The following is a 56,240-nucleotide window of genomic DNA, read 5'->3' as shown; positions in this document are numbered from 1 at the left end:
AAGCCGCGCACCAGCGCGACCGCCACGGCCATACCGACGGCCGCCGAGACGAAGTTCTGCACACTCAGGCCCACGGCCTGGACGACGTGACCCATCGTCGACTCACCGGCATAGTTCTGCCAGTTCGTGTTCGTGACGAAGCTGATGGCGGTGTTCCACGCCAGATCCGCGGTCATCTTGGTGCCCGGATCATTCAGGTGCAACGGCAGTCTGCCCTGAATCAGCTGCAGGAAGAACAGGAGCAGCACGCTGATGGCCGAGAAGGCCAGCACGCTGCGCGCGTAGACGGCCCAGGTCATCTCGACGCCCGGCTGCACGCCGATCAGTCGATAGATGCCCTTCTCGGCCTTGGAGTGCTTCTCGCTGCTGTAGACCCGGTACATGTAGTCGCCCAGGGGCACATGCACCGCGGCCAGCGCGATGATCAGGGATATTACGAAGAGCAGCCCTGCGGTCGTCGTGCTCACTCGGCAGCCCTCGGGGCACTCGGAACCTCGGACACGAATGAGATTTGGCGTGTCGCCACTGCGGCACGCGGACAAATTGGATTATTGCCTGTCACAGGCATGCCTTTCGAAATAGACTTGCGATCGTGCGTACGGCCTACCGATGCCGGGCTTATCCGACCGACGAACAGGCGGCAAACCTCAGCCGCACGTTCGGCTGCGCGCGCAAAGTATGGAACCTTGTTTTGGACTGGCGTACCGAGCGATACAGGATGAGCAAAATCCAGACGAACTACGCCGAATCCGACAGATATCTCACAGAACTGAAGAAGCAGCCAGAATTCGCATACTTGAATGAAGTATCCTCGGTTCCACTGCAACAAGTCTTGCGCCATCAGCACCGGGCGCTGACGAGCTTCTTCGCCCGTCGTACCAAGTACCCGCGTTTCAAATCGCGCACTACTAGACAGAGCATCAATTACGCCAAGAGCGCATTCCGCTGGCGAGGAGGGAGTTTGATCCTCGCCAAACAAACCGCGCCGATTAAATATGTCTGGTCCTGGCCCGAAATCGACCCTGCGAGCCTGGATCCGTCCCTCATAACCGTCAGCAGGGAAGCGGATGGCAGCTGGTATCTGACCATTCAACTGGAGGCTGATAGACCACCTCCACTGCCCTTGACAGGGGTATCGACCGGTCTTGATATCGGGATCAGCTCCTTTGTATCGACCAGCGACGGAGACAAAGTCGACAACCCACGCCACCTGGCCCGCAAGGCTGCCAGGCTTACCCGCTACCAGCGACGGATGGCCCGCTGCCAGCAAGGCTCGAAGAACCGGAAGAAGGCTGCTCTCAGGGTTGCCCGAGCCCACGGAAGAATCCGGCGCGCTCGCGAGAACTTCCTCCACGTCACCAGCACCCGACTGGTTCGCCAGTACGACATCATTGCGATTGAGGATCTCAACGTTCGCGGCATGCTTCGCAACCGCAAGCTCGCAGGTGCGATCAGCGACTGCGGGTGGTCGAGCTTCCGAAACATGCTCGCCTACAAGTGCGACAAGTGGGGAAGACAACTCGTAGTCGTCGGTCGCTACTTTCCCAGCAGCAAGATCTGCTCCGCATGCGGATACCAGCTGCCCGAGCTGCGCCTCGAGATTCGGACGTGGCAATGCCCGTCCTGCCGCACCCGCCACGATCGGGATGTGAACGCGGCCAAGAACATTCTGGCCGAAGGACTTTCGGCGACGGCCTGTGGAGCTGACGTAAGACTGCAAAGGGCATCCTTTCAGCAGTCGGCGACGAAACAGGAAGCCCCGCTCGTGAGGGCGGGATCTCCTCCCACTTGGGAGGGGGAAGTCAATCAGAACCTCTCCGGAAACAGCAGTGCAGCAATCAGATAAATGGCGATGCCGATGGCCAGGAGCAGACCGATGATGTTCTGCGTCACAGCCGTTCCGCCCCGCGCTGGATCAAGCCGAACAGGGCGAAGATCGCCACCGTCAGCACCGTGAACACGACGACGAGCATGTCTCGAAACCTCTCTGCTTACGGGCGCGCCCCAAGACGCGCCGGAGTGAGTCAAGCGCCCGAAAGGCCCAACTTCGAGGTCCTTTACGCCTTCTTAGCGTCCCAGAGAGCCTCATTGACGCTCCGCTTACAGCGTCGCCCCGTGTGTCGCACGAATGTCGTCGACATCCTGCCAAAATCCATCAAGGAACCATCAGGACCGGGTATTTCAAGGAAACACGGACGCAGCAAAGCCCTGGAGAGCGATACTCGCCAGGGCCTTGGCAAACTGGAGCGGCCAGCCCGGGCGTCCGCCGTCTCCTGCGTCAGGCCGCCTTCCACCAGGGTCTGACAGGTCTGACCCTGGATTCTCTTCGGGCCGACCGGAATTCGACCGCGCCACCCTCGACACCATCTCCATCACGGCCGAGGACGAGGCCGACGATCGGGACGAGAACGGGTGCCGCATGGGCGGGACCCGCGTTTCGCGGTCGGGGATCGGGTGGCGGGCTCGCTACTGCGCCCCGGCCTGTCGCCAGAAGGCGCATCGGGAACGGGACCGGGTGGCCGGGCCGGCCTCGACCGTGGCCTGAACGGCGGGGTTACTTGTGGGGGTAGGTCCTGACGATGGTGCCGTCGAGGCCGGCTGCCAGGTAGGCGCTGCCGTAGTCGTCGGAGAGGTAGACGAGCAGGCTGGGCTGGTCGTCGTTGAAGGTCCAGGCGGGGTTGACGATGATGTAGCGGCTGGTGGGTTTGGGGACGTTGAGTTGCTGGGCGGCGGCGGTGAGGAGGGTGGGGAGGAGATCCCAGTTGATGGAGCCGAGGTCGATGGTGGGGTCGGTCAGCTGGCTGCCGGCGCCGTCGCGTTTGGCGGTGCCGTTGCGGTAGGAGAACTGGTCGTAGAGTTTGGGCTGGCCCTGGACGGGGGCGCCCGTGCTGATGTAGGTCGGGTAGATCGTGGTTTCGGTGAATTGTTTGCCGCCCGTGACCTTTTCGAGGGCGGCGACGGCCTTGCGGACGCCGTCGGGGGTGAGCAGATCGGTGGTGGCGTCGCCTTTGGCGGTGGTGGGGGCGATGACGGTGGGCGGGATGATGCCGCTCAGGGGGATGCCCGTGGGTTGGGTGGGGATGTTCGGCTGACCCGATTGGCCTTGGCCGCCGCCGGAGGAGGAGGGCCACAAGGCGATGGCCGCGACCGCGGCGACCGCCAGGAGGACACCGACGCCGGCGAGGATCAAGGCGCGCGAATTGCGTTGCGGCGCAGGGTGGACAGGGTTCGGCGAGCCAGGTGGAAACGGCTGGGATGCGGTGAATCCGTGGGGCTGCTGGACTGTCGGGTATCCCGTCGGCGGTGGCGCGGTCGGGAAGCCCTGCTGCTGCGGTGCGGTCGAAAACCCTTGGGGCGGGGGCATTGCCGGGAAGCCCTGCGACGGCGGCGCGTCCTGGGGTCCGGACGCCGTCGTGAATCCCTGGAAATGGGGCGGCGGCGTGAGGTCCCGCGGCGACGGCTGGAAGCCCTGGGACGGCGGCGTGAAGTCCTGGGTGACCTGGGCGAGCATCTGGTCGACCTGGTCGGCCGGCGGGCGGTGGCCGGGGTTGGGGACCAGGAGGGCCTGCAGGACCGGGGTCAGCTGACCCGCCTGGCGCGGGGGCGGGACCGCGCCCATCAGGACGGCGGCGAGGGTGGCGACGTCGGTGTCGCGGCGCATGGGCTGATAGCCCTCGACGGCGGCGAAGAGGACCAGGCCGAGCGACCAGAGGTCGGAGGCGGGGTTGCCCTCGTGGCCCTGGAGGCGTTCGGGGGCGACGTACGGGAGGGAGCCGACGACGCTGCCGGTGGAGGTGAGACCGGTGACGTCGTTCACCGCGGCGATGCCGAAGTCGGTGAGGACGGGCGAACCATCGGTGCGCAGCAACACATTCGGGGGTTTCACATCGCGGTGCAGGACGCCCACCGCGTGCGCGGCGCGGAGGCCGGCCAGGATGCCGCGACCGATCCAGGCGGCCTGCCCCGGCGACATCGGCCCCTCGTCCAGCCGGTCCGCGAGCGAGCCGCCCGCGACCAGTTCCATCACGATCCACGGATGTTTCTCGGCGGGTGTGTCCACGATGTGGTGAATGGCAACCACATTCGGGTGCGTGATGCGCGCCAGGGCGCGTGCCTCGCGCAGCACCCGTTCCCGCTGCACCTCCGCGGAGCCCGCGTCGCCTTCGGCCCGCACCTCTTTCAACGCCACCTCGCGGTGCAGCGCGATGTCGTAGGCGCGCCACACCGTGCCCATGCCGCCACTGCCGAGTGGTTCGATCAACTCGAAACGCCCGTCGACCATTGCCCGCCCGGAATTCACGGACGACAGCTTAGGGTTCCCACACTGCCCACGCGAGATCTCGTACCGGTCAGTCTTTTCGAGCGCGGTGAATTCAGGCTAAGTGCCCTGCATTCCGTTGCCCTGCCCGGTGGCTGCGCCGAGCTCGTAACCGATGGCTGCGCCCACGACGCCAGCGGAAACAGCGCCCACCAGACCACCGGCCACCGCGCCCACCACACCACCGACGCCGGCCCCCGCGAGAGCACCGCCTGCGACCCCCATTGGCGCACCCATCCCCATGGTCGGAACGGCCATGACGACGCCGCCCGCGATCGCGCCGGCAATCGCACCGAACGCAGCCCCGATGATCGCTCCCGGTACCACCCCGACCACCGCGCCCGGTACCGCCCCCACGACCGTGCCGATGATGAGACCGGCGGTGCCGCTACCCACGTTCAGCCTGGTGACCCTGTCCGAGAAGTTGTCGTCGGCCGGGCGCAGGCCGCCGCCGATGGCGGCATTGGCAGCGGCTGCAGCGTTTTTCGCCTGATCGAGCATGACATCGGGGACGCTCTGCGGTACCGGGATGCCGAACGCTCCGGGCTGTACCGGGCTCGTCCACAGCTGCTCGACAGCCGCGGGAGCCGGGGCGCTGGGCTGCGCGGCGGCGTCGCCCGTGGCGATGGAGCAGGTCACCGCGACGGCCAGTGGTATCGCGCCGACGATCGGCAGCAGGGCGCGTCGCGACGCGCTGGTCTTGGATTCTCCATACCGACGAGTCATGCGACCGCCCTCTCGCTGGATTCGACTTGGAACAGCTCCCCTGGCCACTGGTTATCGGACACATGCGTCAAGAATGATAGCTATACAGTAACTGCTGAATGCAGAGGAGTGTGGCGCAAACCACATTATTGGGCCATAGGTCGCATCGGGCCGCAAGTAATCCGCGCATCATGCGGAAGGGCTCCAACTTCGCTGCCAGGAAAATATTTGCCACTTTGTTGCTATGCGCGCAGTGGTTTGCCGCGTGACTCCCGGACGCCGACATCCAGCTTGATCTCGTACCCGTCGGTCTTCCGAGCCCGCTCGGATCCTGTCAACAACGCGGGACACGACCGTAAAGAAACCGTCAGGATCAGCGACCTGACCAGCATCGGAGGTATGAAGTGGGAACCCGGACGCGCGCACGCGCGCCCGGGCGCACACCCCCCCGAGAGATAAAGGAGAAGCCGTGCCGCACATCGCCGTCACCCTGATGGTGATCTTCGGGTTCCTCGGTTGCGCGCTGATACTGCGTGTCCTGGCCGCCGCCGAAGGCACTCGTGAACCCATCCGCACGGCACAGCAGGGCTTCCGCGCACCGCGCGCGATGATGGACGAGTGAAACGCGGCCAACTACGGATCTACCTCGGCGCGGCCCCCGGCGTAGGCAAGACCTTCTCGATGCTCGCCGAAGCGCATCGGCGGCTCGAGCGTGGGCGCGATGTGGTGGCCGCCGTCGTGGAGACCCACGGCCGCAGCAAGACCGCCGAGTTGCTCGCCGGAATCGAGCGCATCCCGCCGAAGATGATCGAGTATCGCGGCACCACGATGCCCGAACTGGATGTGGACGCCGTGCTGCGGCGGCATCCGGCGGTGGTGCTGGTCGACGAGCTGGCGCACACCAATGTCCCGGGCAGCAAGCACGAGAAGCGCTGGCAGGACGTCCAGGACCTGCTGAACGCGGGCATCGACGTGGTGTCGACGGTGAATGTGCAGCATCTGGAGAGCCTCAACGACGTGGTCGAGCAGATCACGGGCGTGGTACAGCGCGAAACCGTGCCGGACTGGGTGGTTCGCTCCGCCGACCAGGTGGAGCTGGTGGACATCACGCCGGAAGCCTTGCGCCGCCGCATGTCCCACGGCAATGTCTACACCGCCGAGAAGGTCGACGCGGCGCTGCGCAACTACTTCCGCACGGGCAATCTGACCGCGCTACGCGAGCTGGCGCTGCTGTGGCTGGCCGATCAGGTCGATGCCGCGCTCGCCAAATATCGTGCCGACCACAAGATCACCACCACCTGGGAGGCGCGCGAACGCGTCGTGGTGGCCGTGACCGGCGGCCCGGAATCGGAGACCATCGTGCGGCGCGCCAGCCGCATCGCCGCCAAATCCAGCGCCGAGCTGATCGTGGTGCACATCGTGCGCGGTGACGGCCTGGCCGGGGTCTCGACGCAGCGGCTGAACCGCCTGCGCGACCTGGCCACGAGCCTCGACGCCAGCCTGCACACCGTCACCGGCGAGGACGTGCCCACGGCGCTGCTGGATTTCGCGCGTCAGGTGAATGCCACCCAGCTGGTGCTGGGCACCTCCCGCCGCTCACGCTGGGCGCGCATGCTCGATGAGGGTATCGGCGCCACCGTGGTGCAGGAGTCGGGCAAGATCGACGTACACATGGTGACCCACGAGGAATCCAACAAGGGCGGCTTCCGCTGGTCCTCGCTGACCCGGCGCGAGCGCAAGGTCGGCTCCTGGTCGGCCGCGGTCCTCGTGCCCTCGGTGATCTGCGCGGTGATCTACTTCTGGCTCGATCGCCTGCTGGACCTCAGCGGTGAGAGCGCCCTGTTCTTCATCGGCGTCATCGCGGTCGCGCTGCTCGGCGGCGTGGCCCCCGCGGCGCTGTCGGCGCTCCTGTCGGGTGTCCTGCTGAACTGGTTCTTCACCGAACCCCGCTACAGCCTCACCATCGACCAGCTCGACAACTTCCTCACCATCGTGGTGCTGTTGTTCGTGGCGGTCGCGGTCGCGGCGCTGGTGGATGTGGCCGCCAAGCGAACCTTGGAGGCGCGCAAGGCTTCTCGCCAGGCCGAGCTGCTGACGCTGTTCGCGGGCTCGGTGCTGCACGGCGCGGATCTCCCGGATCTGCTCGAACGCGCCCGCGAGACCTACGGCCAGGACGCCGTCAGCCTGGTCACCGACGACGAGGTCATCGCGTCGGTGGGCGAGCATCCGCCGATGAAGGTCAGCGACGCCGAAACCGCTCTGGAGGCAGGCGATGACATGCACTGGCTGCTGTTGCGAGGACGTCCCGTGACCTCCGGGGACCGCCTGGTGCTGGGCGCGGTCGCGAATCAGGCGGCGGGACTGGTGCAACAGAAGCAACTGCAGGAGGAGGCCAGTGCCGCGCAGGCGGTCATGGAGGCCGACAAGCTGCGCCGCGCCCTGCTGTCGGCGGTCAGCCACGATCTGCGCACCCCGCTGGCCGCGGCCAAGGCGGCGGTGTCCAGCCTGCGCAGCGACGATGTGGAGTTCTCCCCCGAGGACACCGCCGAACTGCTGGAGACCATCGAGGAATCCGTGGATCAGCTGACCGCGCTGGTCGGCAACCTGCTGGACTCCTCGCGCCTGGCGGTCGGCGTGATCAAGCCGCAGGTGCGCAAGGTCTACCTCGACGAGGTGGTGCATCACGCGCTCATGGGCATGGGCACCCGCGGCATGCGCCGCACCACCATGGACCGGGTGAAGGTGGACGTCGACACCGTCTCGGTGCGCGCCGATCCCGGTCTGCTGGAACGGGTCCTGGCCAATCTGATCGACAATGCCGCCCGCTACTCCCCCAGGGATTCGGTGGTGCGGGTGGCGGCAGAGCAGGTCGGGAAGCGGGTGGCCGTTACGGTGGTCGATACCGGTCCGGGCGTGCCGACCGGCCTGGAGGATCAGCTGTTCGAGCCCTTCCAGCGGCTCGGCGACCGCGACACCTCGACCGGCGTGGGCCTGGGCCTGTCGGTGGTGCGCGGTTTCGTGGACGCCATGGGTGGCACCGTGCACGCGGAGCCCACCCCGGGCGGCGGTTTGACCATGGTGATCGATCTGCCCGCGGGGGACGACCCCGCGAACACCGAAGAGGAGGTCGGGTGACGAACGCGGCGGCAGCGCCGATCAAAGTGCTCGTGGTCGACGACGAACCACAGATCCTGCGCGCCCTGCGCATCAATCTGTCGGTCCGCGGCTACGAGGTGACGACCGCGTCCAATGGGGCAGCGGCCCTGCGCGCGGCCGCCGAGAAGCACCCGGACGTCATAATTCTCGACCTCGGCCTGCCGGATATGGACGGCATCGAGGTGCTGGCCGGCCTGCGCGGCTGGTCCACCGCCCCGGTCATCGTGCTCTCGGCCCGCACCGACTCCTCCGACAAGGTGGAGGCCCTCGACGCCGGCGCGGACGACTACGTCACCAAGCCCTTCGGCATGGACGAACTGCTGGCCCGGCTGCGCGCCGCCGTCCGCCGCTCGGCCAGTACCGCCGACACCGCCGAGCCGGTCATCGAAACCGCCTCCTTCACCGTCGATCTCGCGGCCAAGAAGGTGACCCGCCACGGCCACGACGTGCACCTGACTCCCACCGAGTGGGGCGTGCTGGAGATGCTGGTGCGCAATCGCGGCAAGCTCGTCGGCCGCCGTGAGCTCCTGCGCGAGGTCTGGGGCCCCTCCTACGCGACCGAAACCCATTACCTGCGTGTCTATCTCGCCCAGCTGCGCCGCAAACTCGAGGACGACCCCTCCCAGCCCAAACACCTCCTCACCGAGGCGGGCATGGGCTACCGCTTCCAGTCGTAAATCCCCCCGGACAGCGATCAGGGAGCTCTCACCGCGCGGTATCGGACAGAATTCCGCGCTGAGAGCTCCCTGATCTGGTATGGACCCCCTAGCTCGGCAGGGTCGCCGTGTGTTCGGATTTCACGGCGTCGAGTGTGCGGGGGTCCAGGCCGAGGCGGGCCAGGATGGTGGGAGCGACCTGGGTGAGGGAAACCTGGTCGGCGACATCGTGCTTCGAGATGCCCGAGCCCACGACCACCAGCGGGACGTGGCGGTCGTCGGGGCTGGTGCCACCGTGCTCGGCGATCTTGGACTTGCCGGCGGTGTAGACCGTGCCGTTGGTGCCGGCGAAGAGGTCGGGCACGCGGGTGTCATCGGCATCCGCGCCGAAGTACTTCACGGCGTCCGCGCCCGCGTACACCTGGCCGGTGTCCACGCCCGACGCGGTGAACGGCTTCGGGTTGCCGTTGATGTCGGTGCCGGTTCCGCTGGCCTCCAGCAGCTTTCGCTTCGCGAAGGCGGTGGCCTCGGGCGAACGGTCGGCCAGCCACCAGAGGATGGCGGCGTCGTCGATGGAGTGCGCAATCAGCTTCGGTGTCGCGGGATGGGTGGCCGCCCACTCCTTGTTCACCCCGTCGATGATCGGCTTGTCGTCGACCCGGGTCAGCGCGTTCGGATCGATCGGCGACTGCCCATGCTTGGCGGTCAGCACGATGGTGGTGGTGCCGGTCAGGCCCGCCCGGTCCAGGGCGGTGACGAAACGGCCGATCTGCTGATCCACGAAATCCAGCGAAGCCGACAGCAGCGCACCGGGTTTCCCGTCGGCGGAGTAGCCCTTGGAAGCGGGCAGCTTCTGGGTGACCGACACCGCCTGGAAGTTCATGCCGAACACCGCGGGCACACCGACCTGCTGGGCGCCGGAGTGGTCCTTGCCGTTGATCTCGTTGACGATCGCATCGGCCTTGTAGGTGTCGTAACGCCGGGTCTGGTCCGAGTCCTTGGTCCAGGCATCACCTTTCGGCGACTTGCTGTCGATCTCCGGGGTGAACAGGTCGTCGATCGAACGGCCACCCTTGCCGTTCATGATCTGGTAAGCCGGGTGCTTGTCCGACCAGGCGGTGCGCAGCCCGGCGTCGTGCACCACCGAGAAGACGGTGTTCACCTTCAGATAGTCGGACGGCGAAATCGGCTTGCAGGTAGCCGGATCCACCGGCAGCTTGGCCGGATCCAGCACCGAGCCCGGATCTCCGGTCATGGCCGTGATGCCGTCCGGCAGACCGGTCAGGCCCTGGCCGCCGTCGAGCTCGTCGGTGTTCCTGTCGATCTCCTCGGTCAGCGGGACCTGCGCACCCTTCTTGGCGGTGGCGCAGTCCTTGGTGCCGGCGGGGAGCAGGTCCCGGGCCCAGGTGTCGTCGTAGTAGACGCCGGTGGTCCTGGGGCTGCCGCCGGTGATCATCGCCATGGTGCCCGGGAAGGAGTCGGCCGGCGCCAGGACCTGCGCACCGGTGTACTGCGCGCCGCGCGCGACCAGCTTGGCCAGCGCCGAATCCTGGTGCGCCGCCACATAACCGGCGAGATCCGACTGGTGCATGCCGTCGATCGACAGCAGCAGCACATGCTGATCGTGCGCCGCCGAATCCCCGCTGCTCCCGCACCCGGCGGCCGCCAGCCCGAGTACCCCGCAGGCCCCGGCCATCGCCAGCCGGTAGCCCAGTCCCCGCACCTGACTCAATTCCGTCTCCTCACCTCCGGCCACCCGGACGGGTGCGCCGAGATCCCGACAGAGTCGCGGGTGCGGGTAACGGCCGGGCGTCGCCGTGGTGATGGACGCGCGAACTTACCGCGTCAGGCGGAGCGGCAGTGTCTTGAGCCCGTTGTTCAGATTCGAACGGATCCGGCGGGATTCGCCGGTCTGCTCCATTGCGGGGAAGCGGGTCAGCAGCTCCTCGAAGAACACCCGGCCCTCCAGCCGGGCCAGATGGACGCCGAGGCAGAAGTGCTGGGCCAGCCCGAAGGACAGGTGCGGGTTGGGATTTCGGCGGATGTCGAAGCGCTGGGCGTCGTCGAAGACGTCCTCGTCCCGATTGGCCGAGGTGTACCACATGGCCACCTTGTCCCCGGCCTTGATGGGGACCCCGCGGATCTCGGTGTCGGCGGTGGCGGTGCGCCGGAAGTAGTGCAGCGGGTTGGCGTATCGCAGGATCTCCTCCACCGCACCGGGAATCAGCGCCGGATCCGCGCGCAGTGCCGCGAGTTGCTCGGGATGCCGCAGCAGCAGTTCCAGACCCGAGGACAGCATGGTCTTGGTGGTGTCGTTGCCCGCGGTCACCAGCTGGGTGAAGAAGCTGCCGAACTCCAGGTCCGACATGGGTTTTCCACCGTAGGACCCGCCCAGGATGAGCGAGGTCAGATCCGCCTGCGGCGGCTCGGCCCGCCGCGCCATGGCGAACTGGATGGCGTAGATGGCCATATTGGTGAGCTCGGCCGTCACGTCGAAATCGCCGACCAGGTCCGGATCCTGCTGGCTGGTGGACTGTTCGGCCCAGCGCCGGATGCTCGGCCAGTCCGCGACCGGAATCCCGAACAGACCGCCCACCACCTGGCTGGGCAGCACGCCCGCCACGTCGTGCACGAATTCGACGTCGCCGTCGACGCTTTCGAGCAGGTTCCGGGTCAGCTCCCGGACCCGGTCCTCCAGCTCGCCGATGACCCGCGCCTTGAAGTGCTCGGCCAGCGGCCTGCGGTAGTCGGTGTGCCGCGGCGGATCCATCATGAGCAGCATGTTGCGGGTCTGCTCGAGGCGTTCGGGCGGCTGGTTCTCCAGGATCACGCCCTCCCGCTCGGCGGAGAACAGTTCCGGATTGCGGGCGACGTGCGCCACATCCGCGTGTTTGAGGATCGCCCAGTAGCCGGGTTCGCCCGGCATCTCCTGCCAGTGCACCGGGTCCGTGCGCCGCAGATCGGCGAAGATCTCGTGGATCGGCCCGGACACATAGAGCTCCGGATCGTAGATGTCCATGACCGTGCCCACGGCCCACCTCGGTATTCGCTTGCGGGTATGCGTCTTTCGCTTCGGACGCTAACGCCGCGCGCGAGCGGGCGGCGCGGTTCCGCACCGCGATCCCATTCAGTGGACGCGCCGCATGCGCCCCCGATGCCGGGTACCCCGACGGTGATGAACCACCATGGAGGACATGTCTGTTGCGATCGTGTTCGACATGGACGGTGTGCTCATCGACACCGAACCCATCTGGGAGGAGGTGCGGCGCGCGTACGTCGAGGAGATGCGCGGGCGCTGGCTGCCCGACACCCAGGACCGGCTCATGGGAATGAGCACGGCCGAATGGTCGCGGTACCTGAGCGAGGAGCTGCTCGACGGCCGCCGCACACCCGACGAGGTCGCCGAGGACGTCATCACCCGGATGGCCGCCCGCTACGGCGACCACCTGCCGCTCATGCCGGACGCGGTCGACACCGTGCGCCGGCTGGCCGGAATCTACACCCTCGGGCTGGCCAGCTCGTCCCCGCGCCGGCTGATCGACGTGGTGCTCGATCACATGGGCGTCACCGACCTGTTCGCCGCCACCGTGTCGACCGAGGAGGTGGCGCGCGGCAAGCCCGCGCCCGACGGCTACCTCGAAGCCGCCGCCCGGCTGGGCATCGACCCCGGCGCATGCGTGGCCATCGAGGATTCCAGCAACGGCCTGCGCGCCGCCCATGCCGCGGGCATGACGGTCATCGCCGTTCCGCATCCCAAGTACCCGCCCGCCGTGGACGCCCTCGCGCTGGCGGCGTACGTGGCCGACAGCTTGAAAGAGATCACCCCGGAGCTGATGACGGAATTCCGCTGACGACCTCGGCGTTCCGAAGGAGCGGCAACCAGATCGTTGCCCCGGGTGACCCAATGGGAGGATCTTCCTTATGTCCGAACAGACCGCCGCACCGCAGACCGCCACCACCGACCCGGCCGCCGAGCCGGTCAAGCTGTGGGCCGAGCGCACCGGCACCCGCGCCTACACCGGCCGCAACAACCGCGGTGGCGAGGTGCTCATCGCGTCCGCGGGCGTGCCGGGCGCCTTCACCCCGGGTGAGCTGCTGAAGATCGCGCTGGCGGGCTGCACCGGCCTGAGCGCCGACTTCACCCTCGCGCGCCGGCTGGGCGACACGTTCGACGCCACCGTGCACGTCTCCGGCGACGCCGACCGCGAGAACGAGGTGTACCCGGAGCTCACCGAGGAGTTCGAGCTCGACCTCAGCGAACTCGACGCCGAAACCCGCGACCGCCTGCTGGTCGCCGCGCAGCGCGCCGTCGACAAGGTCTGCACGGTCGGCCGCACCCTCAAGGCGGGCACCACCGTCAACCTGACCTTCCGCGTCGACGAATGAGCGGTGAACCGGTCCGGCTCAGCGCCTGGGTCCACGGCCTGGTCCAGGGAGTCGGCTTCCGCTGGTGGACGCGCTCGCGCGCCCTGGAACTGGGCCTGACCGGCTATGCCCGCAATCACAGCGACGGCCGCGTGCACGTCGTGGCCGAGGGGCCCCGCGATCGCTGCGAAACCCTGCTCGACCTGCTACGTTCCGGTACGACACCGGGTCGGGTAAACCTGGTGGTGGAAGACTGGAGTGCCGCCGCGGGCGACATGACAGGATTCGAAGAACGCTAGCGAGCGGCGAGCCCACGGAGTCGACCAATGTCCACAGACCGTCCCGGTAGTTCGGAAAACCCGGACCGCCCCATCTCCGACCCCGCACACCTCGCCGAATCCCATACCGCCCCAGCCGATCCCGCCCACCCGGGCCACGAGCACTACCCACTCCCCAGCGATCCGGCCGCCGAAACCGCCGCGCCCATCGGCCGTACCGACCCGACCGTCCGATTCACACCGGAAACCGCGCGAGGTTCGGACTCCGCACCTGGTTCGACCGGAGTGCCCGCACCAGGTCGACCACGCGGCGAGGAGCCAACTCTCGCGCTGCCCGCCGAATCCGGCGCAGGCGGTGCGGGCGGCAAGTCCGAACGATCCGGCGAGCCGGGCCCGGGTCGCCCGGGCGGCTACGAACCGACGCTCGCGCTGCCGAGCGAATCCGGATCCGGTGAATCTCAGAGCGGCGCGGGCGGTTCCGGCGAGCCCGGTGCGGATCGACCGGCCGGGCATCAGCCGACGCTGCCGATGCCAGCGGATTCCGGGGCGGAGCACGGCGGCGATCAGCATGGGCCGCATCATCTCGCGGGGGAATTCCATGGTGGGCCCGGAGCTTTCGGGCGGCCCGGAGCCGGTGGCCCGACCGCCGCGCCGGGGCCGCTGCTGGGCAACGCCGGGTTCGTCCTGCCAGGGCCGGTGCTGGAGCCGGCGGAACCGGCCTTGCCCGCGACGGTGGAGGAGCCGGCCGCGCCGCGGCGACGGGGCAGCATCACCACGCAGGAGGCGGGAATCACCCAGCCTCGGCCGCCCACGGTCGCGGAGGCGCGGGCACGGGAGAAGGCCCGGAAGCGGGCCGAGGAGCAGGAGCGGGCCGAGGCGGAGGCCGCGGAAGCCAAGCAGCGCAAGAAGAAGCGACTACTCATCGGCGGTGCGGCCGTGGTGGGGATCGCGGCGCTGGTCGGCGGCGGGTACCTGGTGGCGTCGGCGTGGAACGGACCCGAGGTGACCGCCTATTGCACGGTGGTGGCCAACAAGGGTGAGACCGTGCCCACCGGGCAGGGGCAGAGTGTCACTGCGACACAGGACAATCAGGAGATCGTCGTTCCGGACAACTACTGCTCGGATGCGACGGACCACGGGGACAGCGGGATTCACCCGGGCTTCTTCTTACTGGCGGGGCACTCGTATCGCTACTACTACGGCGGCACCGGCACCATCGGGCACGCGCCGAGTGGCGGTAGCACGTCGGCGCCCAGCGGTGCGACGGTGAAGACCAAGAGCGGCAGCACGATTCAACGCGGCGGACTCGGCGCGAAGATCCATGGTGGAGGTTCCTAGTGCGGCGGGTACGCAGCACTCCGCGGCCGGGCTGGCAGCGGATCATCGAGAGTCAGGGTCTGGTCTACGGCTCGCCGGGGCAATACCCGAACGGGCAACCCCGGCCCTACTGGGACGAGTCGGTGCACTACGAGTTCGACATGGACGAGATCCTGGCCATGGAGGCGCAGGTCGAGGTGCTGCACTCCATGTGCCTGCACGCCGTCGAACAGGTGGTGCTGACCGAGCGATTCGCCGACTTCGGTCTGCCGCAATGGAGTTGGGAACCCATCACCAAGTCCTGGCACCGCTCCGACCCGCACATCTACGGCCGCTTCGACATGCGCTACGACGGCCGCGGCCCCGCGAAACTGCTGGAGTACAACGCCGATACGCCCACCTCCCTGCTGGAGGCGGCAATCGTGCAGTGGCACTGGCTCACCGACACCCACCCGGACGACGACCAGTGGAATTCGCTGCACGAGAAGCTGGTCGAGCGCTGGGGTGAGATGCGCGAGACGCTGCCGGGCTCGCAGCTGCACTTCAGCTGGTCGGGCGCGGACTCCTCCGGCGAGGACAATGTCACCACCGCCTACATGCAGGAGACCGCCGCGGAGGCCGGATTCGACACCGTCGCCCTGCCCATCGAGGACGTCGGATTCGACACGGAGCTGCACCGTTTCGTGGATCTGGCCGAGGCTCCCATCGAGGCCATCTTCAAGCTCTACCCATGGGAATGGGCCCTCGACGACGATTTCGGCCGCCGCGTGGTGGAGTCACTGCCGGAAACGATGTGGATCGAACCGCTCTGGAAGTCCCTGCTGTCCAACAAGGCGATCCTGGCGGTGCTGTGGGAGATGTATCCCGGCCACCCCAACCTGCTGCCCGCCTACCTCGACGACCCGCACGAGCTGACCGAGTACATCCGCAAGCCGAAGCTGGGCCGCGAGGGCGCGAACATGACCATCGTCGGGGCGGGCATGGAAACCGCCACCGGCGGCGTCTACGGCGCCGAGGGGTACGTCTATCAATTGCTGGACCCGCTCCCCGAATTCGACGGCATGCGACCGGTGCTGGGTGCTTGGATCGTGGGCGATACCTCCGCGGGACTGGGTATCCGGGAGACCGTCGGCCTGATCACCGACGACAGCTCCACCTTCGTCCCGCACCGCATTCCGCAGTAGCCATCACACACCGCAGTAGCCACCGCCCGATTCACCCCGACCCGGAGGATCCCGATGACCACCGCTCTCGCACTCGAAGCCGGGTACTGGCACTTCCTGGGCCGCGGCGTCGGCGCGATCCTCTGCTACGCCCTGCTGGGCCTGGTGCTGCTGCTCATCGGCTTCCAGGCCGTGGACTGGACCACTCCCGGCCCATTGCGCGCCATGGTGGCGCGCGGGCTGCCGAACGCCGTGATCGTCAGCTCCGCGGCCATGCTCAGCACGGCGTTCATCGTGGTGCTGGCCATCTACGCGCAGGCGGGCAAACTCGCCGAGGGCCTGATCGCCACCACGATCTACGGACTGGTCGGCATCGTGGCCCAGGTGATCGCGATGCGCAGCCTGGAATTCGTGCTCGGCATCGATATCGGTGCGGTGCTGAAGAATCCGGAGTTCAGCACCGAGTCCGTGGTGGTGTCCGCCGCGCACATCGCCATCGGCCTGGTGGTGGCGGTCGCGATCCTCTGAAGCCCGGCTAGCTTTACTGCGGCAGCCGGTCCGCGGCGCGTCCGGCCGCCGCACGCAGCCACGTGGCCAGCCAGATCATGCCGACGCCCACGAACACACGGCCCACCCGCACGATCGGCGCGGGCAGCAGGAACGTCAGCGACAGCGCCGTCAGTCCCGACGGCGGAAGGGGTTTCGATCCCGGCGCGGCGGCCATCGCCTGACCGGCATGCGCGAACGGCTCGCGCGACCCGCCGCCGACCTGACCAAACGGGAATCGGAGATCCTGCTCCTGCTGGCGACCCCGGCGCGTCCAATCGGGAGATCGCACGCGCCCTGTATGTCAGCGAGGGCACGGTGAAGAACCACGTCTCGAACATCCTGACGCGGCTGGGCGTCCGGGATCGGACCCAGGCCGCGATCTACGCACTCGACCACGACCTGGCATAACGGCGGTCAGCGCACCCGGCTGTACTTGATGAAGGCCACGCCGTCCTCGAAGACGCGGCTGGTGAGCACCCGGAACCGGGCGGGTTCGGGCAGGTGACCGGCCGTGCCGAACAGCGGGCGGCCATGGCCCAGCACCATCGGGTAGAGCTTCAGGAACACCTGATCGATCTCCGGCAGCAGGGTCTGGGCGAGCTCACCGCCGCCGCACAGCCAGATGCCGAGCCCCTTCTCGCGCTTGAGCTCGCGCACCCGCTCGATCGGGTTCTCGGCGATCAACTCCACATCGGGGGCGGGATTCTCCGGCAGCGTGGTCGACACCACGAACTGCCGCAGATGGGCGTACGGGCTGGAAGTGCCGGTCCGGACGCCGAAATCGTGCGTCTTGCGGCCCATGATCACGGTGTCGAAGTTCCGACAGGTTTTGTCGACGCCCATTACCTGACGAACCTTGGTCGGGAGGGTCTCGGGGTACTGCGCGATGATCGCGGGCCCGTGGTCACCCCCGACCGGGAAGAAGTCGACCGAGCCCGCATCGGTGGCGATGAATCCGTCGATGGTGGCCGCGACATAGTAGGTCAGTTTGCGCATTGTTTCCTCCAGCCGCCACAACACTTGCCGCTAGTGAAAAGGTAGCGCCTCGACAGACGGGATGGGGAGGCTCGGCCACACTGGAATGACCTTGAAGCGAAGAATACCCGCTGGTCTCAGCCGCGCGGGCGGGGTTGGCAACGGGGGCAGGAGAAAGACGAACGGTTCATGAACTTCTCCCGGCGCATGATCGCACCGCAGCGCCGGCACGGCTCATCCTCGCGCCCATAGGCATTGAGCGACCGCTCGAAGTACCCGGACTGGCCGTTGACGTTCACGTAGAGGGCGTCGAAGGAGGTGCCCCCGGCCCGCAGCGCCTCGTCCATGACGGTCCGTGTCTCGCCGAGCAGCGTGTGCAGCGCGGGCCCGGTCAGCTTGGCCGCCGAGCGCTCACCGTGGATCTTGGCCCGCCACAGCGCCTCGTCGGCATAGATATTGCCGACACCGGACACCACGGTCTGATCCAGCAGCAGCCGCTTGATCTCGGACTGCTTGCCGCGCAGGGTCTTCACCACGGCGTCGGCGTCGAAGAGCGGATCCAGCGGGTCGCGCGCGATGTGCGCGGCGGACTCGGGCACCCAGGTCCCGTTCACCTCGACCAGATCCGAGAGCATCCAGCCGCCGAAGGTGCGCTGGTCCACGAACCGCAGTTCGTTCCCGTCGTCGAGGGCGGCGATGATGTGCGCGTGCTTCTCCAGCGGCGCGGTCGCGGGCTGCACCAGCATCTGTCCGGACATGCCGAGATGCACGACCAGAGACGTGTCGGGCTCATCGAAGGTGAGCCACAGGAATTTGCCCCGCCGCTGCGCGTTCTCGACGCGCAGACCGGTCAGTCGGGCGGCGAGATCGTCCCCGCCCAGCTCGTGCCGGCGCACCGAACGCGGATGCTTGACCGTCACCCGGTCCAGGACGCGGCCCACCACATGCTCGGTGAGCCCGCGCCGGACGACTTCGACCTCGGGAAGTTCGGGCATCTAGCTCTTCGAGCCGTCGGCCGAACCCTCGGGCGCGTTCTCGGCGTTCAATGCCTTGTAGGCCGCGCCCGCGGCCTTCTGTTCCGCTTCCTTCTTGGAGCGGCCCACCCCCTGGCCATAACCCTGACCACCGATCACCGCGGTGGCGGTGAACTCCTTGTCGTGGTCGGGCCCGGTGGAGGTGATCTCGTAACTGGGCACGCCGATGCCGCGCTCGGCCGTCAGCTCCTGCAGGCTGGTCTTCCAGTCGAGCCCGGCCCCCATGCGGGGACCGCGCTCGAGCAGTTCGGCGAACAGCCGCAGCACGACGGTGCGTGCCACATCGATGCCGTGCTGCAGGTGCACCGCACCCAGCAGCGACTCCATGCCGTCGGCCAGGATGCTCGGCTTGTCGCGGCCACCGGTGAGCTCCTCGCCCTTACCGAGCAGGAGATGGCGGCCGAGACCGCCCTCACCGAGACAGCGGGCCACCTCGGCCAGCGCGTGCATGTTCACCACGCTCGCGCGCAGCTTCGCCAGCTCACCCTCGGACTTGTCCGGGTGCTCCAGATAGAGGCGCTCGGTAATGCTCAGGCCGAGCACCGAATCGCCCAGGAACTCCAGGCGCTCGTTGGTCGGCAAGCCACCGTTCTCGTAGGCGTACGACCGGTGCGTCAGCGCTAGGCGCAGTAGCTCCGGTTGTACGTCCACGCCGAGTGCCTCGAGCAGACTGGCATGGTCGGCTGCATCACCTACGGCGGGAATATCCGCCGCATCCTTGCTGGCGGTCACGGTCGGCTGAAGCGAATCAGATCGCGGAGGTGACCTGACGGCCCTTGTAGGTGCCGCAGCTCGGGCACGCGATGTGCGGCAGGGTCTTCTGGCCGCAGGCGCGGTTCGGGCAGGTGATCAGGGTCGGCGCGGCGGCCTTCCACTGGCTGCGACGCGCGTGGGTGTTGGCACGGGACATCCGGCGCTTCGGAACGGCCACGACTAGCTCTCCTCTGTCTTCTTACTTGCGGCACCGTTGTGTCCCGCAAGGGTGGAATCGGTTGATGGGTCCGACACGGTCTCCGCGTCGGTGGACTCAGCGTTGGTGTGTTCTTTGTCAGAGAACTTGGCGAGTCCGGCCCAGCGAGGGTCAAGTATCTCATGACCGTGGCCGGAACCCGCAATCGCCATCTTGACGCCGCATTCCGGGCACAGTCCGGCACAGTCCGGCTCGCACAGCGGCTGCAGCGGCAGCTCCAGGCCGACGGCATCGATGATCACCGGTTCCAGGTCGATGAAATCGTCGACCAGGCGCGGGATCTCGTCTTCCTCGGTGGTCTGCTCGGTGGCGCTGTCCGGGTAGGCGAACAGCTCGGTGAGCTGCAGTTCGATCTCGTCGGTGAACGATTCGAGGCAGCGCGAGCATTCGCCCTCGATGGGAGCGGACACCGTGCCGGTGACGAGCACGCCCTCGGAGACCGACTGCAGCGTGAGATCCAGCTCGACCTGCGCACCGGCCGGGATGCCGATCAGATCGAGGCCGATCTTCTCGGCTGTCGTCAGGGTGCGCTGCAGCTCGCGCATGGAACCGGGGGCGCGTCCGAGACTGCGTACGTCCAGCACGAAACCCGCGTCAATCGTCTTGTGACGATGACGCGAACCATGACCGGAATCGGCGGACATCTCTGAACTCACTCACGCTAGGTGTGGAATGGGCAACCACCCAACAATACCGAAGGGCCCGCTTGCGACCCAAATGGGACGAAAGCGGGCAATCCGACCGGAAATTCAGCGGCGGAACTCGGAGGCGTAATCGGGGACGGAGCCGCCCGGGCGGACCTGGTGGCGGCCGCGGCCGAGGATGCGCAGTGTGTTGTGCAGGGTTTCCTCGAAGTCGGCGAGCTTGCCGTCGACGTAGTCGTCGCATTCCTGGCGGAGGCGGTCGGAGTCGGCCTGGGCGGTGTCGATGAGCCGGGCGGATTCGGCGTGGGCGGCGCGGACCACCTCGGTCTGCGAGACCAGGCGGTCCTGCTCGGCCTTGCCCTCGGCGACGGAGCGGTCGTAGGAGGCCTGTCCGGCGACGGCCAGGCGGTCGGCCTCGGCGCGGGCCCGGCCGGTGAGGGTGTCGTATTCCTTCTGGCCGTCGGCGACGGTGCGCTCGGCCTCCTCTTCCGCCGAGCCGACCAGGTGCTCGGCGTGGGCGCGGGCCTCGGCGACCATGCGATCGGCGTGCGCCTTGGCGTCGGCGAGGATACGGTCGGCCTCGTCGCGCGCGGAGGTAACCGTGTGGTGCGCTTGCTCATTGGCGGTCTTGACCGTGGTCTCGGCGCCGGTGCGGGCATCGGTGACGATCTTGTCGCGGTGATCGAGCACGTCCTGGGCGTCGTCGAGTTCGCCGGGCAGGGCCTCGCGGACATCGTCCAGAAGTTCCAGCACCTCACCGCGCGGCACGATGCAGTTGCGGGTCGGCGGGATGCCACGGGCCTCTTCGATGATGGCCACCAGTTCGTCGAGCGCTTCGAATACCCGGTACATGTGCTACCCCACTCTCCTGCCAGGACTCACGGCGAGACTCTCCGCTTCCGCCAGTCTGCCAATCTCAGCGCTGTCAACAAGGTCCGACACGGCGTGTCGCTGGTTTTCCGGAACATGGCCTGTTTCACAGACCACAAAAACAAGTGGAGGAATCCACTCCACTTGGTGTTACCGTGGAAGGGCGAGAACGTGTCGGCCACTGGCTGGCCCGGAAGAACTCCGGACCGCCCGGCCGGCACCGATGTGTTCGGATGGGGAAGACGATGGCTGTCCACGAGATTCCGGAACGGGCGACGATGCCCGTGACCGGGCTGGTGAACACCTATACCTACGGCACGGAGGCCCTGGCCTACGGCACCGAGGCCCTCGCCCACGGCACCGAAGCCCTGCACGCGACGGGCTCGCGCTGGCTGGGCCGGCTCGGGGTATGGCTCCGCGGCGGCGCGGTCTTCGCGCAGTTGATTCGCTTCGCCCTGGTGGGCGGCCTCAGCAATGTCGGCTACATCCTGCTGTTCCTCGCGCTCTACGGCGGCGGCCCGCAGCTGGCCAATCTGGCCGGCTCCATCGTGAGCACCGCGCTGGCCAACGAGATGCACCGGCGGCTCACCTTCCAGGCAGCCGACCGGGTGCGCTGGTACACAGCGCAACTGGAGGGCGGCGCGCTCGCGCTGGCCGGACTGGCCATCACCTCGGGTGGGCTGGCCATTCTCGAGGTCACCGAGCCGGGCATCGGCGGCCTCACCGAAGCCATTGCGGTGCTGGGTATCACCGCCGCAGTCGGCACCATGCGTTTCCTCACCCTCCGGCTCTGGGTGTTCTGAGCCCCCACCCGCTCGATGTTCTCCGCGTGTGCGGGAACCCTTTTCGGCCTGTCGGCGTCCAAGACAGCATCGACGACGAAAGGGGTTCCGACATGGACCGTTGGCGCGGATGCCTTGGGGGACGGCGGGATACGGCCGGGCCGCGGCCACAGCGGCCGACGGGGCGGGTCCGCGGGTCGTGCGTACGGCACCGGCGCCCGCAGCCGCCCCGCCGGGAGGGCGAGTGACAACCCGGATCACGGCCGCCGACGCGGCGATGGGCGCCACGGCCGAGACGATCGCCACCAGCGCCGAGGGGACGGCCGGAAGTGGCGAACGGCGGTGCGGGACAAGCGGATCCCGGCAGGCGCTGCTCGAGGGGTGCGGCGCACAGCGGAGCCTCGGGCAGCAGCGGGGGCACGGGCAGCAGCGGAGCCTCGCACCTCAGCGCAGACGTGGACAGCACGGGCTCACGTCGGCCCTGGACCGGCGGGATCAGCATCGGCGGTTGATCCGGGCCGTGCTGCCGGACATGGCGGCGGGCACCGTGGTGAGTCACCAGTCGGCGGCCGTGCTCTACGGCACCACGCTGTGGCGCACTCCCCTGGACCGCGTGTGCGTCACCCGCAACCGCCGCGGCGGCGGCCGGACCAGACCCTGCACGAAAGTCCATGGTTCGCCGGTGGATTCGGCGGCGGAGCTCGACGGGCTGCTGGTCACCACCCCCGCGCGGACGGTGGTGGATCTGGCCCTGACCCTGCCGTTCGACGCGGCCGTCGTGGCGGGCGACGCGCTGGCGGGCATGTTCGGGCTGGGAGCGGCCGAACTGGGTGAGGAGCTCGCCCGGGCCAAGGGCCGTTACGGGATCGGCCAGGCGAAGCAGGTGATCGCGATGCTCGACGGCCGCAGCCAGAGCATCGGCGAGTCCCTCAGCCGCACCATGATCCAGCAGCACGCGCTACCGCTGCCCCGATCGCAGGGCAATGTGCTGACCCCGGACGGCCGGTTCGTCGGCCGGGTCGACTTCTACTACGAATCCGCCGGTGTCCTCTGCGAATTCGACGGGCCCACCGAGTACGGCCGGCTGTTGCGGCCGGGTCTGGACCTCGCGGCCGCCGTGCAGCGCGAGCGGACCCGCGAAACCTATCTGCGCGCTCTCGGTTTCGACGTGGTCCGCTGGACCTGGGACGACCTGGTCAGGGGCCGGCCGGCCCGGCACCTGCGGTCCGCCCTGGCCACCCGCCGACGCCGCCCGGACGGCCGGATCGAGCCGGCCCCGGCGCCCGAACCGCGCGGCCTGACGGTCCGCGCACTGTGATATGGCCGTCCGCGCGCTCCGAGATGGGCCGGATTCCGCAGGGGCGGAAGGGGTTGCGCCCCTGCGGTGGCGATCAGGCCCGGCGTTCGGCGATGCGGGCGAGCAGACGCTTGTGGACGATCGGCGGGAGCAGGTCGGCGACGTCACCACCGTAGGCGGCGACCTCCTTGACCAGAGAGCTGGAGACGAAGCCGTAGGCCGGGTTGGTGGCGATGAAGTAGGTGTCGACACCGGTGAGCTTGTGGTTCATCTGGGCCATCTGGAGCTCGTAGCCGAAGTCGGTGGCATCGCGCAGGCCCTTGACGATGGCGGTGATGCCCTGCTGTTTGGCGAAGTCGACCAGCAGGCCGCGCCAGGATTCCACCCGCACATTGGGCAGGTGGGCGGTAACCTCGCGGATCAGGTCCATCCGCTCTTCGACGGTGAACATGCCCTGTTTGTTGGGGTTCACCACGACGGTCACGACAACCTCGTCGAATTGCCCGGCGGCGCGGGCGATCACGTCGAGATGTCCATTGGTCACGGGGTCGAACGACCCGGGGCACAGTGCTCCAGCCATGGCCGAACGTTACCGCATGGCGGCGAGGCTGCCGCGGCCCGGCCCAGCCTCCGCTGCCCGGTTATGCCTGGTCAGCTATGGTTCTGCAACCTAGCAACTGCTTGCTCTCCGTTCGCATACTGTTCGGTTTGCTCGCGTTGATCGTTTCCTGACCCGATTGCGAAGCTGCATCGGCAATCTCGCTCGATGAAGGAAGTACACGCATATGGCAAGGGCATCGTTGGGTCGGAAGATCGCAGTCACCGTGGCTGCGACAGTGAGCGCGTTCAGCGGCCTGGTGGGCGCGTCCGCGTCGGCCGATCCGGGGAACGGCCAAGGGGCGGCGCCGGAACACATCTTCTACATCATGATGGAGAACCAGGGAGACGACGACATCCTCGGCAACACCGCCGACGCGCCGTTCATCAACCAGCTGGCCAACAACAACGGCGTGTCCACCGGTTTCCACGGTGTGACCCACCCGAGTCTGCCGAACTATCTCTCCATGTTCTCGGGCGATTTCCAGGGCATCTGGGACGACTGCAAGGCCGGCGCCGACTCCACCTGCGCCCCCGAGGAATTCGTCCCGAACTCCGGCGACGGCACCTCCGGCGCCGCGCTGACCCCCGCGCAGATCGCCAGCGCGACCGCCAAGCCGCACATGTTCGCCGGCAAGAACCTGGTCGATGAGCTCGAGGGCAAGGGCAAGTCCTGGAAGGCCTACATGGGCGGCATGCCGTCGGCCGGCTTCCAGGGCGAGTTCGCGCCGGGCGATGTCAACGGCACCACGGTCAAGCTGTACGCCCAGAAGCACAACCCGTTCATGTACTTCTCGGACGTCAACTCTCCCGGCAACGCCCGCCTGCAGAAGGTCGTGCCGTTCGAGAACAACTTCGACGCCGACCTGAAGAGCGGCAACGTGCCGGCCTTCACCTGGATCAGCCCCGACCAGTGCTCGGACATGCACGGCGTCTCCCACGCGGCGGCGACGCTGATCAACAAGCCGGCCTGTGAGGAGCCGGCTTCCGGTGTGGCGCACGGCCCGATCCACCTGGGTGACGACTATCTGAAGGACACCGTCACCAAGATCACGAACTCGGACGTCTGGAAGAAGACCCGCTCCAGCATCGTGATCGCCTGGGACGAGAACGACTACTCCGGCTTCTCCGGCGGCCCGGGCAGCCCGGTCGGCGCCAACGGCACCGTGCTCGGTGGCGGCGACGCCCCGCTGCTGGTGATCAACTCCGACAAGGTGCACAAGGAGCAGGGCGAGCAGGGTAAGCCCCAGCCGCACCACAAGGTCTCGACCGAGGTCTCGGACCACTACTCGGTGCTGTCTGCCATCGAGCAGCTGTGGGACCTGGGCTGCCTGGCCAACACCTGCCAGTACAAGGCCCCGCAGTCGGTGAAGGACCTGTTCCAGAACTGACGTTCCCGGACCTTTGTGACGATGCCCGCCGTGTTCGCACACGGCGGGCATCGCCGTATCCTCCACTCCCGCTTCGGATCTCGACGGCGGGCCGGGCCTCAGAGTTCCAGCGCGGCCGCCGCGCCGAAGGTGCGGACCAGGGCCGGGTCGTTGAACGCGGTGATGCGCCCGATCCTGGCCCCGATCAGCGTCAGGACGTGAATCCCGTAGGCCTCGTAGTGGTGGTCGTCGACGCGTTTGTGAACGATGAAGGCGGGCTGGCCATTCGCGCGGGTCGGCGTGAAACGCCACAGGCCCGGCCGCAGGATCCGGCTGCGCAGGAATCCCAGGACCGCCTCGCGTCCGGTGAACCACGTTGGCGTGGGCGGCATTTCCATCTCCACGTCGGCACGCAGCAGTTCGAGCAGCGCGGCATGATCGGCGCGGGTGAACGCGTCGACATAGCCGTCGAGCAGCCGCCGCTGCGCGAGTTCGTCCGGCTCGGCCAGGTCCGCCTCCACCGGCCCGGCCTGTGCCAATCGGCTCCGCGCCCGCCGCAGCGCACTGTCCACGGCGGTCGGCGTGGTGTCCAGCATGGCGGCGACCTCCGCGGTCCGGAAGGCCAGCACGTCGCGCAGCGTCAGCACCGCGCGCTGCCGGGCGGGCAGAAGTTGCAGTGCCGCGATGAAGGCCAGCCGCACCCCGGTCCGCCCGGCCACGATGGCGGCCGGATCGTCGAACCCGAACAGCGAGTCCGGCGCGGGCTGCAACCACGCCACCCCGGGCTCCCGGGCCGCCATCGCCACCCGGTGATCGTCCTCCGGCGCTCCCAGCCCCGACGGCAGCGGCCTACGCGAACGCCCTTCCAGCGCGGTCAGGCAGGCCATGGTGGCGATCTTGTACAGCCAGTGCCGCAGCGACGACCGGCCCTCGAACCCGCCGAACCCCCGCCAGGCCCGCAGGTAGGTCTCCTGCACCAGGTCCTCGGCATCGTGCACCGACCCCAGCATGCGATAGCAGTGCGCGAGCAACTCCGGCCGGAATCGCTGTGTGAGAGCGGCGAATTCGCGCTCGGTGGGCGGTGCGGAGACCGCGGGCCGTTCGGTGTCGGAGGGCATGGCCGCTACTCCCGGAGGTGCGCTGGTCGTCATGGTCGCGACCCCTCAGCCGATCTGCTTCAGCCCGGCGCCGCTCACCAAGTATTCCGCCGCACTGCCGGGATCATCGGCGAGTTCGACCACCGCCTTGCCGACCTGCTCGGGCGTGAGCACCGGCCCCATTTCGGCGAGATAGGTCTCCACGTCGATGCCCTGCCGGGCGGCATACCCCGCGACCGCCTTCTCACCGAGCCCGGTGGCCGGTGTCAGCCGGGGCAGCAGGGCCACGAACCGGATGCCGAGCCCCGCGCGGTCCGATTCCGCGGCGGCGTAGGTCCGGATGAATCGGATGGTGGACTTGGCTCCCGCGTATCCGCCGCTGAGCGGCGACCCCGCCAGTGCGGCCCCGCTCGACATGGCGATCACCGCGCTCCCCGAGGGCAGCGGCTCCCGCAGGGCGGCCCCGATCCAGACGAACGCCTGCTTGGTATCGGTCTCCCAGTTGCGACTGAAGGTCTCCCAGGTCTGTTCGTGCACGGGGGCCAGGGGTGGAGTGGCCCCGGCGTTGAGCACCAGCAATTCCGGCCGGTACACGCGAATCACCTTCTGCGCCACGGCTTCCTCGGTCGCGTCGGCCGCCACCGGCACGAATCGGTCCCCGAGCTCCGCGCGAACGTCCTGCAATGCCTGCTCGTCCCGCGCCACGCCGATCACCCGCGCACCCGAGGCGACGAGCGAGGCGGCGATCGCCCGCCCGAATCCCCGGCTCGCACCGGTGACCACGGCGGTCCGTATCGAATCCGACATCACGTACTCCCTACTCCGGTCTGTTCCTGTCGGTATTCAGACCGGCGGGAGCCGGGAAATCCGTCGGGTGTCAGCCCTCGAATTCGGCGAGGTCGATGCGCGTCTCGCCGTAGGTGCGGGACTTCAGCGGTGCGTAGCCGTCGGGCCAGGACACCTCGGGCGAGCGGGTGGAGCGCTCCACGACGATGAGGGCGCCGTCGTGGAGCCAGCCGTTGGCGACGAGGGCGCGGAGGTCGGCCTGCACGTCGGCGACGTCGAGGTCATAGGGCGGGTCGGAGAAGACGAGGTCGTAGCGTTCCGGCGGCGCACCCGACAGGACGCTGGTGACCGAGTTCTGGCGCAGCTCCGCGCCCGGCAGCCCGAGGTCGCCGATATTGCCGCGAATGATGGCGGCGGCCTTGCGGTCCGCTTCGATGAGCAGCGCGTGCGAGGCGCCGCGGGACAGCGCCTCCAGGGCCAGCGCCCCCGAGCCCGCGTAGAGGTCGAGGACGTGCAGGCCGTCGAAATCCATACGGGCGTGCAGGAGGCTGAACAGCGCCTCGCGCACACGGTCGGAGGTGGGGCGGGTGCCCGCCGGGGGGACGCGCAGGCGTCGGCCTCCGGCGGTACCCGCCACGATGCGGGTCATTCGGCGGCGGCCTCGGTGAGGCTCACGTCGACGAGCAGGTCGCCGCCCTCCACCTGCTGCACCTTGGCGATGGCAACGCGGCGGACCACGCCGGCGCGCGGGGCGGTGATGGCGGCCTCCATCTTCATGGCCTCGATGGTGCCGATGGTGTCACCCGCCGCGACCGAATCGCCTTCGGAGACGGCCAGGGTCACCACGCCGGCGAAGGGCGCCGCGATGTGGCCGGCATTGGTCTTGTCGGCCTTCTCGGCGGCGGGGATCTCGCTGGCGATGGAGCGGTCGCGCACCGTGATGGGGCGCAGCTGCCCGTTGAGGATGCACATGACCGTGCGCATGCCGCGCTCGTCTGGCTCGGAGATGGCCTCCAGGCCGATGAGCAGGGTGACGCCCTTGTCGAGCTGGACGTGATGTTCTTCGTCGTGGCGCAGGCCGTAGAAGAACTGGTTGGCCGACAACCCGGTGGTGTCGCCGAACTTCTCGCGGTGGGCGACGAATTCGGCGGTGGGGCCGGGGAACAGCAGGCGGTTGAGGGTGGCCCGGCGCTCGGCCGAGGTCCCGCTCAGCCCGGCCTCGTCGGCCGCGGTCAGCTCGGTCTCCGGCTTGGCGGGGCCGCGGCCGGCGAGGGCGCGGCTGCGGAAGGGCTCGGGCCAGCCGCCGGCCGGAGTGCCGAGTTCGCCGCGCAGGAAGCCGATGACCGAGTCCGGGATGTCGTAGCGGCCCGGGTCGGCGGCGAAGTCCTCGACGTCGACGCCGGTGCCGACCAGTGCCAGCGCCAGATCGCCGACCACCTTGGAGGACGGGGTGACCTTGACCAGCCGGCCCAGCATCCGGTCGGCCGCGGCGTATTTGGCCTCGACCTGCTCGAACTGGTCGCCCAGGCCGAGCGCGATGGCCTGCTGGCGCAGGTTCGACAACTGGCCGCCGGGAATCTCGTGGTGGTAGACGCGGCCGGTCGGCCCCGGCAGCCCGGATTCGAAGGGCGCGTACACCTTTCGCAGCGCCTCCCAGTACGGCTCCAGGTCGCACACGTTCTGCAGGTTCAGCCCGGTGTCGTGGGGCGAATTCGCCGCTGCCGCAACGATGGCCGAGAGCGCGGGCTGAGACGTGGTGCCCGCCATGGGTGCCGACGCGCCGTCGACGGCGTCCGCACCGGCCTGCCAGGCCGCCAGGTAGGTGGCCAGCTGGCCGCCCGGGGTGTCGTGGGTGTGCACGTGCACGGGCAGGTCGAACTCCCGGCGCAGCGCGGTGACCAGGGTGTGCGCGGCGGGCGCGCGCAACAGTCCGGCCATGTCCTTGATGCCGATGACGTGTGCTCCGGCCTCGGCGATCTGCTCGGCGAGCTTGAGGTAGTAGTCGAGGGTGTAGAGGTCCTCGCTCGGGTTCGACAGGTCGCCGGTGTAGCTGAGTGCGACTTCGGCCAGGGCCGTGCCGGTTTCGCGGACGGCGTCGATGGCCGGGCGCATCTGGTCGACATTGTTGAGCGCGTCGAAGATGCGGAAGATGTCGATGCCGGTGGCGGTGGCCTCGGAAACGAAAGCGCGCGTGACCTTTTCGGGGTACGGCGTGTAGCCGACGGTGTTGCGGCCGCGCAGCAGCATCTGCAGGTTGATATTCGGCACCGCCTCGCGCAGCGCCGCGAGCCGCTCCCACGGGTCTTCGTAGAGGAAGCGCAGCGCCACGTCGTAGGTTGCGCCGCCCCAGCATTCGATGGACAGCAGCTCGGGCGTCATCCGCGCCACGTGCCCGGCCACATCGAGCAGGCCGTTGGTGCGGACCCGGGTGGCCAGCAGCGACTGGTGCGCGTCGCGGAAGGTGGTGTCGGTGACGGCCACCCCCTCGCGGTTGCGCAGCCACTGCGCGAAGCCTTCCGGTCCCAGCTCGAGCAGCCGCTGCCGGGAGCCGGGCGGGGGCGGCACGGTCATGTCGAGGGCGGGCAGCTTGTCGTGCGGGTACACCTTGGTCGGCCGCGAGCCGTGCGGCTTGTTCACGGTGACGTCGGCCAGGTACTGCAGGATCTTGGTGCCGCGGTCGGCCGAGCTCTTGAGGGTGAGCAGCTGCGGCCGCTCGTCGATGAACGAGGTGGTCACCCGGCCCGCGCGGAAGTCCGGATCGTCCAGCACCGCGAGCAGGAACGGGATGTTGGTCGTCACGCCGCGGATGCGGAATTCGGCGACCGCGCGCCGGGCGCGCGCCACCGCGGTGGCGAAATCGCGCCCGCGGCAGGTGAGCTTGACCAGCATGGAGTCGAAGTAGGCCCCGACCTCCGCGCCGACATTCGCGCCGCCGTCCAGGCGCACGCCCGCGCCGCCGGGCGAGCGGTAGCCGGTGATGCGGCCGGTGTCGGGCCGGAAGCCGTTGGCCGGGTCCTCGGTGGTGATGCGACACTGCAGCGCCGCGCCGCGGATCTGGATGCCGTCCTGGCTCAGGCCCAGATCCGCCAGGGTCTCCCCGGCGGCGATGCGCAGCTGCGACTGCACCAGGTCGACATCGGTGATCTCCTCGGTCACCGTGTGCTCCACCTGGATTCGCGGGTTCATCTCGATGAACACGTGATTGCCGCGTTCGTCGAGCAGGAATTCCACGGTGCCCGCACAGGAGTAACCGATCTGGCGGGCGAAGGCCACTGCGTCGGCGCAAATGCGGTCGCGGAGTTCGGGATCCAGGTTCGGGGCAGGTGCGAGCTCGATCACCTTCTGGTGGCGGCGCTGCAGCGAGCAGTCGCGCTCGAAGAGGTGGATGACATCGCCCTGCTGGTCGGCCAGGATCTGCACCTCGATGTGGCGGGGGTTGACCACCGCCTGCTCGAGGAACACGGTCGCGTCGCCGAAGGCGGATTCGGCCTCGCGCGCGGCGGCCTCGATGGATTCGCGCAGCTGGGCCGGATCGGTGACCCGCCGCATGCCGCGCCCGCCGCCGCCGGCCACCGCCTTGACGAACAGCGGGAACTCCATGGACTCCGCGGCGGTCATGAGCACGTCCACATCGGCGGACGGTTCGCTCGAGCGCAGCACCGGCAGTCCGGCGGCCTTGGCGGCGGCGATGGCACGCGCCTTGTTACCGGTCAGTTCGAGGACCTGCGCGGACGGGCCGATGAAGGTGATGCCCTCGCGGGCGCAGGCGGCGGCCAGGTCCGGGTTCTCCGACAGGAAGCCGTAGCCCGGGTAGATGGCGTCCGCACCGGCGCTCTTGGCGGCCTTGATGATCTCCTCGATCGACAGGTACGCCCGCACGGGGTGGCCGGGCTCACCGATCTGGTAGGCCTCGTCGGCCTTGAGCCGGTGCACGGAGTTGCGGTCCTCGTACGGAAAAACCGCGACGGTACCGATGCCGAGTTCGTAGGCCGCGCGGAAGGCGCGAATGGCGATCTCGCCGCGGTTGGCGACCAGGACTTTGGAGAACATGGGTAGAAGGTACCTGCCCGGGGATACGGATCGGGCATCGAAGTCCCGTTCGGTGCAATCTTCACAGGACGGACCTCTCGCTTGCGAATTTGTGTTAATCACCGCGATACATCCCTGTCGGTGAGGGTTGCGGCGCGCCGACCACGGAATTCGCCGTCATGCTAAGGATTGTGCCTCCGCGGCCCGCCGCAGCGCGGGCGCGCGCCGAGACGTCCCGGTGCCCGGATTGCCGCGCGATCGTGTCCGAGACCACACCGCCGACCGCCAAAGCCGCGCGAGAAGACTTGCGCGCCGGTAACATCCGGCGCGAGGAGGGGACGGTGAGATCGTTCACGTCGCGCGCGCCGCTGCTGTGCGGTGTCGCGGTCGTGCTCGCCGCCGCGACCGGCTGTACCACCAGCGTTTCCGGGCAACCGGTACGGCAGCAGACCGATCCGGCCGGCCTCGAGGTCGGCAACTATCAGACCGCGCCGCGCGTGGTGGGAAATGCCAAGACCGACAAGCAATCCCGCATCCGCGAGTCACAGCGGCTGTCGGACTACGTGGCGCTGCCGTTCGAGGCCGACCGGGACTACGCCTACGAGTGCTCCAATGACATCCGCCCGCACATCGTCACCAATCACAAGGGTCTGGGCGACATCCTCATCAACGACACCTTCGACGAGGTCGCCCACGATCTGCGCGGCGGCTGGGTCGATACCTGGTGCACCGGATCCGATTCCGACGACAAGCACCGCAGGCTGAGCATCGCGGTGCTGGAACTGCCGGACGCCGGGCGCGCCGCGGCGGCGGGCCCCGCGCTCGAACACGACGACTTCACCTACAACGTCGACAACCGGGCCGTCACCCTGCCGAAATACCCTGACAGCAAGGCGCATTGGCGTCCGAACGTGGCCTCGATCGGCTCCTGGACCGTGCACGACCGCTACGTGGTGTTCATCAAGGTGGTCGACGAGCTGGCCGCCGCACCCGATCTGGCCGACCTGACCGCCCGCACCGAACGAATGCTGGACGTGGCGCTACCGCTGCTGGACCGGTTCCAGCCCACACCTGCGGACCGGTTCGAGCACCTGCCGCTCGATCCGGACGGCATTCTCGGCCGCACCCTGCCGACCAATCCCGAAGAGCCCATGCGGCCGGATCCGGACGGGGTGTACACGGGCCGCGGCGCGCTGCAGAGCCTGACCGACAACGACCTCGATTTCCTGACGGTCGGCGACATCGACCTGGTCGGCTACGGCGACGCGCTGGTGTTCCACAGCCGGACCGGGACGGCGGCCCGCGCGCTGTGGGACCGGTGGAATCCGTCCACGGACACCTCCGGCGATCGCCGGAGCATCGCCCCGCCGCCGGGTTTCCCCGGCGACATCGGCTGTTTCGCGGTGCTGGACCACGGAAATGTGGTCGCCAATCAGTGCAACTTCCATGTGGACCGGTACACCGTGCAGGTCGGCGCCATGAATGTGCCGGAGCTGTATCAGAAGACCTCGGCCGAGTACGTGCTGGTGACGAGCAGGTGACGGCGTGAGGCGAATCCACGAATTCCGCAGGCCGCGAATGGTTCTGACGATCGTGACGGTGGTGACGGCCGTCCTGGCGTTCGGCATCGCGGTGGCGTCGTCGACGGTTCCGGGTCGCCCGATCCCCGGCATGACACCGGCCGACTTCTCGAAACTCGTTGTCGGACCGTATCCTTCGGCCCCGATCGAGTGCGCCCCGGCGTACTCGGTCGCCACCGACGCGTACCAGATCGAGTCGCGCCGCATGATGACCTATCTGGTCGGTCCGGACGAAATCGATCCCGACGTCACGTATCTGGGCGGGGCCCGGGTGCTGGACGCCTCCGACGCGAACTTCGACGACACCGACGGTCCCTTCCCCAAGGCCTGGCAGGCGGTCGCCCAGAACAATCGCATGATCGCGGGCGCGTACATCTGGCGCAACAACAACAGTGTCCGGGCGCGCAAGCACATCACGCTGGCGGTCATGCGGTTTCCGACCGAGCCGGCCGCCCAGGCCGCGATCGACGGCTTCGCCGATGCGCTGGCCGCCCCTGGGCTGCACCTGATTCCGATCGACGGCGTCGACGCGCGGGCCTCGTCGATCACCGATGCCAAGGGCCAGGTCTTCGCGGTGCACGGCGTGTACGCGATCGTCGGCCACGCCGTGATCCCGCAGGCCGATCCGGCCGCGCTGGGGGTGCGACTGCGGGCCATGGTGCAGGCCCAGCTCGCCCGGATGTCCGATCTGACGCCGACGCCGCTGGAGGACCTCCCCGATCTGCCGATCAACCCCGGCGACATCCTGGGATTGACGCTGCCGAACAAGTACGACACCTCCGACGCCGACCAGGTCGGATGGGATTACGGTGGTGTCTACACCCCGGCGGGCGCCCTGCACTACGAACGCGACGGCGCCGCCGCTCGCAAGGCATTCGCCGCGGCCGGGGTGGATCTGGTCGCCCGCAATGCCGCGACCGTCTACCGCACCCGGGACCTGGCGGCCGCCTTCGGTTTACAGGCCGCGCTCACCACCCTGGGCCGCGACGACGACGAATTCCCCAATCCGCCCGGCATCACCGACGCGCACTGCATCCAGCTCGATGAGCCCGAGCCGATTCGCCAGTACACCTATATCTGCGCGGTCGTGTACGGCCGGTACGTCGCGGTGATCGGGGCGCAGGCGCGGTTCAGCGGCGGCGCACCGGCCTCGTTCCCGCAACGGGTGTCGGCGCAATATTCGATGCTGGCCAAGAGCGGACAGTCATGACCACCGCGCGCACCAGCACCCTGCCCAGCCGCCTGGCCCTGCTGGCGTTGGCGACCGTCCTCACGGCGTCGTGCGGCTCGGACCATCGTGATCCCGCGGCACCCGCCTCGAAGGCCGCGATCGTCGATGCCTCCCAACTGGATCCGGGCAACTACCCGGTCGTACCGCGCACGATCACCAGCCAGAAGCCCGACATCACGGTGGGCGATCTGCTGCAGGAGTCGATCCGGATGGCCGAGCACGTGCCGCTGGCGCTGGATATCGACAACCGCCTGGTGTTCAACAATTCCGCACACGCGATCACGGCGGACTACCCGCCGATCAGCATCGACAATTTCAATGACACAGCGCCGGGCCTGATCTCGGGCTGGGAGTCGGGCGGACGGCATCGGTCCGACACCACGCTCGGGCTGAACGTGGGCATCACGGTGCTGCGGTTCACGAAGCCCGAGCAGGCCGCTGCGGCCGGGAATTTCCTTGTCGGACTGGCCAGTCCGGATAATCCGGACAAGGGGCCGCTACAGATTCCCGGGTACCCCACCGCGAAGGCGGCGCTGACCTCGCTCGAATGGGTGAAGGCCACCTACGCGCAGGACGACTACCTCTACTGGCTCTATATCGAGGACGACCTCACCGTGCCCGACGGTCCAGGGGCGCTGCTGGACACGGCGAAACTGGTGCTGGACAAGACGATCGAGGCCATGCGGGACTACCGGCCCACCCCGCTGGATCAGCTCGCCGGACTGGCCGCCGATCCCGAGGATCTGCTCGGCCGCACCCTGCCGCCGGGCAAAGGCCAGATCTGGGCGACCGAGGGACTGTACGGTCCCCACGCCGCCCTGACCCTCGACGATCGACCGGCGGCCACCCGGCGCGCCTTCGACGAGGCCGGGGTGGACCTGGTGGCACATGCGCTCTCCGGCGTCTACCGGGCCCGGGACGCGGCCGGCGCGCAACGGCTCACCGGTGCCTTCGTGGACGAGCTGGGCGACCGGTACAAGCCCATCGACCCGCCGCCCGGCCTGGCGACCGCCCGGTGCCTGCAGCTGAAAGACGAGAAGAACGCCGCCGGAGCGAAATTCATGTGCTATCTGCCCTACGACCACTTTGTCGCCGAGGTGTTCGCCGACCAGTCCCAGGATCTGCGCCAACGACTTTCGGCACAGTACGAGCTACTGGCATACGGGCACATCTGATGCCGGGCCGGGTGTGACGATCGTTGCTACATTCGAAAGGGTCGGGATCCCGGCAGTGCTGAGGGAGGATGTCCATGCCGTTGCGGCCCGGCACGATCGTGGGCGGCCACCGGGTGATCCGAGTGCTCGGCAGTGGCGGGATGGGCACCGTGTATCTGGTGCAGGATCCGATGTTCCCGCGGCGGCTCGACGCGTTGAAGGTGCTCAGCGCCGATCTGTCCCACGACGAGCACTACCGGGCGCGGTTCGAGCGCGAGGCGAATCTCGCGGCGGAACTGGATCATCCGAATATCGTCACGGTCTACGCGCGCGGCGAGGAGGACGGCCGGCTGTGGATCGCCATGCAGTACGTGGCCGGCACCGACGCCGCCGTGGAATTGAAGAAGAACCCCGCCGGCATGACACCGCAGCGGGCGCTGCGCATCATCACCGAGGTCGGCAAGGCCCTCGACCACGCGCACCGGCGCGGGCTGCTGCACCGGGATGTGAAGCCCGCGAACTTCCTGCTCTCGCCGGGTGAACCGGACGACGAGCCCGGCGGCGAGGAGCGGGTGCTGCTCACCGATTTCGGTGTGGCCAAATCGATCACCGACGGCCGCGAGCTCACCGCCACCGACAGCCTGATGGCGACGCTGGCCTACGCGCCGCCCGAACGCCTGGTCGCCGGGCCGCTCGACCATCGCGGCGACATCTACAGCCTGGGCTGCGCGTTCGTGAAACTGCTCACCGGCCGCACCCCGTTCCCGGTGACCTCGCTGGCCCAGGCCACCCTGGGTCACCTCCAGGAGCCGCCGCCCGCGCTGAGCCCGCTGCGCCCGGATCTGCCGCCGGCGCTGGACGCGGTCATCGCCAAGGTGCTGGCCAAGGATCCGGACCACCGCTACGCCACCTGCCACGACTTCACCCGTGACGCGGCGCTGGCACTGCAGGGCCGGATGCCGTCCGGCGCATCGGTCGTCCCCGAGCCGCGCCGACGGCGGTGGCTCGCTCCGGCCATCGCGGCAATCGTTGTGCTACTCGGCATTTCGGTCATCACCGCCTTCGTGGCCACCGACCACGAGTCCGGCGGCTCGACCGGCGCGACCACCACCGTGCACACCGATGCGCTGGATCAGGTTCGCTCCGCCCACCCCACCTTCCAGAACAAGACCGTCGCCGCGTTCAACTTCGGCGACGGCAGCCTCTCCGCCGACCTGGACACCAGCGATCAGGCGAAGTTCCTGGTGGACATCGGCTTTCGCTACAGCACCGACTACCGCGCCCAGCCCGGCGAGGCGTCGCCGCGCCCACTGTCGCCCTCCGACGTCTCGGTTCCCGACGTCGACATCGTGATCGTCGTGCGCACCGACCGGCAGGCGGGCAACGGCGGCCTGCGCGGCCTGCCCAGCAGCTTCCTCTCCTCCAGCCTCTCCCACGCCAGGCTGGTGATCGTCGACGATCCCGCCACCGTCCAGTCCTTCCAGACCTGGACCGACCGCTCCCCCGACGTCCTGGTCCAGAAGGTCGTGCCCGCGATCGTGAAGGTGCTCTGACCGAGCCCGGTCGACGTCCTCCGCATCGAGAGTTGTTGTGGCGCTTGATGGGCGGCCCGGCGCACTTGCGCCAGCCCGGTTGGCCGGACCCGCCGGTGCTGTTACGCTGCGGCCCGGACAGGAGGTCGAGGTGATCGGAAAGCGGTGGGGGGTCCGGTGCCTGCCAGTTGTGGCCATGCTGGTGCTGGCGGGATGCGGATCGTCTCCAGGAACCCAAATCAGTTCCAGCACAACGACTTCCGCGCATTCGAACCGCGATCTGTGCACGCGGATGATCGACTTCTTCCACAACACGCTCGGCGTTCCCGAGGTCCAGGTGGCCGAACTCAGCCAGGGCACGATCGACGCTTCGATCGACACCACCGGATCCTGCTACCTGAACCTGCAGCGCCGCGCCCCCTACGTGGCATGGCTGACGGTCCGCAATATGCGCAAGCCGGACCACACCGACCCGATCGGTGCCCGCTACCAGCGCCTGGACGGTTTCGGTGAGGACGTCTGGCGCACCCCGGACGACAGCTACCTGACCCGGGTCGGGACCTGGGAAGGGATGCTGGCGATCGATGACAAGATCGCCGCGACGAGCTCGGTCCCACTGAAGATGACGGACCAGAAGGTCCAGGACACCATCCAATTCCTCATCGCGACCACCCGCGACATGCAATAGCGCCCGCCCCTGCGGAATCGGCCGTCCCTAGGCTGGCGTCATGACCGAGCAACCGCGACTGCGCTATCGACTGATCACCGGGCCCGACGACGCGACCTTCTGCGAGCGGATCAGCGCCCTGCTGGACGAGGGGTATCGATTGCACGGATCACCGGGGGTGGCATTCAACGGCACCGCGGTCATCGCCGCGCAGGCGGTGGTGTGGGGCGATGACTGACGGGCCCGAGCCCGTCGCCGATGCGGCGGGCGGCCGCGGACAATTCCGTGAGGTAGTGGCGGCGTTCGGTGCGGGTGACATCCTCGCGCAGGGGGCCGATCTGTAATTCCATGACCGCGTGGCCGCCGCCGTCGAAAACCGGGGCACTCATATAACTGAGCGGCAGTGTCGCGTCGCTGTCGAAGGTCTGCTGGTCGTAGGCGCTGCCACCGAAGGTCGCCAGCTGCGCCAGGACCTTGCCCTGCAGCTCCGTGTTTCCCGGATGTTCGGCGAGGTGGTCGGCGACCTCGGAGAGCACCCGGACTCCGGGAAGGCTGTCGCGTTCCAGCCGCCAGGCACAGTAGCCTGCGGTGCGCAGGGTATCGAGGACGGCGCGATATTCGTCACGTCGCTCGGCCCCGCGGGTGTCGATCCAATCCCGTTGGCGGGCCGCGCCGGTGTGGGCGATGATCGCGGCCCCGGCCGGCGCGAGCAGCGGAATCCGTACGCCGGACTCCATTCCCACGGTGAGGCGGTCGCGGGTGACGGCGACGAACTTCAGATGGCCGCCGCTGAGCGCGGTCAGCGCCGCACCACAGTCGACGCGATCGGCCAGCCGCGCCAACTCCCGGTCCAGCCAGGCGCGATCGCGCTGCCCCAGCGCGGCGCGTGCCCCGACCGCGGCGAGCCGCTCGCCGAGTTCATAGCGCAGATCGGGCCGCCGGCGCACCCAGCCGCCTTCGGCGAGCGCGGCCAGGATCGCTCCGGTGGTGGAGCGGTTCAGGTCCAGGCTGTCGGCGATCTCGGCGGAGGTGAGCGAGTCGTCCTGGGCGGCCAGCAGTTCCACGATGGAGATCACGCGCTGGGTGGGCGGTGAGCTCTCGGTCTTGCCAGTGGGCACGCAGGTCTCCTAGCCTGAGCCGCGGCACAAATAGCCGCACGGCTGAATACGAATAATTGCACCGAGGAGCAGGGCATGGCAACCACCGGGGTGAAGGGTTGATCGCGGATTTCGCCGACCACTGGCTGCTGTACTGCTCCATCCCGCTCGTCGCCGCCCTCATCGGCTGGGTGACCAAGATCGTCGCCGTACAGATGCTGATGTATCCGCTCGAATTCAAGGGCATCCCACCGTGGCTGGGCTGGCAGGGCGTCATTCCACGCTCCGCGCCGCGCATGGCGACCATCGCGGTGGATCTCATGTTCGGCAAGCTCATCGATCCGCAGGACATCATCGCCCGCATCGATGTCGCCGAGCTGACCACGCGGCTGCGCGAACCCCTCGACGCTGGTGTCGACTACATGGTCCGCGCCATGATGATGAAGCATCAGCCCCGGCTCTGGGTGAACATGCCCGACGCCGCCCGGCGTGCCATCATCGAACGCGCGCAACGGGATCTGCCGCAGCTGATCGAAGACATCGTCCACGACCTGCGCACCAATATCTACCAGGTGATGGATCTGCGCGGCATGGCCATCAGCGCGCTGGTGGACGACAAGTCGCTGCTGGTGGAGATGGTGCGCCGGGTGGGCCGCAACGAGCTGCGCTTCATCGTGCGCTCGGGCCTGATCTTCGGCACGGTGCTGGGCTTCGTACAGATGATCACCTGGGCGCTCACCCACTCCCCGCTGCTCATGCCCGCTTTCGGCGGTTTCACCGGATTGATCACCGACTGGCTGGCGTTGCAGATGATCTTCCGCCCAATCCGTCCGGTCGGTATCGGACCGTTCAAGTGGCAGGGCCTGTTCCACAAGCGCCGGGAGCAGGTCTGCACCGACTACGGCGATCTCATCGCCACCGAGATCCTCACCCCCGCACGCATTCTCGAGGCCGTCCTCAATGGCGAGCGTGCCGACCGGTTGGCCTCTCTGCTGAGCCGGCACGCCAGCGAGTTCCTCGAACTACAGACCGGCCCGGCCCGGCCGCTCATGATGATGGTCGCCCGCGACAGCTACACCGCCCTGGAACGCGATGCGGTCACCTTCGTGCTCGATCACGTCAAGGCCGCCGCGCACTCCGGTTTCGATCAGCACGCCATCGAGGCCCTGGATGTGCGCAACCTCGTCATCGAGAAGACGAAGCAACTCACCGACGACGAGTACGAGGGCCTGCTGCGCCCGGCGTTCAAACAGGACGAATGGAAGCTGGTGGCCATCGGTGCGGTGCTCGGGTTCCTGGTCGGCGAACTCCAGGTTCACCTGATTCTGGGGTGAGCCCGCCGATTTCGGCGTACATTCCGGACCTCGTTCCCCCTCGGCGGCGTCGGGTTGGTCGTACGATGGGGGCTCGCGCGCACAACCGCTCGTAGCACCGAATTCGCATGCTACGCAGGCCTTCCGCCATGGCGAAGTGCGACGCAGGGTCGGCGAAGTTGCGGCGCGTCTCCTCAAATTGCGATGTTTGCGAAGCCGAATCGGTACCATCCTGCACGTGCGCAAGATGTATGCGGGCGCCCGACTACGGCGGTTGCGCGAGGAACGGCGGATGACCCAGGCGGCCTTGGCCAAATCCCTGGACCTGTCCCCCAGCTACCTCAACCAGCTCGAACGTGATCAGCGGCCGCTCACCATTCCCGTGCTGCTGAAACTGAATTCCACCTTCGACCTCGATGTGCAGTTCTTCGCCGCGGACTCCGACGCGCGGCTGGTCTCGGACCTGCACGAGATCCTGGTGGAGGCCGCGGGCGGCAATGCCGCGCCGGTGGCCGAGGTCGAGGACCTGGCCACCCGCATGCCCGAGGTCGCGAAAATCGTTGTGGCCATGCATCGCCGACTGCGTGCCGCGACCGACCAGTTGGATCTCTTGTCCTCCAAGGTGGCCACCCCCACCGGCGCACCCGGCGTCCCCATGCCCTACGAGGACGTGCGCGACTTCTTCTACGATCACCACAATCACATCGCCCAGCTGGATCTCGCGGCGGAGCGACTGTTCGAGGAGAGCGGTCTCACCATCGGCTCCCTCGACCGGCAGCTGGCGCGGGTCGCGGAGGAGCGCGCCGGGGTCACCGTCCTGGTCCGCGGCGACGGCGCCGATCCGAACATCCCCAAGCGCCACTACGAGCCCGAGACCCGCACCCTCACCCTGGCCCGGCGGCTGCGGCCCGGGCAGCGGGCCTTCCAGATCGCCACCACCCTGGCCTTCCTGCTGCACGGCGGCCTGCTCGACGAGGTTCTCGACGAAAGTCCCACGCTCACCGGCGAATCCCGCACCCTGGCCCGGATCGGGCTGGCCAACTATTTCGCCGGCGCGCTCGTCCTGCCGTACAGCAAGTTCCTGCGCTCGGCCGAGGAGCTGCACTACGACATCGACCTGCTGAGCCTGCGCTTCGAGGTCGGCTTCGAGACCGTCTGCCATCGGCTCAGCACCCTGCAGCGGCAGGGCCAGCGCGGGGTGCCGTTCTTCCTGATCCGCACCGATCGCGCGGGCAATATCTCGAAACGCCAGTCCGCCACCGCCTTCCACTTCTCCCGGGTGGGTGGCAGCTGTCCGCTGTGGGTGGTGCACGAGGCGTTCAACCATCCCGGCCGCATGCTGTCCCAGATCGCCGCCATGCCCGACGGGCGGCGCTACCTGTGGGTGGCCCGCACCACCGCGCCCACCCCGACCGGATTCGGCACGGCCGGAAAGGAATTCGCCATCGGGCTGGGCTGCGACATCGAATACGCGGACCGGCTGGTGTATTCGCGCAGCCTGGAGCTGGACGATCCGGCCGCGGCCGCGCCCATCGGCGCCGGCTGCAAGGTGTGCGAGCGCCCCGGCTGCGCCCAGCGCGCCTTCCCGCAGATCGGGCGGCCGCTGGCGATCAGCGAGCACACCAGTTCGGATCTGCCGTATCCCCGTCTGCCCCGCTGAGATTCCCGCATACCGCGCCGAGCGCCCGCCCGGCTACCGCCGAGTTCCCCGGTTCCGAGGACGATCATGGACAGTGAACTCGTCCTCGAACTACGGCGGCAGGAGCAGCAACGCGGCACCGGCGCACTCACCGTGGGCGACGGCGCATTTCATCTCGTCGAGGGCGCGATCGTGGCCGCGGAATGCCGGCGCGCCACGGGGCTGGACCGGATGGCGATGACGGCCGGGCTGACCGATGCCGAGGGCTGGCGGCGCGCCCGCGCGGCTGCGGCCGTCATCCGGACGATGACCGGCCGTAAATCCAAGGGCCTGTTCCTCTATCTCGCCCTGGACCGCGGCCGCGCCAACCTGGCCATGGCCCGCCACCGCCTCGAGGGCATCGAGGAGGACCTCGAAGTGTGAGAATCCGCCAGGCAGCATCCCTGTTCGCCCATACGGACGGCATCGCCGATTCCGTACGGGCGAACGTGTCTGTACCCGTGGCGAGCCGTCGATCTTGAATCCCCATGACGGGTCACCGATTTGCAATCGATCGGGCGCGCACCCAGCGGCTACCCGGTAGTGTGAACACCGTCGAACAATCGGTCATCCGGCCGTCTCCGGACCCCTGTTCGCATTCGTTCAGCCGATGCCAGACGGCGCTGTCCCGCATCGTGGACCCCGGCTGCTCTTCCTCGCCTCGCGTCCGACCCGACCTGTGAAAGGACGAAAGGAACCGCCCCCATGATCACCCAGGCAGATCTGCCCGCAGAACTTCAACTGCGGACGGCCGGCGGCCCCCAAGGCAGCTGCGTCCAGGTCGGCTACTGGCCCGGCCGCGGCATCGTGGTCGCGCACAGCAAGGAAGGCAGCAATGGCGCGGTGCTGCTCTTCACGGTCCGGGAGTGGGAAGCCTTCATCCAGGGCGTGAAGGCCGACGAATTCCCCGCCGCCGGCTGACTTTCCGGACGCGCCGCACCCACCCGTCCGGCATCGGTACCCGAGACCGGCCGGTCCCGCGGAATGCGACGGCGGGGGTGGGAACGAGTTAGGTTCGGTGGCTGTGGCGTTCGAATACCGGGTTGGCGACATCCTCGAGCTGTCCTGTCCGTTCACCGCGGCGCGGGTAACCGAGGTGACGGCGAACGACGTCTTCGTCGAATGGCCGTGGTGGGCCGTGGATCCGGCGAGCGACGGAGTGCGGTGGAACGGCGTGGTAGCGGTGGCGGCCGGGCCGGACGCGCCCGGATGGGAACGGGAAGTGTTCCGGATCCAGCCCGCCGCCGGGGAACTCGCCGCCGAGGCCGACTGCCGCATCGGGATTCCGCCGACCGTCGTCCACGTCGTCGCCGTGCGGCACTTCGATCCGCCACGCGTGACGGGGTGGCTGCCGCGGCCGCGGCGGGAAGTCGTCTACCTGCGCGCGGGACAGTCCGTCGATCCGGAGCTCGACGATCAGGGCGCCGCGTTCGACCCCGAGGACGACATCCCCCGGCGCGTCGAATTACGGTTCCGCCCATACGCCTTCCTGGAGATCGGCGACGAGGTCGCCGACGCCGGCGGGCGCGCGTGGCGCTTCTGCGGACCCTGGACCTGGCAGCCGTTCGACGGGGCCGAACCCGGCCGGCCCATCTGGCCGCTGCTGCTGCTCACCCGCGACGGCGACAGCGATGACGCGGCCGCGGTCGACGTCACCGAGGCCACACTCACGGGTTCGCACGACGAAGAACTCGCCCGGTGGAACGAACTGGCGCAGCTGACCCCGGAGCCCATGGACGGCTGAGCCGTCAGGACTTGGCCAGATACTCCAGGCGTTCGCCGTCCACGGCCGCGCGCATCATGCTCGCCAAGCCGGGATGGTTCCGCAGGCCCGGATCGGACTCGACGATCTCACGCGCCAGCTGCTGTGCGGCCGTGATGACTTCGAGGTCGTCGAGCAGCGACAGCAGGCGCAGGCTACGGGCCGTGCCCGACTGCGCCGCGCCCAGCACATCGCCCTCGCGGCGCTGCCGCAGATCCAGCACCGCCAGTTCGAAGCCGTCGGTGGTGCCCGCGACCGCCTCCAACCGGGCCATGGCCGTGCCCATCGGATTGGTCTCGGTGATCAGCAGGCACAGTCCCGCATGCTTGCCGCGCCCGACGCGGCCACGCAGCTGATGCAGCTGGCTCACGCCGAAACGATCCGCGTCCACGATCACCATGACCGTGGCATTCGGGACGTCGACACCGACCTCGACCACCGTGGTGCACACCAGCACGTCGATCTCGGCGTCATTGAAGGCCCGCATGACGCGGTCCTTCTCATCGGTCGGCAGCCGGCCGTGCAGCAGGCCCACCCGCAGGTCCTTGAAGGCCCCGGAGCCGAGCATCTCGTACATGTCGACCGCCGAGTGGGTGGTGGGTCCCTCCTTCTCCTCCTCGGCTTTCGCCTTGCGGCCCTTGCCCTTTCCGTTCTCCTCCTCGTCGCCGATGCGCGAGCACACCACATAGGCCTGACGCCCCTGCGCCACCTCCTCGCCGATGCGCTCCCACGCCCGATCCACCCACGCCGGTTTCACCTTGGCGGGAACGACTTTCGAGGTGATCGGGGAGCGGCCGCGCGGAAGCTGGGTCAGCACCGAGGTTTCCAGATCGCCCAGCGTGGTCATGGCGATGGTGCGCGGAATCGGGGTGGCCGTCATGACCAGCAGGTGCGGGCTGGCGGCGTCCTTGGCCTTGGCGCGCAGGGCATCCCGCTGCTCCACGCCGAAACGATGCTGCTCGTCGACCACCACCATGCCCAGATCGAAGAACTCCACATTGTCCTGGATCAGGGCGTGCGTGCCGATCACCAGGCCCGCCTCGCCGGTGACCGCGTCCAGCAGCGCCGCCTTCTTCTGGCCCGCCGACATGGAGCCGGTCACCAGCACCACCTTGGTGGCCTGGTCGGCCGCGCCCAGCTCCCCCGCGTTGCCGAGATCGCCGAGCATCTTCGTCAAGGACCGATAGTGCTGCGCCGCAAGAACTTCCGTCGGCGCGAGCAGCGCGCACTGCTGGCCGTTGTCCACCACCTGCAGCATGGCGTGCAGGGCCACGATGGTCTTGCCCGAACCCACCTCACCCTGGAGCAGCCGGTGCATGGGATGGCTGCGCGACAGGTCGGCGGAGATCTCGTCGATGACCGCGCGCTGCCCCTCGGTCAGCTCGAACGGCAGCCGCTTGTCGAAGGCGGCCGCGATGCCGTCGGTGCGCGGCGGGCACGACTTGGCCGCCCGGCCCTCCACCTGATGGCGGCGCTCGGCCAGCACCAGCTGCAGGGCCATGGCCTCGTCGAAACGCAAACGGCCGCGGGCGGCTTCGATATCGGCCTTGTGCTCGGGTAGGTGGATCAGGCGCAGCGCGTCGGAGACCGGCAACAGCGCGTGCTCGGTCCGCAGCGCTTCCGGCAGTGGATCGTCGATGGGGTCGAGCTGGTCGAGCACCTGGCGGATGCAGCGCAGCAGATCCCAGCTCTGCACCTTGGCGGTCGACGGGTACACCGGGATGAATTCGCGCTCGAAGAACGAGATATCCACTCCCCCCGCGCCTTTCGCGCTCTGTGCCAGGCCGCGCAACGCACCGCCACCGTGCACGGTGGTGAGGCTCTCGATCGATCCGTCACCCTTTTCCGGCAGGATCAGATAGTCCGGGTGCGAGAGGTTCCAGCGGTCGGGCCGCCACCAGTGCACGGTGCCCGACATCATGGCCCGCACACCCTCTTTCACCAGATAGCGCACCTTGTCGCCATTGAAGAAGGTGATCTCCACCGGGCGCGCGCCGCCGGTGTCCAGGTTCACCTTGAGCAGGCTGCCGCGCCGGTTCTTCATGGGACGCAGCTCGGTCTTGGTGACCCGGCCCATCACCGTGATGTGCTGGCCCTCCTCGGGCGCCTCCTCGGTGAGCGGCTGCCCCTGGGTGGCGTAGCGCAGCGGATAGTGCCGCAGCAGGTCCTCCACCGTCTGCATGTCGAAGTGCTCCTGCAGCCCCTCGGCCGCCTTCACCCCGAGCACGTGGTCGAGCCGATCCGCCAGTGTCGCCATCTATTCCACCCCGATCTGCACCAGGTCACCGGCCTGCCCGCCCGGATACACCACTACTTCCACACCCGGGAAACCCGCGGCCACATGCCCGGCCAGATCAGCGGAAAGCCATTCCGGCGCATCGCATCCGATGAGCATGGTCACCAATTCCCCGCCCAGCCCGAGCATCCGGTCCAGCAGCGTGCGTCCCGCCGCCCGCACATCCGGATCGATCACCACCACATCGTGGCCCACCAGGCCGAGCCCGTCCCCCGCCTCGCACATCCCCACCATGGTCAGCGCCCGCTCCGGTGCCATTCGCAAAGCCCCCCACCGTGTCCCGGCCGCCGCCTCCGACATGGCGAAGGCGTCGTCCGCCGCGGCCCGCCCCGTATCGTGCATGGCCAGCGCCGCCAGCCCCTGCACCATCGACCCGCACGGCAGCATCAGCACCTCCCGCTGCCCGTCCCGCGCCGCCACACTGACCGCCACCAGCTCGTGCGCGGGCAGCGCTCCGTTCGGCAGCACCAGTACCTCCCGCTGCCGGACCGCGCGAATCGCTTCGAGGAGCACGTCCGCCGTCACCTCGCCCTCCAGCACCACGGCGCCCGCGTCCTCGAACAGCCGCACCGCGCCCGCCCCGGCCGCCACCGCCAGAATCGCCCGATCCGTCCCGCCGGAGGCATGGGTGGACACGGTCAGCGTCTCGATGCGAATCCCGCTCAGCGCCCCCGTCTCGAGCCCGGCCTCGACCGCCGCCCCCGCATCGGCGCAGTGCACGTGCGCCGACCAGGTCTGCGACCCGTCACCCACGACGACCACCGAATCACCCAGCGCGCCGAGCCGATCCCGCAGGGCGGCGATCCGCTCCTCGTCGGTCCCGCGCACCAGGAACATGACCTCGTAGTGCGGCGCGGCCACCGCCGCCCGGCCGAACGAGCCGCTCACAGCCGAATTCGCCACCGCGACAACCAGATTCGACGCCGCTCCGGCAGCTGTTCCCGGCCGCGCGCTCGGAGGCTCCGCGTCGAGCTCGCCCGTGGCGCTCACCCTGTGCTGCTCCGGTGCGCCACGCCGGTAAGCCGGTCGCGCCGGCGCGCGCCCACCGGCCGCCGCCACCAATTCGTCCAGCAGTACCAGCAATCCGCGCGCCCCGGCGTCCACCACCCCGGCCTCGCGCAGCACCCCCAGTTGGGTGGGCGTCTCCCCCAACGCCTTGGCCGCTCCATCGGCCGCCGCCAGCGCCACCGCGACCAGATCCCGCTCCGAACAGTCGGCCGCCCGCTCGGCAGCCCGCTCCAGCACCGTGAGCATGGTCCCCTCGACCGGCGAACTCAGCGCCTCCCGCACCAGCCGCGCGGCCTCCCGCAACGCCACCCGCAGCGCCTGTTCCGTCAGCGGCCCCGCGGCCACCGCGTCCGCTATCCCGCGTAGCACCTGGGACAGGATGATCCCCGAGTTGCCCCGCGCTCCGATGGTCGCCGCTCTGGCCATGGCCGTGGCAACCGCCCGAGCGGACAGCTCCGGCTCGTTCGTGCGCACTTTCGGCTCGTTCGTGCGCACCGACTCGGCACCGCTGACGGCTGCCCGCATGGTGCTGAGCAGATTGGTGCCGGTGTCGGAGTCGGCGACGGGGAAGACATTGAGGGCGTTGATCTCGTCCCGGTGGCGTTCCAGGGCGGTCAGGACGAGCCGGCCCCACCTCAGCAGGGCAGTTCCATCCAGGCCCTCGTGACCGTCGAACGCGTCCGCTACCCCGGGCACCGTCACCGTCCTCTCGCGTCGTGGAATCCCGGCCGCCAGCCTAGTCGGGGCAACCGACACCACGCCGCCACCTGGCATTCGTACGCCGCATACGGAACCGTGCCCGGGGGGCTGATTGGACACGCCCGGGCGGGGTTGGCTACTCTTGTGCGGTTGCCTCACGCAGGCACGGTCCTGCCCTCTCAGGTATCGGTCCGCGTTCACCAGCGATTAGCTGGTAGGTACGTCCAAGACATTAGGCTTTCGGACACGCTGTACACCGTGCAGCGCGTCCCACTATGACATGAAGGAGCTCGCGACTATGGCTGCCGTCTGTGACGTCTGCGCCAAGGGCCCCGGCTTCGGTAAGTCGGTTTCGCACTCGCACCGGCGCACCAACCGTCGCTGGAACCCGAACATCCAGACCGTGCGCGCCCAGGTTGCCCCCGGCAACACCCGCCGCATGAACGTCTGCACCTCCTGCCTGAAGGCGGGCAAGGTCGTTCGCGGCTGAATCAGCTTTTCCACAGAAGCCCCGGCACCCAGAATTGGGTGATCCGGGGCTTTTGTCTGCAGTGGGAGGACGCATGAGCGAATGGCGGGTGGTCCCGCTCGGGGCCGAGCACGCCCCCGGTCTCGGCGCCTGCCATGTCGCCTGCTGGCGTGAGGCGTATCAGGGCCTGATCCCCCAGCACGTGCTGGACGCCTTCGATGTGGATCAGCGCGCCGCGGCCTGGGACCGGGTCCGGGTGAAGTATCCGGGGCACGTGTGGGTCGCCGTCGTCGACGACACCGTCGTCGGATTCGCGGCGGCCGGCCCCGCGGCCGAGGAGAACTCGCCCACGCCACGGGAACTCAATGCCATGTACGTGCGTGCCGCCTACTACGGCACCGGCCTCGCCGACGAGCTGATGCGCACGGTGCTGCCGGACGACGCCGACACCTCACTCTGGGTGTTCGAGGAGAACCCCCGCGCGCAGGCCTTCTACAAGAAGTACGGCTTCGAACTCGACGGGGAACGCCGAGTCGAAGCCTTCAGTCCCGCAATGCAGGTGCGGATGGTGCGCCGGGCGCCGCGCGACGAGGACCGGCGCCCGACGCCCCGGATCACGACGCGCCGTTGATGCAGTCCACCTGCTGGCTGATCGACTGCACCACGCACGCCAGGCGCGAGGTCACGTTCGACGACAGGCCACTCACGCTGTTGGTGTCGAGCAGGCTGCCGACCGGGGTGACCGTGGTGGTCGTCGCATCGGGGACGTACGGGTCCAGCGTCAACGGCTCGGCGTTCGCGGCGGCCGGGGCCGCGGCCAGCGCCGCACCCGCGGCCAGCGCGACGAAAACACCACGGGCAGTCTTCTTCTGCATACACATGCTCCTGAATCAGGTAACGGATCAGCGCTACGGCAGACGCCAGTCCACCGGCGCGGCCCCTAGGGTACCCAGCAATTCGTTGGTTCGGGAGAAAGGCCGAGAACCGAAGAATCCTCGCGAAGCCGACAGCGGTGAGGGATGGGCGGATTCGATGTACGGAGTGCTGCCCAGCATGGGCTTCAATGTCGAGGCGTCGCGGCCCCACAGAATCGCCACCAGCGGCTGGTCCCGGGCCACGAGCGCGCGAATTGCCTGCTCGGTCACCGCTTCCCAGCCCTTGCCGCGATGCGAGGCCGGCTGGCCCGGCTGCACGGTCAGCACTCGGTTCAGCATCAGCACCCCCTGATCGCACCACGGCGACAGATCACCGTTGGCCGGTGTCGGGAAGCCGAGATCCTTGGAGTACTCCGAGTAGATGTTCGACAGGCTGCGTGGAATGGGCGAAACATCCGGGGCCACCGAGAAACTCAGCCCCACCGGATGGCCCGGTGTCGGATACGGATCCTGGCCGACGATGAGGACTCGCACCTTGTCGAACGGCCGCTGGAAGGCCCGCAGCACGTTCTCCCCCTTCGGGAGATAGCCACGCCCCTCGGCGTTTTCGGTTCGCAGGAATTCACCCATCGCTGCAATGCGGTCGGTCACCGGCTCGAGGGCCTCGGCCCAGCCCGTATCGATGACTTCCGACAGTGGTTTCGCACCCATGTCGGGAAAACTTATCGTGTCGAGTTTCATCGCGGTACCGGACCCGGCTATGCGAAGGATTCCCAACCGGCCGGTCCGGACCGGAGGGTGCCGTCGACGGTGACGCCCGCGCCGGCGCGGACCTGTCCGATGCGCACCCAGCCCTCCGGCACATCGCCCGAATCGGCGAAAGTCGCTGCGAATGCGTGGTCTTCGCCGCCCGTCAGAATCCAGTCGAGGGGGTTGACTCCCAGCGCCTTCCCCACCGCCGCCAGTTCGGGATCGGCCAGCGTCGCCGCCGCCAGATCGATGGCCACACCGGAGGATTCGGCGATATGCCCGAGATCGGCGAGCAGCCCGTCCGACACATCGGTCAGCGCGGTGATCTCCGCGGTGTCCGGCAGCTCCAGCACCGCGTCGTACGGCGGCCGCGGAACCCGGTGCGCGGCAACCACGTCCGCGAACTCGGCGGAGTCGGCCCCGGCCGTCAGCACCGCCAGCCCCGCGGCCGACCAGCCCAGCCGCCCGGCCACCGCCACCACGTCGCCCGGCCGCGCCCCCGACAGCTTGATGGGCGCGCGGCGTGGATCGCCGAACGCCGTCACCGAAATGATCAGCAGCGGGCTGCGGACCATATCGCCGCCCGCGATGGAGGCCCCGGCCCGCCCGGCCTCGGCCCACAGGCCATCCGCCAGCGCGCGCACGAATTCGACCGGGGTGTCCGACGGGCAGCCCAGGCCCACCACGAAGGCGCTGGGCACCGCGCCCATGGCGACCACGTCCGCGGCGTTCTGGGCAATGGCCTTGCGGCCGATATCGTGCGCGCTCGACCAGTCGGTGCGGAAGTGCCGGTCCTGCACCAGCATGTCGGTGGTCACCACGAACCGCCCCTCGGGCGCGGCGATCACCGCCGCGTCGTCGCCCGGACCGAGCAGCACCCCCGGCGTCTGCGTCCGCCCCTGGTTCACCAGCGCGATGAGCCCGAATTCCCCGAGCTCGCCCACGGTGCGGGCGGCCGGAACGGACTGCGGCCTGCTGCTGGCGGTGATGGCGGTCTCCTTCGGGACGAGTGTGATGCGGACGCCTGACCGCTCGACGGTACCCTCGAACCCGCAATCGACGACCAGCAGCCGGGACGCGTGCCCGGCACGCCACGATCGGGGACCGACGACCGGATGAGCAACGACACCCGCGGCACCGAACCGGACACCACGCCGGAGCGCACCGACGCGACCGAAGCCGACGCGGCGAAGGCCGCAGACGCCACGGCGGCGGCCACGGACGCCACGGCGGCGGAGACCGCAGACGCCGCGAAGTCGAAGGACTCGGAGGCGGCGAAGTCGAAGGACTCGGAGGCCGCGGAGTCGAAGGATTCCGACGCCGTTGAAGAGGCTGCCGCGAGCCAGGACTCGGACGAGGACTATGAGGTCCGCCGCTCACCGGCTCTCATCGCCACCGCCGTCGCCCTCCCGGTCGCGCTGGTCGTCGGACTGCTCGTCATGGGTGTGCTGGCCAATCGTCATCACAGCCGAGACCCGCTGGTCCTGGGCGCCGTGCCCGCGCCCACCGCGTCTGGCCCGGAGTGCACCGCCCTGATGCCCGCGCTGCCCGACAAGATCGGCGACTACACCACCTCCGAGCTGGTGCAGCCCGCGCCGCCCGCCACGCACGCCTGGCAGCTGCCGGACGGCGGCGACCCCATCGTGGTGCGCTGCGGCCTGGATCGGCCGCTGGAATTCGTCAAGTCCTCGAGCATGAACCAGATCCAGACCAGCAAAGCGGTCAATGGGGACTCGGGCGTCAACTGGTTCGAGGTGCGTGACCAGACCAGCGGTGTCACCTCCGGCACCTACTGGGCGGTGGACCGTGGCATCTATATCGCGCTGACCATGCCCGACAATGCCGGACCCGCTCCGCTGCAGGACATTTCGGCGGCCATCCAGCAGACGATCCCGCAGAAGCCGATCGACCCGAACCCGATCCCGAACTGACGGCGGCCGGTCCGGCAGATATCTGCCGGTGCCCGCTCTAACCGTCAGAGCTTGCGGAGCGTGGCCTTCCCGGCCGTGAGGTCGATCTCCACACCCTCGTCCCCGTCGCCCGGGTTCTCCCGGTGCATCAGCACCGATTGCCGCTGCTCCATCTCGTGCCGCTTGGCCGAGTTGAATGCCGCGTCGAACTGCTCCAGGCCGATGGCCGCCGCGCTGCGGTCGCCATCCTCGGCTCGCATCCACGGCAGCGCGGTGCGCCCGGTCACCCTGCGGTAGGCCACATCGGCGAAGGCCACCGCGATGATCAGCAGGGCCAGGCCGGGAATCGTCAGAGCCACGATCACCTGATCAAGGCTACGCCCGGCCCCAGGCGGCCGCCGTCGTCCGCAGGTCGCATGCGAACGGCCCGGTCCCTCATCCGAATTGATGAACCGGGCCGACGGAGACGGCGGTCAGCGGAGGCCGGTGCCGCGCGCGCGAGCCGTCTCGATCAGGGTGCTCACCAGCGTCCGGTTGTCGATGCCGGTGGCCTCCCACATGCGCGGGTACATGGAGATGGCGGTGAACCCGGGCATGGTGTTGATCTCGTTGATGACCGGACCGTCGGCGGTCACGAAGAAGTCGACGCGGGCCAGGCCCTGGCAGTCCAGCGCCCGGAAGGCCTGCACCGCCAGCTCCCGGATCTGCTGGGACACATCGTCATCCAGCTTGGCGGGGACGTCGAACTCGCAGACGTCGTCGAGGTACTTGGTGTCGAAATCGTAGAAGGCGGGCGCCTCGGCGTCGTCCTCGGGCATCCGGATCTCGGCCACCACACTGGCTTCCACCCGGCCGTCCGGGAATTCCAGTACGCCGCACTCGACTTCGCGGCCGACGATGCCGGCCTCCACGATCACCTTCGGGTCGTGGCGGCGCGCGGTCTCGATGGCGGCGTCGAGCTCGTCCCAGCTGTCCACCTTGGTGATGCCGATGGACGACCCGCCGCGGGCGGGCTTCACGAAGACCGGCAGCGCCAGGCGGGCCCGGTCGGCGTCGGCGACCGTCGCCATGCCGGGCCGCAGCACCACCTGCACACCGATCGGAAGACCTTCGGCCGCAAGGAGTTTCTTGGTGAACTCCTTGTCCATCCCGGCCGCGCTGGCCAGCACGCCCGGACCCACGTAGGGCAGCTCGGCCAGCTCCAGCAGACCCTGCAGGGTGCCGTCCTCACCGAAGGCGCCGTGCAGCACCGGGAACACCACGTCCACCGCGCCCAGCACGGTGTCGGCGCCGTCCAGCGGCACCAGTGCGCCGCCGCGCGAGGGATCGGCGGTCAGCACCAGCGCGGTGCCCCGTTCGTCGACCGCGGGTAGCGCCCGATCCTGCGCGGACAGCGCCCGCGGATCCGCGTCGCCGAGCACCCAGGTGCCGTCGCGCGTGATGCCGATCGGAACCGCCTCGTACCGTTCCGGATCGAGGCTCGCCAGCACGGTGCGTGCCGAGACACACGACACCCCGTGCTCGTTGCTGCGGCCGCCGAACACCACCGCCACCCTGGTCCTGTTGGTCATGCCCCGAACCGTACCCGGTCGAATATGGCGGCAGTGTTACACGGTCGTCCCGGCCAGGGACACGTTATTCCGATTTCAGGCGGCGACCCTGCAACTGCCCGACCGCCTCGGCCGCCGACAGCCCCTCGTGGCACACCTGGTGCACGGCATTGGTGAGCGGCATTTCCACCCCGTGCGCCGCGGCCAGCGCCCGCACCGATGTGCAGGACTTCACACCCTCCACGACCTGGCCATGAGTGGCGTCCAGTGCGGTCTCCATGGTGCCGCCCGCACCCAGCGCGTGCCCGAAGGAGCGATTGCGCGACAGCGGCGAGGTGCAGGTGGCCACCAGATCGCCGACACCCGCCAGCCCCGCGAAGGTGACCGGCTCCGCGCCCACGGCCACTCCGAGCCGGATGATCTCGGCCAGCCCGCGGGTGATGAGGGTGGCGATCGAGTTGTCACCCAACCCCATCCCCGAAGCGATGCCGCAGGCCAGCGCGATCACGTTCTTACAGGCGCCGCCGATCTCGCAGCCGATCACATCGGAATTGGTGTACGGCCGGAAATAACCGGTGGCGCAGGCGTGCTGGACCGCCTCGGCCCGCGCCACGTCCGGGCAGGCCACCACGGTCGCGGCGGGCTGGCCGGCCGCGATCTCGTGCGACAGGTTCGGGCCCGACAGCACCGCGATCCGGCTCGGATCCGCGCCGCTGACCTCCGCGACGACCTGGCTCATGCGCAGCAGGGTGCCGGTCTCGATGCCCTTGGCCAGGCTCAGCAGCGTGGCGTCGGCCGGAATGAGGTCCTTCCAGGCCGCGAGATTGGTGCGCAGCGACTGCGAGGGCACCGCCAGCACCACGATGTCGGCACCGTCCAGCGCGACCGCGGGATCATCGGTCGCGGCCAGGGGCGGCAACGCCACATCGGGCAGATACCAGGGATTGCGATGCTCGGTGGCAAGCACTTTGGCCACCTCCGGCCGTCGAGCCCACACGATGGTCTCGGTTCCCGCCTCCGCCAACACCTTCGCGAACGCGGTCCCCCACGACCCCGCGCCCAACACCGCTGCCCTTGCCATCTGCTCAATATATGCGTGTGTGATCGGAGCCATGCCGTTGTGGCATCTCCTGGAATTCGACGCCGCTCACACGGCCGTCATCTTGGAGTGGGAGGATTCGGGCATGCGCGCGGCCGGAGCGGAGCGGAGGGCACAGTGAACACAGCCGTGCACGCGGTGATCGCGGTCAAGAGTCTCGGACTGGCCAAGAGCCGGTTGTCCGATGGGCTGCCCGCGCATCAGCGGCCGCGCCTGGTGCTGGCCATGCTGTCGGACACGGTGACCGCCGCGGCCGGCGCCCGCGGGGTGGCCTCGGTGACGGTGGTGACCCCGGATCCGGCGGTCGCCGATCTGGTACGCGATCTGGGCGCGACGGTCCATCCCGAACCCGCCGCGATCCCGCCGCACACCAGCGGACTGAACGCCGCCCTGGCCGCGGGCGCGGCCGCGGTGCGCAAGGCCCACGGCCCGGTCGATCTGCTTGCCCTGCAAGCGGATCTGCCCGCGCTGCGCCCGGCCGAACTCTGCGACATGCTGGCGAGCACCGGGCATCAGCGCGCGGTGGTCGCCGATCACGAGGGCAGCGGCACCGTCGCCCTGCTGGTGCGCGGCGGATCCGCCGCGCTGAACCCGCTTTTCGGTCCGGACTCCGCCCGCCGTCACATCGCCGGCGGCGCGGTGGAGTTGCTGGGCAACTGGCCCGGGCTGCGGCAGGACGTCGACACCGCCGCGGATCTCGAGCGCGCCGCCGCGCTCGGGGTCGGCACGGCCACCGGCGCGCTGCTGCGTGAAATCGGCGTGTCGCAGGCGTGTCGAGGAATCGAAGATATGCACCGAGCCGGGTCCTCACTGTGCTGACGCGGCGTGATCTGCGCTGCAATGGCCGGTGTCAGTTCGGCACCCCGCCCGCGACATAAGGAATGATCGTGAGAGTGAGCGATACGGATACCGTCAAGCAATCGCCGCTACTACCGGCGGCACCGCCCGCGGCAACCCCACCGCCCACCGCCATAGCGCCGCTCCCGGCGGACCGCTACGTCAATCGGGAACTCAGCTGGCTCGATTTCAATGCCCGCGTCCTCGCCCTCGCCGAGGACCATTCCCAGCCGCTGCTCGAGCGCGCCAAATTCCTCGCCATTTTCGCCTCGAATCTGGACGAGTTCTACATGGTCCGGGTGGCCGGTCTGAAGCGCCGCGCGGAAACCGGACTGTCGGTGCGGTCCGCCGACGGCCTGTCCCCCACCGAGCAGCTCGAGCTGATCGCCGTCCGCACCCAGGAGATCGGCGAGCGCCACGCCCGCGTCTTCCTGGACCAGGTGCTGCCCGCGCTGACCGCCGAGGGCATCGCCATCATCCGCTGGGCCGATCTGGAGGACACCGAGCGGCAACGCCTGTCCGGATATTTCCAGGATCAGGTGTTCCCGGTGCTGACCCCGCTGGCGGTCGACCCGGCCCACCCGTTCCCCTACATCAGTGGCCTGAGCCTGAATCTTGCCGTGACGGTGAAGGATTCGATCACCGGCGGTGAGCACTTCGCCCGGGTCAAGGTGCCCGACAATGTGGATCGCTTCGTGCGGGTCCGCCGGGTCGCTGCCGGCAATACGGCCCTGGGCCGTGATTCCGCTGCGGCACAAGGCTCGTCCCTGGCCGCCTTCCTCCCGATGGAGGAGCTGATCGCCGCGCATCTGGATCAGCTGTTCCCGGGAATGGAAGTGGTGGAACAGCATTCGTTCCGGATCACCCGCAATGCCGACCTGGAGGTCGAGGAGGACCGCGACGAGGATCTGCTGCAGGCCCTGGAGCGCGAACTCGCCCGCCGCCGCTTCGGATCCCCGGTGCGGCTGGAAGTCTCCGACGACATGACCGAGCACATGCTCGATCTGCTGCTGCGCGAACTCGACGTGGACCCGGCCGACGTCATCCAGGTGCCCGGCCTGCTGGACCTGTCGTGCCTGTGGCAGGTCTACGGCGTGGACCGCCCCAACCTCAAGGACGCCCCGTACGTCCCGGCTACCCCGCCGGCGTTCGGCGAACGCGAAACGCCCCGAAACGTTTTCGCCGCCCTGCGGGAGAGCGACGTGCTGGTGCACCACCCCTACGACTCCTTCTCCACCAGCGTCCAGCGCTTCATCGAGCAGGCCGCCGCCGACCCGCAGGTGCTGGCCATCAAGCAGACCCTGTACCGCACCTCGGGTGACTCCCCCATCGTGAACGCGCTCATCGACGCTGCCGAGGCGGGCAAGCAGGTGGTCGCGCTGGTCGAGATCAAGGCCCGCTTCGACGAGCAGGCCAACATCAAATGGGCGCGGGCGCTGGAGCAGGCCGGCGTGCACGTGGTCTACGGCCTGGTCGGGCTCAAGACCCACTGCAAGACCTGCCTGGTGGTGCGGCGCGAGGGTGCCACCATCCGTCGCTACTGCCACATCGGCACCGGTAATTACAATCCCAAGACCGCACGCCTGTACGAGGACGTCGGATTGCTCACGGCCGCACCGGAGATCGGCGCGGACCTCACCGACCTGTTCAACTCGCTGACCGGGTACTCGCGAAAGGCCAACTACCGCAACCTGCTGGTCGCCCCGACCGGCGTGCGCGCGGGCATCATCGAACGCATCGAGCGTGAGGTCGAGCTGGCCTCGCAGGGCGAACCG

Annotated in this window: 57 protein-coding genes (2 of these 57 running past the window's edge); 30 read left to right on the top strand and 27 right to left on the bottom strand. The window is 68.6% G+C overall.

Annotation, left to right across the window (positions count from 1 at the left end):
* Positions 1-467, bottom strand: the 5' end (the start) of a protein-coding gene (kdpA, locus tag AB0L60_RS16280; protein WP_364613752.1) for a potassium-transporting ATPase subunit KdpA. Its footprint begins 1,210 nt before the window's first position; 467 of the gene's 1,677 nt are visible here — the first part of the coding sequence; it begins with the start codon at positions 465-467; its stop codon lies beyond the left edge, outside the window.
* A gap of 125 nt (positions 468-592) precedes the next feature.
* Here kdpA and AB0L60_RS16275 point away from each other — a divergent pair, with 125 nt between their 5' ends.
* Positions 593-1,846 (top strand): RNA-guided endonuclease TnpB family protein, encoded by a 1,254-nt coding sequence (locus AB0L60_RS16275; protein WP_364613748.1) that lies wholly within the window; start codon positions 593-595, stop codon positions 1,844-1,846.
* Here the strand turns inward: AB0L60_RS16275 and kdpF are convergent.
* The 3 genes from kdpF to AB0L60_RS16260 form a co-directional block, all read right to left on the bottom strand.
* The gene (gene kdpF / locus AB0L60_RS16270) at positions 1,807-1,893 is read right to left on the bottom strand and encodes a K(+)-transporting ATPase subunit F (RefSeq protein WP_364613994.1); all 87 of its coding nucleotides are present in this window, start codon (positions 1,891-1,893) and stop codon (positions 1,807-1,809) included. The two genes, AB0L60_RS16275 and kdpF, sit on opposite strands and share 40 nt — an antisense overlap.
* A gap of 661 nt (positions 1,894-2,554) precedes the next feature.
* Positions 2,555-4,300: a protein kinase gene (locus AB0L60_RS16265; RefSeq protein WP_364613745.1), complete on the bottom strand. Its 1,746-nt coding sequence runs from the start codon at positions 4,298-4,300 to the stop codon at positions 2,555-2,557.
* Between the two features lie 78 nt (positions 4,301-4,378).
* Positions 4,379-5,044: a hypothetical protein gene (locus AB0L60_RS16260; RefSeq protein WP_364613742.1), complete on the bottom strand. Its 666-nt coding sequence runs from the start codon at positions 5,042-5,044 to the stop codon at positions 4,379-4,381.
* Positions 5,045-5,492: 448 nt separating this feature from the next.
* Between AB0L60_RS16260 and AB0L60_RS16255 the strand changes: the two genes are divergently transcribed.
* From AB0L60_RS16255 to AB0L60_RS16245, 3 genes are read left to right on the top strand one after another with little or no spacing between them, the layout of a single operon-like run.
* Complete coding sequence (locus AB0L60_RS16255; protein ID WP_364613739.1) at positions 5,493-5,645, top strand: hypothetical protein; 153 nt, start codon at positions 5,493-5,495, stop codon at positions 5,643-5,645.
* On the top strand, positions 5,642-8,158 hold the full coding sequence (locus tag AB0L60_RS16250; protein WP_364613736.1) for a sensor histidine kinase KdpD: 2,517 nt from the start codon (positions 5,642-5,644) through the stop codon (positions 8,156-8,158). The genes AB0L60_RS16255 and AB0L60_RS16250 overlap by 4 nt, the downstream gene beginning before the upstream one ends.
* The gene (locus tag AB0L60_RS16245) at positions 8,155-8,856 is read left to right on the top strand and encodes a response regulator (protein ID WP_354837780.1); all 702 of its coding nucleotides are present in this window, start codon (positions 8,155-8,157) and stop codon (positions 8,854-8,856) included. The genes AB0L60_RS16250 and AB0L60_RS16245 overlap by 4 nt, the downstream gene beginning before the upstream one ends.
* A gap of 88 nt (positions 8,857-8,944) precedes the next feature.
* Here the strand turns inward: AB0L60_RS16245 and AB0L60_RS16240 are convergent, their stop codons facing one another.
* The gene (locus AB0L60_RS16240; RefSeq protein WP_364613991.1) at positions 8,945-10,558 is read right to left on the bottom strand and encodes an alkaline phosphatase family protein; all 1,614 of its coding nucleotides are present in this window, start codon (positions 10,556-10,558) and stop codon (positions 8,945-8,947) included.
* A 114-nt stretch (positions 10,559-10,672) separates the two neighbouring features.
* The gene (locus tag AB0L60_RS16235; protein WP_364613731.1) at positions 10,673-11,866 is read right to left on the bottom strand and encodes a cytochrome P450; all 1,194 of its coding nucleotides are present in this window, start codon (positions 11,864-11,866) and stop codon (positions 10,673-10,675) included.
* A 163-nt stretch (positions 11,867-12,029) separates the two neighbouring features.
* On the opposite strand from AB0L60_RS16235, the gene AB0L60_RS16230 reads away from it, so the two are divergent.
* From AB0L60_RS16230 to AB0L60_RS16205, 6 genes are all read left to right on the top strand, one after another.
* A complete protein-coding gene (locus AB0L60_RS16230) occupies positions 12,030-12,686 on the top strand; it encodes an HAD family phosphatase (protein WP_364613728.1) in 657 nt (218 codons plus the stop codon).
* A 70-nt stretch (positions 12,687-12,756) separates the two neighbouring features.
* Positions 12,757-13,221, top strand: coding sequence for an OsmC family protein (locus tag AB0L60_RS16225; protein ID WP_364613724.1), 465 nt, complete (start codon positions 12,757-12,759; stop codon positions 13,219-13,221).
* Positions 13,218-13,499, top strand: coding sequence for an acylphosphatase (locus AB0L60_RS16220; protein ID WP_364613721.1), 282 nt, complete (start codon positions 13,218-13,220; stop codon positions 13,497-13,499). The genes AB0L60_RS16225 and AB0L60_RS16220 overlap by 4 nt, the downstream gene beginning before the upstream one ends.
* A 27-nt stretch (positions 13,500-13,526) precedes the next feature.
* Positions 13,527-14,816: a hypothetical protein gene (locus tag AB0L60_RS16215; RefSeq protein ID WP_364613718.1), complete on the top strand. Its 1,290-nt coding sequence runs from the start codon at positions 13,527-13,529 to the stop codon at positions 14,814-14,816.
* Positions 14,816-15,979, top strand: a complete 1,164-nt coding sequence (locus AB0L60_RS16210; RefSeq protein ID WP_364613715.1) for a glutathionylspermidine synthase family protein — start codon at positions 14,816-14,818, stop codon at positions 15,977-15,979. The genes AB0L60_RS16215 and AB0L60_RS16210 overlap by 1 nt, the downstream gene beginning before the upstream one ends.
* A gap of 54 nt (positions 15,980-16,033) precedes the next feature.
* Entirely contained in the window at positions 16,034-16,486 is a 453-nt protein-coding gene (locus AB0L60_RS16205; RefSeq protein WP_364613712.1) for a DUF350 domain-containing protein, read from the top strand.
* Between the two features lie 13 nt (positions 16,487-16,499).
* Here AB0L60_RS16205 and AB0L60_RS16200 read toward each other — a convergent pair whose 3' ends face one another.
* A complete protein-coding gene (locus AB0L60_RS16200; protein WP_364613709.1) occupies positions 16,500-16,796 on the bottom strand; it encodes a hypothetical protein in 297 nt (98 codons plus the stop codon).
* A gap of 26 nt (positions 16,797-16,822) precedes the next feature.
* On the opposite strand from AB0L60_RS16200, the gene AB0L60_RS16195 reads away from it, so the two are divergent.
* A complete protein-coding gene (locus AB0L60_RS16195; RefSeq protein ID WP_364613706.1) occupies positions 16,823-16,915 on the top strand; it encodes a hypothetical protein in 93 nt (30 codons plus the stop codon).
* A 6-nt stretch (positions 16,916-16,921) separates the two neighbouring features.
* Here AB0L60_RS16195 and AB0L60_RS16190 read toward each other — a convergent pair whose 3' ends face one another.
* The 6 genes from AB0L60_RS16190 to AB0L60_RS16165 all read right to left on the bottom strand — a co-directional run bounded on the left by AB0L60_RS16190 (position 16,922) and on the right by AB0L60_RS16165 (position 20,982).
* A complete protein-coding gene (locus AB0L60_RS16190) occupies positions 16,922-17,503 on the bottom strand; it encodes a dihydrofolate reductase family protein (RefSeq protein WP_364613703.1) in 582 nt (193 codons plus the stop codon).
* Between the two features lie 116 nt (positions 17,504-17,619).
* Complete coding sequence (mutM, locus tag AB0L60_RS16185; RefSeq protein WP_364613700.1) at positions 17,620-18,477, bottom strand: bifunctional DNA-formamidopyrimidine glycosylase/DNA-(apurinic or apyrimidinic site) lyase; 858 nt, start codon at positions 18,475-18,477, stop codon at positions 17,620-17,622.
* Positions 18,478-19,248 carry a ribonuclease III gene (gene rnc / locus AB0L60_RS16180; RefSeq protein ID WP_354837808.1) on the bottom strand — a complete coding sequence of 257 codons (771 nt, stop codon included), beginning with the start codon at positions 19,246-19,248 and terminating at the stop codon, positions 18,478-18,480.
* Between the two features lie 16 nt (positions 19,249-19,264).
* Positions 19,265-19,447 carry a 50S ribosomal protein L32 gene (gene rpmF / locus AB0L60_RS16175; RefSeq protein ID WP_040859971.1) on the bottom strand — a complete coding sequence of 61 codons (183 nt, stop codon included), beginning with the start codon at positions 19,445-19,447 and terminating at the stop codon, positions 19,265-19,267.
* A 2-nt stretch (positions 19,448-19,449) separates the two neighbouring features.
* Positions 19,450-20,130 (bottom strand): DUF177 domain-containing protein, encoded by a 681-nt coding sequence (locus AB0L60_RS16170; RefSeq protein WP_364613695.1) that lies wholly within the window; start codon positions 20,128-20,130, stop codon positions 19,450-19,452.
* Between the two features lie 105 nt (positions 20,131-20,235).
* Positions 20,236-20,982: a DivIVA domain-containing protein gene (locus AB0L60_RS16165; protein WP_364613692.1), complete on the bottom strand. Its 747-nt coding sequence runs from the start codon at positions 20,980-20,982 to the stop codon at positions 20,236-20,238.
* Positions 20,983-21,233: 251 nt separating this feature from the next.
* Between AB0L60_RS16165 and AB0L60_RS16160 the strand changes: the two genes are divergently transcribed.
* Together AB0L60_RS16160 and AB0L60_RS16155 are read left to right on the top strand one after the other, a co-directional pair.
* Positions 21,234-21,803 carry a GtrA family protein gene (locus AB0L60_RS16160; protein ID WP_364613689.1) on the top strand — a complete coding sequence of 190 codons (570 nt, stop codon included), beginning with the start codon at positions 21,234-21,236 and terminating at the stop codon, positions 21,801-21,803.
* Between the two features lie 223 nt (positions 21,804-22,026).
* Positions 22,027-23,100, top strand: a complete 1,074-nt coding sequence (locus tag AB0L60_RS16155; protein ID WP_364613686.1) for a hypothetical protein — start codon at positions 22,027-22,029, stop codon at positions 23,098-23,100.
* Between the two features lie 73 nt (positions 23,101-23,173).
* Here AB0L60_RS16155 and coaD read toward each other — a convergent pair whose 3' ends face one another.
* Complete coding sequence (coaD, locus tag AB0L60_RS16150) at positions 23,174-23,659, bottom strand: pantetheine-phosphate adenylyltransferase (RefSeq protein ID WP_364613683.1); 486 nt, start codon at positions 23,657-23,659, stop codon at positions 23,174-23,176.
* A 244-nt stretch (positions 23,660-23,903) separates the two neighbouring features.
* Here coaD and AB0L60_RS16145 point away from each other — a divergent pair, with 244 nt between their 5' ends.
* Positions 23,904-25,067 carry an alkaline phosphatase family protein gene (locus AB0L60_RS16145; protein WP_364613680.1) on the top strand — a complete coding sequence of 388 codons (1,164 nt, stop codon included), beginning with the start codon at positions 23,904-23,906 and terminating at the stop codon, positions 25,065-25,067.
* Positions 25,068-25,165: 98 nt separating this feature from the next.
* On the opposite strand, the gene AB0L60_RS16140 is transcribed toward AB0L60_RS16145, so the two are convergent.
* From AB0L60_RS16140 to AB0L60_RS16125, 4 genes are all read right to left on the bottom strand, one after another.
* Positions 25,166-26,197, bottom strand: a complete 1,032-nt coding sequence (locus AB0L60_RS16140) for a sigma-70 family RNA polymerase sigma factor (RefSeq protein WP_364613677.1) — start codon at positions 26,195-26,197, stop codon at positions 25,166-25,168.
* A gap of 12 nt (positions 26,198-26,209) precedes the next feature.
* A complete protein-coding gene (locus AB0L60_RS16135; RefSeq protein WP_364613674.1) occupies positions 26,210-26,950 on the bottom strand; it encodes an SDR family oxidoreductase in 741 nt (246 codons plus the stop codon).
* A gap of 70 nt (positions 26,951-27,020) precedes the next feature.
* Entirely contained in the window at positions 27,021-27,578 is a 558-nt protein-coding gene (gene rsmD, locus AB0L60_RS16130; protein ID WP_364613671.1) for a 16S rRNA (guanine(966)-N(2))-methyltransferase RsmD, read from the bottom strand.
* The gene (locus AB0L60_RS16125; RefSeq protein ID WP_364613668.1) at positions 27,575-30,979 is read right to left on the bottom strand and encodes a pyruvate carboxylase; all 3,405 of its coding nucleotides are present in this window, start codon (positions 30,977-30,979) and stop codon (positions 27,575-27,577) included. Before AB0L60_RS16125 ends, rsmD begins: the two co-directional genes overlap by 4 nt.
* 320 nt (positions 30,980-31,299) lie before the next feature.
* On the opposite strand from AB0L60_RS16125, the gene AB0L60_RS16120 reads away from it, so the two are divergent.
* From AB0L60_RS16120 to AB0L60_RS16095, 6 genes are all read left to right on the top strand, one after another.
* Complete coding sequence (locus tag AB0L60_RS16120; RefSeq protein WP_364613665.1) at positions 31,300-32,499, top strand: hypothetical protein; 1,200 nt, start codon at positions 31,300-31,302, stop codon at positions 32,497-32,499.
* Between the two features lie 37 nt (positions 32,500-32,536).
* A complete protein-coding gene (locus AB0L60_RS16115) occupies positions 32,537-33,748 on the top strand; it encodes a hypothetical protein (protein ID WP_364613662.1) in 1,212 nt (403 codons plus the stop codon).
* Positions 33,745-34,944: a hypothetical protein gene (locus tag AB0L60_RS16110; protein ID WP_364613659.1), complete on the top strand. Its 1,200-nt coding sequence runs from the start codon at positions 33,745-33,747 to the stop codon at positions 34,942-34,944. Before AB0L60_RS16115 ends, AB0L60_RS16110 begins: the two co-directional genes overlap by 4 nt.
* Before the next feature lie 74 nt (positions 34,945-35,018).
* Positions 35,019-36,476 carry a serine/threonine-protein kinase gene (locus tag AB0L60_RS16105; RefSeq protein WP_364613656.1) on the top strand — a complete coding sequence of 486 codons (1,458 nt, stop codon included), beginning with the start codon at positions 35,019-35,021 and terminating at the stop codon, positions 36,474-36,476.
* Positions 36,477-36,747: 271 nt separating this feature from the next.
* Positions 36,748-37,143 carry a hypothetical protein gene (locus tag AB0L60_RS16100; protein ID WP_364613653.1) on the top strand — a complete coding sequence of 132 codons (396 nt, stop codon included), beginning with the start codon at positions 36,748-36,750 and terminating at the stop codon, positions 37,141-37,143.
* A 40-nt stretch (positions 37,144-37,183) separates the two neighbouring features.
* A complete protein-coding gene (locus AB0L60_RS16095; RefSeq protein ID WP_364613650.1) occupies positions 37,184-37,360 on the top strand; it encodes a DUF1737 domain-containing protein in 177 nt (58 codons plus the stop codon).
* On the opposite strand, the gene AB0L60_RS16090 is transcribed toward AB0L60_RS16095, so the two are convergent.
* Positions 37,323-38,240 carry a helix-turn-helix domain-containing protein gene (locus AB0L60_RS16090; RefSeq protein WP_364613647.1) on the bottom strand — a complete coding sequence of 306 codons (918 nt, stop codon included), beginning with the start codon at positions 38,238-38,240 and terminating at the stop codon, positions 37,323-37,325. The genes AB0L60_RS16095 and AB0L60_RS16090 overlap by 38 nt on opposite strands.
* A 98-nt stretch (positions 38,241-38,338) precedes the next feature.
* On the opposite strand from AB0L60_RS16090, the gene AB0L60_RS16085 reads away from it, so the two are divergent.
* From AB0L60_RS16085 to AB0L60_RS16065, 5 genes are all read left to right on the top strand, one after another.
* Positions 38,339-39,553 (top strand): DUF445 family protein, encoded by a 1,215-nt coding sequence (locus AB0L60_RS16085; protein WP_364613644.1) that lies wholly within the window; start codon positions 38,339-38,341, stop codon positions 39,551-39,553.
* Positions 39,554-39,770: 217 nt separating this feature from the next.
* Positions 39,771-41,192: a short-chain fatty acyl-CoA regulator family protein gene (locus tag AB0L60_RS16080; protein ID WP_364613641.1), complete on the top strand. Its 1,422-nt coding sequence runs from the start codon at positions 39,771-39,773 to the stop codon at positions 41,190-41,192.
* Positions 41,193-41,258: 66 nt separating this feature from the next.
* The gene (locus AB0L60_RS16075) at positions 41,259-41,594 is read left to right on the top strand and encodes a hypothetical protein (protein ID WP_364613638.1); all 336 of its coding nucleotides are present in this window, start codon (positions 41,259-41,261) and stop codon (positions 41,592-41,594) included.
* 321 nt (positions 41,595-41,915) lie between these two features.
* Positions 41,916-42,131: a DUF397 domain-containing protein gene (locus AB0L60_RS16070; protein ID WP_364613635.1), complete on the top strand. Its 216-nt coding sequence runs from the start codon at positions 41,916-41,918 to the stop codon at positions 42,129-42,131.
* 97 nt (positions 42,132-42,228) lie between these two features.
* On the top strand, positions 42,229-42,954 hold the full coding sequence (locus AB0L60_RS16065; RefSeq protein WP_364613632.1) for a hypothetical protein: 726 nt from the start codon (positions 42,229-42,231) through the stop codon (positions 42,952-42,954).
* A gap of 4 nt (positions 42,955-42,958) precedes the next feature.
* Here AB0L60_RS16065 and recG read toward each other — a convergent pair whose 3' ends face one another.
* A complete protein-coding gene (gene recG, locus AB0L60_RS16060) occupies positions 42,959-45,229 on the bottom strand; it encodes an ATP-dependent DNA helicase RecG (protein WP_364613629.1) in 2,271 nt (756 codons plus the stop codon).
* The gene (locus AB0L60_RS16055; RefSeq protein WP_364613626.1) at positions 45,230-46,972 is read right to left on the bottom strand and encodes a DAK2 domain-containing protein; all 1,743 of its coding nucleotides are present in this window, start codon (positions 46,970-46,972) and stop codon (positions 45,230-45,232) included.
* A 301-nt stretch (positions 46,973-47,273) separates the two neighbouring features.
* Between AB0L60_RS16055 and rpmB the strand changes: the two genes are divergently transcribed.
* On the top strand, positions 47,274-47,465 hold the full coding sequence (gene rpmB / locus AB0L60_RS16050; protein ID WP_011210730.1) for a 50S ribosomal protein L28: 192 nt from the start codon (positions 47,274-47,276) through the stop codon (positions 47,463-47,465).
* A gap of 73 nt (positions 47,466-47,538) precedes the next feature.
* Positions 47,539-48,075: a GNAT family N-acetyltransferase gene (locus AB0L60_RS16045; protein WP_364613623.1), complete on the top strand. Its 537-nt coding sequence runs from the start codon at positions 47,539-47,541 to the stop codon at positions 48,073-48,075.
* Here AB0L60_RS16045 and AB0L60_RS16040 read toward each other — a convergent pair.
* The 3 genes from AB0L60_RS16040 to AB0L60_RS16030 are packed head-to-tail and all read right to left on the bottom strand — an operon-like array spanning position 48,059 to position 50,013.
* Entirely contained in the window at positions 48,059-48,319 is a 261-nt protein-coding gene (locus AB0L60_RS16040; RefSeq protein ID WP_364613620.1) for a hypothetical protein, read from the bottom strand. The two genes, AB0L60_RS16045 and AB0L60_RS16040, sit on opposite strands and share 17 nt — an antisense overlap.
* Positions 48,320-48,352: 33 nt before the next feature.
* Positions 48,353-49,030 carry a uracil-DNA glycosylase gene (locus AB0L60_RS16035; protein WP_364613617.1) on the bottom strand — a complete coding sequence of 226 codons (678 nt, stop codon included), beginning with the start codon at positions 49,028-49,030 and terminating at the stop codon, positions 48,353-48,355.
* Between the two features lie 47 nt (positions 49,031-49,077).
* Positions 49,078-50,013: a thiamine-phosphate kinase gene (locus AB0L60_RS16030; RefSeq protein ID WP_364613614.1), complete on the bottom strand. Its 936-nt coding sequence runs from the start codon at positions 50,011-50,013 to the stop codon at positions 49,078-49,080.
* A gap of 171 nt (positions 50,014-50,184) precedes the next feature.
* On the opposite strand from AB0L60_RS16030, the gene AB0L60_RS16025 reads away from it, so the two are divergent.
* Positions 50,185-51,000 (top strand): DUF3515 domain-containing protein, encoded by an 816-nt coding sequence (locus AB0L60_RS16025; RefSeq protein WP_364613611.1) that lies wholly within the window; start codon positions 50,185-50,187, stop codon positions 50,998-51,000.
* A gap of 44 nt (positions 51,001-51,044) precedes the next feature.
* On the opposite strand, the gene AB0L60_RS16020 is transcribed toward AB0L60_RS16025, so the two are convergent.
* The 3 genes from AB0L60_RS16020 to AB0L60_RS16010 form a co-directional block, all read right to left on the bottom strand.
* A complete protein-coding gene (locus AB0L60_RS16020) occupies positions 51,045-51,344 on the bottom strand; it encodes a DUF6191 domain-containing protein (RefSeq protein ID WP_354837870.1) in 300 nt (99 codons plus the stop codon).
* A 108-nt stretch (positions 51,345-51,452) separates the two neighbouring features.
* Positions 51,453-52,550, bottom strand: a complete 1,098-nt coding sequence (locus AB0L60_RS16015) for a D-alanine--D-alanine ligase family protein (RefSeq protein WP_364613607.1) — start codon at positions 52,548-52,550, stop codon at positions 51,453-51,455.
* 64 nt (positions 52,551-52,614) lie between these two features.
* The gene (locus AB0L60_RS16010) at positions 52,615-53,610 is read right to left on the bottom strand and encodes an NAD(P)H-dependent glycerol-3-phosphate dehydrogenase (protein ID WP_364613604.1); all 996 of its coding nucleotides are present in this window, start codon (positions 53,608-53,610) and stop codon (positions 52,615-52,617) included.
* 135 nt (positions 53,611-53,745) lie between these two features.
* On the opposite strand from AB0L60_RS16010, the gene cofC reads away from it, so the two are divergent.
* Both cofC and AB0L60_RS16000 read left to right on the top strand, forming a co-directional pair.
* Positions 53,746-54,447: a 2-phospho-L-lactate guanylyltransferase gene (cofC, locus tag AB0L60_RS16005; protein ID WP_364613601.1), complete on the top strand. Its 702-nt coding sequence runs from the start codon at positions 53,746-53,748 to the stop codon at positions 54,445-54,447.
* Between the two features lie 62 nt (positions 54,448-54,509).
* Positions 54,510-56,240, top strand: the 5' portion of a protein-coding gene (locus AB0L60_RS16000; RefSeq protein ID WP_364613598.1) for an RNA degradosome polyphosphate kinase. 474 nt of this gene lie beyond the right edge of the window; only the first 1,731 of its 2,205 coding nucleotides appear in the window; the start codon lies at positions 54,510-54,512; its stop codon lies off the right edge, out of view.

The sequence above is a fragment of the Nocardia sp. NPDC051981 genome (assembly GCF_040680715.1).
GTDB lineage: Bacteria > Actinomycetota > Actinomycetes > Mycobacteriales > Mycobacteriaceae > Nocardia.
The sequence above is the reverse complement of the archived record's forward strand: the minus strand, read 5'-3'. Positions and strand labels throughout refer to the sequence as shown.

What these genes read in the sequence shown, in the direction of transcription:
- AB0L60_RS16135 (WP_364613674.1), bottom strand. Translation starts at nt 26,950, where the DNA reads ATGTCGGATTCGATACGGACCGCCGTGGTCACCGGTGCGAGCCGGGGA.
- rpmB (WP_011210730.1), top strand. Translation starts at nt 47,274, where the DNA reads ATGGCTGCCGTCTGTGACGTCTGCGCCAAGGGCCCCGGCTTCGGTAAG.
- mutM (WP_364613700.1), bottom strand. Translation starts at nt 18,477, where the DNA reads ATGCCCGAACTTCCCGAGGTCGAAGTCGTCCGGCGCGGGCTCACCGAG.
- AB0L60_RS16220 (WP_364613721.1), top strand. Translation starts at nt 13,218, where the DNA reads ATGAGCGGTGAACCGGTCCGGCTCAGCGCCTGGGTCCACGGCCTGGTC.
- coaD (WP_364613683.1), bottom strand. Translation starts at nt 23,659, where the DNA reads ATGGCTGGAGCACTGTGCCCCGGGTCGTTCGACCCCGTGACCAATGGA.
- AB0L60_RS16140 (WP_364613677.1), bottom strand. Translation starts at nt 26,197, where the DNA reads ATGACGACCAGCGCACCTCCGGGAGTAGCGGCCATGCCCTCCGACACC.
- AB0L60_RS16025 (WP_364613611.1), top strand. Translation starts at nt 50,185, where the DNA reads ATGAGCAACGACACCCGCGGCACCGAACCGGACACCACGCCGGAGCGC.
- AB0L60_RS16015 (WP_364613607.1), bottom strand. Translation starts at nt 52,550, where the DNA reads ATGACCAACAGGACCAGGGTGGCGGTGGTGTTCGGCGGCCGCAGCAAC.
- AB0L60_RS16070 (WP_364613635.1), top strand. Translation starts at nt 41,916, where the DNA reads ATGATCACCCAGGCAGATCTGCCCGCAGAACTTCAACTGCGGACGGCC.
- AB0L60_RS16010 (WP_364613604.1), bottom strand. Translation starts at nt 53,610, where the DNA reads ATGGCAAGGGCAGCGGTGTTGGGCGCGGGGTCGTGGGGGACCGCGTTC.
- recG (WP_364613629.1), bottom strand. Translation starts at nt 45,229, where the DNA reads ATGGCGACACTGGCGGATCGGCTCGACCACGTGCTCGGGGTGAAGGCG.
- AB0L60_RS16190 (WP_364613703.1), bottom strand. Translation starts at nt 17,503, where the DNA reads ATGCGCAAACTGACCTACTATGTCGCGGCCACCATCGACGGATTCATC.
- AB0L60_RS16045 (WP_364613623.1), top strand. Translation starts at nt 47,539, where the DNA reads ATGAGCGAATGGCGGGTGGTCCCGCTCGGGGCCGAGCACGCCCCCGGT.
- AB0L60_RS16100 (WP_364613653.1), top strand. Translation starts at nt 36,748, where the DNA reads ATGATCGACTTCTTCCACAACACGCTCGGCGTTCCCGAGGTCCAGGTG.
- AB0L60_RS16110 (WP_364613659.1), top strand. Translation starts at nt 33,745, where the DNA reads ATGACCACCGCGCGCACCAGCACCCTGCCCAGCCGCCTGGCCCTGCTG.
- AB0L60_RS16170 (WP_364613695.1), bottom strand. Translation starts at nt 20,130, where the DNA reads ATGTCCGCCGATTCCGGTCATGGTTCGCGTCATCGTCACAAGACGATT.
- AB0L60_RS16075 (WP_364613638.1), top strand. Translation starts at nt 41,259, where the DNA reads ATGGACAGTGAACTCGTCCTCGAACTACGGCGGCAGGAGCAGCAACGC.
- AB0L60_RS16035 (WP_364613617.1), bottom strand. Translation starts at nt 49,030, where the DNA reads ATGGGTGCGAAACCACTGTCGGAAGTCATCGATACGGGCTGGGCCGAG.
- AB0L60_RS16115 (WP_364613662.1), top strand. Translation starts at nt 32,537, where the DNA reads ATGGTTCTGACGATCGTGACGGTGGTGACGGCCGTCCTGGCGTTCGGC.
- AB0L60_RS16260 (WP_364613742.1), bottom strand. Translation starts at nt 5,044, where the DNA reads ATGACTCGTCGGTATGGAGAATCCAAGACCAGCGCGTCGCGACGCGCC.
- AB0L60_RS16160 (WP_364613689.1), top strand. Translation starts at nt 21,234, where the DNA reads ATGGGGAAGACGATGGCTGTCCACGAGATTCCGGAACGGGCGACGATG.
- AB0L60_RS16215 (WP_364613718.1), top strand. Translation starts at nt 13,527, where the DNA reads ATGTCCACAGACCGTCCCGGTAGTTCGGAAAACCCGGACCGCCCCATC.
- AB0L60_RS16040 (WP_364613620.1), bottom strand. Translation starts at nt 48,319, where the DNA reads ATGCAGAAGAAGACTGCCCGTGGTGTTTTCGTCGCGCTGGCCGCGGGT.
- AB0L60_RS16205 (WP_364613712.1), top strand. Translation starts at nt 16,034, where the DNA reads ATGACCACCGCTCTCGCACTCGAAGCCGGGTACTGGCACTTCCTGGGC.
- rsmD (WP_364613671.1), bottom strand. Translation starts at nt 27,578, where the DNA reads ATGACCCGCATCGTGGCGGGTACCGCCGGAGGCCGACGCCTGCGCGTC.
- AB0L60_RS16165 (WP_364613692.1), bottom strand. Translation starts at nt 20,982, where the DNA reads ATGTACCGGGTATTCGAAGCGCTCGACGAACTGGTGGCCATCATCGAA.
- AB0L60_RS16125 (WP_364613668.1), bottom strand. Translation starts at nt 30,979, where the DNA reads ATGTTCTCCAAAGTCCTGGTCGCCAACCGCGGCGAGATCGCCATTCGC.
- AB0L60_RS16105 (WP_364613656.1), top strand. Translation starts at nt 35,019, where the DNA reads ATGCCGTTGCGGCCCGGCACGATCGTGGGCGGCCACCGGGTGATCCGA.
- AB0L60_RS16225 (WP_364613724.1), top strand. Translation starts at nt 12,757, where the DNA reads ATGTCCGAACAGACCGCCGCACCGCAGACCGCCACCACCGACCCGGCC.
- AB0L60_RS16230 (WP_364613728.1), top strand. Translation starts at nt 12,030, where the DNA reads ATGTCTGTTGCGATCGTGTTCGACATGGACGGTGTGCTCATCGACACC.
- AB0L60_RS16095 (WP_364613650.1), top strand. Translation starts at nt 37,184, where the DNA reads ATGACCGAGCAACCGCGACTGCGCTATCGACTGATCACCGGGCCCGAC.